Source organism: Methylobacillus pratensis (genome assembly GCF_054072455.1).
The window spans coordinates 112595-163397 of the sequence record NZ_JBSUSR010000008.1 but is presented as its reverse complement, the minus strand read 5'-3'; the positions used below and the strand labels follow the sequence as shown (position 1 = coordinate 163397).

Sequence of the window (50803 nt, the reverse complement as noted above, 5' to 3'; positions counted from 1 at the left end):
TCTACTGGACGCGTGACGAAAGTCAGCAGCCTGGTGATTGAGGCGTCGGGCGTCCGGGGCTTTATTGGGGATTTATGCCGGATACAGAATCCGGCACGCCGTTCTGCCCCGTGCATTGCGGAGGTGGTGGGACTGCGCGGTAAAACGACCCTGCTGATGCCCTATGGAGAGACGAAAGGCATCAGTCTGGACAGCGAGGTATTGGCTTTGGGCAATGCAGCGACTGTCAAGGTAGGCAATGGCCTCATGGGCCGTGTCATCGATCCGTTCGGAAAGCCGCTCGATTCCAACCCCCTATACCTTACCGATACCGTGCCGCTGCGAGGTGCCGCCCACAATCCATTGGATAGGGCACCTATCATTGAGGTGCTGGAAACCGGCATCCAGGCGATTGATACTTTCCTGCCACTGGGCAAAGGGCAGCGGGTCGGCATCTTTGCGGGGAGCGGCGTAGGTAAAACTACCCTGCTGGGCATGATTGCAAAACATTCGACGGCAGAAGTCAACGTGATAGCGCTGATTGGCGAGCGCGGCCGCGAAGTGCGGGATTTCCTCGATCACACACTGGATAGCGAAACCCTGACCCGTTCGATCGTGGTGGTCGCCACTTCCGACCAGCCTGCCCTGGTGAGGGAGCTGGCCGCGCATACGGCCACTGCCATTGCAGAATACTTTTGCGCGCAATCAAAACAAGTGCTGTTGATCATGGACTCGGTCACGAGGTTTGCCATGGCCCACCGCGAAATCGGCCTGGCGGCAGGCGAGCCCGCAACGGCGCGCGGATATACGCCGTCCGCCTTTGCAGCATTGCCCAAGCTGCTGGAGCGTGCGGGCAATTTTACGAACAAGGGCTCGATTACGGGCATATATACCGTGTTGGTGGAAGGGGATGACCTGCATGAGCCTGTTTCCGACAACATGCGGGCTATCCTGGATGGGCATATCGTGTTGTCGCGCGAACTTGCGAACCACGGGCATTACCCGGCAATAGATCTACTGGCCAGCATCAGCCGCCTGTCATCCGAACTCTGGAGCGATGCCGAGCGTCAGCTGATCCGTAAGCTGTTGCGCCTGATGAGCGTATATGCCCGCCACCAGGATATGATTGAGATCGGCGCCTACAAGACAGGTTCCAACGCAGAGCTGGACCAGGCCATCCTCTTGTATCCATTGATGGAAAAATTCTTGGCTCAGGACGTCGATGCCATTCAGCCCAGGACACAGCAATTCAGGCAGTTGGCAGTGATTGCCGAGCAAGTGGGAATAGGCCGCTAAAGCATCATGGAAATTGACAAGATCCAGCGCTTGATTGCCATCAAGACAGAACATCTGAATGCGCTCAGGCAAGATATGCGTCAGCTCGATATGCTGCATGCGAGCGTCCGGCAACAGCATGATGCCGCGTTGAAGGATTACCAGGACTATGCTGCCCAAATACTGCTGCTCGAGAACCGCCAATATTCCTCTGCAACCGAGATGATGGATCGCCGGCGTTATGTCGTGCAGTTGCACCAAGTGGCGGAAGAGGCAAGGCAGGCGTTGGAAAATGTCCAGCAGCAGCAGGATTTGGCGAAGGAAACCCTCAAGCAGTCCTATATCGAGGTGAAGTCGCTGGAGTTGCTGGCGGAGCGCCAGCAAGCGTCACTATCGCGGGAGGAGCGACGCAAAATGTTTGTATTGGCCGATGATGAGCAGATGTTGCGCTACATGGCGGGGGCTGATTGATCATGTCATATATTGAGCAGTCGTACGGCAATGACGGGAGTAACGCCAGGCAATTTGCTTCAAGCAATAATGTTCTCCATCAACAGGCATGGTTGCGCGTGATGGAACAGTCCGGCTTGTATGAGGCGTTGCAGAAAACGCAGGTGATGCAGGCTGGCGTACAGAGTACCGAGATTGCTGCAATGACAATGCCCTCAGAAGCTACGGGAAAGCCGCAAAAAATCGCTGGCTTCATGGCAGGGCATGGCGTTGGCAAGCCTGTTCCGCAATCTGCCGAGCACATGACGGCATTGGCCGATCATCCTGCTTCTATCTCCAGTTTCGCAGGTGTGAAGGAGTTGGTGCCGGCATTGAATATAGCTGCCGTTTCATATTCATTCAGCGATCAGGTTGTTTCAGCAAGCAACGGCAATATGCAACGAACTGCAATGCCTTTCACGGAGGCTACGCGGCTACTGAATGAATGGGCGTTGCGCAATATTGCGATACTGCAGGGAGGGCAGGGTGTCGAGGTGTGGATACGCGATGCCCGGCTGGGAAAAGAGCAAGCTTCCAGACTCAACGATGTGCTGGGTGAAATCCGCGGACAGATGGGATTGCTCGGTGCGAATCTGGTCAAGGTGATGCTTAACGGCAAGCAGGTATTTGCCAAAGCGTTGTCAGCAAACAATCCAAAGATTGGGGAGTAAAAAATGGCAGTGGATTTTATTGGCGGCACGACCGCAGAACAACAAACGACTGCAGTACAGCAGTCGACGCTGGGCCAGGAAGAGTTCTTGCGCATCCTGCTGACCCAGTTGCAATACCAAGACCCGTTGAAGCCCTTGGATAACCAGCAGTTCATTGCCCAGATGGCGCAGTTCACCTCGCTCGCCCAGACTTCGGAAATGAACGATCGCATCGATACATTGCTGACGATCCAGGCGGCAACCCAGTCGATCGGGCTGATCGGCAAGACAGTGGAAATCCAGACGGCCGCCAATGCCACAGTCGGTACCGTGACATCGCTGGCGTTTTCTGAAGGGCAGCCCAGCCTGACGATTCGTACCAGCGAGGGCGAGTTGCTGACCGGCATTCGGTTGTCGCAAGTCAACGTGGTCAGGTAGGAGGCATCATGTTGGATTCCATTTATATCGGCATGAGCGGATTGACCAGTTTCTCCAAGGGTCTCTCCAATATCAGCAACAACGTCGCGAACTTGAACACCGTGGGATTCAAGAGCTCAGAGCTGGAGTTTCTCGATCTGTTCTACCGCACCCAATACGGCGGCGCAAACTCACAAGGCCTGCCTTATTCCCAAGGCAGCGGGGTGAAGGCGGGCGCCAGCTATTCCAAGTTTACCCAGGGGGATTTCAGGCAGACGGGAAACAGCCTGGATGCCGCCATTGATGGCAATGGTTTCTTTATCCTGCAGCAGGACGGCAAATTATCCTATACGCGCTCCGGTCAATTTACCTTCGACGACAGTGGCTACCTGATTTCCCGGGAAAGCGGCGCCAGGGTGCTTGGTTTCAACAACGGAGCGTTGTCCGAGATCAATATTGCCGGCAAGCGTAGCTCAGCGCCTGTCGCCACTACCAACCTGACTTTTACAGACTCCTTGTCGAGTAGCTCGACCACGTATGATGTATCGAACATCACGATTTACGATTCCCTCGGCGCTGCCCATACGCTGACATTGACGTTGACCAACAACACGGCAAATGAGCCGGGAGAGTGGACGTTCAGGTTGATGGAGGGGGCGACCGAGGTCACAACCGGCGCCTTCCGTTATCAGGGGAGCGGCGTGCCCAACCCTGGCTATGACCGCCACACGTTCACCTACAATCCCGGCAATGGCGCCATGACCACGTTTGTCACCCTCGATGCATCGGGAACCAATTTCTTCTCCAGCAGCGCTTCCTCCATGAGGCTGCAATCGCAAAACGGCAGCCCCGCCGGATATCTGACCACCACCACCCTTGATAGCGACGGGTTCATTACGCTCGGCTATTCGAACGGCAAGTCGATGAAGGCAGACCAACTCGGGCTTGCATTCTTTACCAACCCTGATTCATTGCAGGCCGAAGGAAGCAACAGGTTCGTCACCACTGCAAACAGTCAGCGTACGTTGGGGGCTCCAGGCGAGGGTTCTCTCGGCAGGCTCCGCACCAATGGCGTGGAGTTGTCCAATGTCGACCTGGCGCAACAGTTCAGCGAGTTGATCGTGGTGCAGCGCGGTTACCAAGCCTCATCCCAGGTAATTACCGCGGCAAACGAGATGATCCAGCAGCTTGGCGAGATCAGGGGGCGCAGATAATGTCTGTTGCGTTAACGTTCCGGTTGATTGCTGCATCAGGGCGGGCTGCAGTTGAGGAAACCCTGGAAACAGTTTTCAGTGAGTGGAGCAAGGCTTGGCTGGGCGAGGATGCCAGGCTCTCATATGACGTCGATAGCGCCAGCACCATCGAACCAGGTGATGGATGGTTGATCGTGGGCAATGCACCCGAGTCCTGGGTGGCATGGAACCTTGCAGAGAGTCGAGGCCGGGAGCTGGTTTCTGCCATGCTGAAGCAAAGTGGTGGCCTCTCTTCAAAACCAAGTCCATTGACGAGTGCCGTGCAGCAGGAGGCTGTGCTGGATTTGTTCAGGCGTATCCAGCCCTTGTCTTCCCATGAGCTGGCGCAGCAATACCAGGGAGAAAAAAGCCAGTTGCGTACAGGGTATGGCAGCGGCGTAGTGCATTTGCAAATATCAGGTACCTTGGGCCAGCAGGAGTTGCTGATCGGCGGCGCGGTTGCCGCAGCATTGGGCGCATTCAAACTAACGAGACCTTCCCGTACGCAAGCGCTTGTACAACGCGGGCAAACCCTGGGGCGATATGTTGCGCATCTTGAGGTACTGGCAGGGCAGGCGGAAATTACCGTGCAGGACTTGTCCGGCATCGAAGTCGGGGATGTGATTCGTCTCTCGGCAAAAAGCACGGAGGCTCTCTTGGTGAGGTCCTTGACTGGCGGCAATGGCAAGCAAGCTGTCGCCAAGGCTTATCTGGGCCTGCAGGGAGGCCATAAGGCAATTCAATTTCTAGAAAAAGTAGGAAAGTAGCATGAGTAAACAACAAGCGGCTGAAATGCAGGCCGAACAAGATATCCCTTCAGCCAAAGCAGTCAATTTAAAGCCATTGCAGGAAGTGGCAAAAACCGGCAACAAATTGCTGGATGGCAATTTTTCCATCATTGCCGGCCTGAAGGTCACGGTCGAGGTGGTGGTTGGATCTGCGGAATTGACCGTCGACGAACTCTTCGCATTGGAGAAAGGCTCAACCTTCAGCCTGGATCAATTGCACAATGCGCCTTTGGTCGTCAGGCTGGATGGCAGCCCGATCGCTACCGGCAGCCTTGTCGTGATTGAAGAGAATTTCGGCATCAAGATCGATGACATCCTGGCTGCGCCAGCGGTCGCAGCATCCAAATGAAGCGTTTTCTCGTCATGGCATGCTTGCTGGCCAATATCGGCTTCATGCATGCCGGGATGGCTGCAGGTGCTGAAGAGCGAGCCGCGCCTACCAAGCCGATTCCCTTCAAGACCACTGATAGCCCTTTGCAAACCCATGGTTCAAGGGTGGGGTGGATAATCATTGGCTTCCTCTTGGTGGCGTGGGGCGCTGCTTATTACCTGAAGCGTAAAAATCCCAAGGCGGCACTGCAACTATTGGGCCGCACTTCAGAAGAGCTGAAAATTCTCGATAAAGTCAGGCTCAATCATCGCAGCCATTTGTATGTGGTTGAATTCGACAACCGGAAGGTACTGGTGGGCCAGACGGGCGACAGGCTGGTCACCCTTGCCGAATCCGAGGGTAAGGCTGCAGAAGAGGGCGGCCCCGGTGTTTAAAGCATTGCTGTCAGCATTGGCTGTCTTAGCCAAATACATTGCCATCCCAGTATTGCTATTGCTGCCGTCGCTTGCTTTTGCCGCGCAGGAGTCCGCAGCGATTGCGGATTTCCTCAATCAAGGCTCGCAGGCTTCTGCACAAGGTACGGACCTCTCTTCTGCCATTCGTATCCTGGTGCTGCTCACGGCCTTGAGCCTGATACCTGCATTGCTGATTGCCACAACCTCCTTCCTGCGCATCATCGTCGTGCTTTCTATGTTGCGGCATGCAATCGGCATGCAGGATACGCCGCCGAACGCCGCATTGATCAGCATTGCCATCTTCCTGACCCTGTTTTCCATGCAGCCAGTCTGGAAAGAAGTCAACCAACAGGCCTGGCTGCCATTCCAGCAACACCAGATAACCCTGGACAAGGCCGTGGATGCCGCCGTGCATCCGATCCAGGATTTCATGATCCGGCAAACGCGCGAAGCCGATCTTGCACTCATGATGGACCTGTCTGGCGCTACGCAGCCTGAAACCGCGGAAGATATCGGGCTGTTGCAACTGATTCCGGCCTTCATGCTAAGCGAATTGAGGGCTGCATTCCAAGTGGGGTTCATGATCTTCCTGCCTTTCCTGCTGATTGACCTTATCATTGCCAGCGTGCTGACCTCGCTGGGGATGATGATGGTGCCGCCCATGACCATTTCCCTGCCGTTGAAAGTGCTGATGTTCATCCTCATCGATGGCTGGAACCTAGTGGTGAAGTCCCTGATGAGCAGTTTCTATTGACAGGGATGCAATGGGGCTCCCGGCATATCAGGAAGAGCATGAACTCATGGAGTGGAAGGAGTTTCTCCTTCACCGCTCGATAAAGGTGCGGGAGCGGTTGATCAATCGCTACGAGGGTTTTGCCAACATCCTGGCTGCCAAACTATATAGCAACCGCCAAGTCGACGAAGTCGAGTTTGAAGAGTATAAGCAATATGCCTTGATCGGCCTGATCGAATCGGTAGACCGTTACGACCCGGGCCAGGGCGCCAGCTTCAAGACCTATGCAAGCTACAGGATTAAGGGCGCCATCTTGAACGGCATAGAAAAGCACAACGAAAAACAGCAGCAAATCACGGCCAGCGCCCGTCTCAAGGAAGAGCGGATGCAATCGTTGCTGCATGAAGCGACGACCGCGCAGCCGCCAGGAGACGACCCATTCATGCGCCTGGTCGATATCGCGCTGGGCGTGGCAATCGGCTACATGCTGGAAGATTCCGGCATGTACCAGGCAGGGGAGGAGGTACAGCAATCAGGCGTTTATAAAAGCCGTGAGCTGCAGGACCTTATGCGCGTCGTGGACGCGCTGGTGGGAACGCTGCCGGAGCAGGAAGAAAAAATCATCCGCCTGCATTACTACCAGCAAATGCGTTTCGACCACATTGCAGAAAAGCTCAACCTCAGCAAAGGGCGCATTTCACAATTGCATCATCGCGCATTGCAACGGCTATATGAACATTATGACGAACTCAAGCTATTGCGCACCGAGTACTAGCACGACATCAGTAACCGCATATAAACCATGACCAAAGACACTCACATCAGGAGGCCACAATGAATCAATTTACCAACCTGGCACAAGACGAACTGCTCCATCTCGCCATTGAATCCATCCGAAAAGGTGAACATGGGGCGGCCATCTCTTACCTCAAGGAAGGGGTAGATCGTTTTCCGGACGATGGCAAACTGGCCTACATCCTCGGTGCAGAGTTTGCGCAGATCGGCCTTTACGATAAGGCAGAGCTCGAAATGGCGCGTGCCGTCACGCTTGATCCCCAACTCTACACTGCCTCATTCCAACTCGGCCTGTTGCAGATGACCCTGGGTAAGGTCACGGAAGCCAAGCAAAGCTGGCAAAAACTGGATGAATTGCCGGCTCAACACGCGCTTCACCTATTTAAGACTGGCTTAGAGCACCTGGCAGCGGGGGAGAATGAGAAGGCGAAGGCCGCGCTTGAACAAGGCATTGCAGTCAACGACTTCAGCCCGGACCTCACCCGTGATATGCAGAACGTGTTGCTGTCCTTGCCGGATAACCAGCAGGAAGCAGTGCCAGAAATTGAAAATGCAGAGCCTGCGGGTGGTCATGCCTGGCTTTCGGCATACAATAACGAAGACAAGCCCAACTAAGGTTCAAGCAACAGATTCATGGATCCTCTATCTCCATTGGATGGCATTGCCGAACTCATCCGTCGAAAGGTAGCGGCCGAGTCGCTCAATAAAGGCCACTTCCAGACTCTTAGCAAAGCAGGCCAGAGCCAGCCCAAGGCAACTCAGCCGGGCAAGCCCAATGCTGATGCCATCAAGCATAAGGTCGTTACGCAGATTAAAGGGATCAGCGGCGATGATCCTAAACGCAGCCATAAAGCTGTTACCTTGTTCGTTGAGAACATTTTGGCTTGGCAATTTGGTGACGAATTGCGTAATGATCCCGAGTTTTCGGGTTTGGTGGATAATGTGGTTGAGGTGCTGGAAAAAGAACCAATGATTGTTGAGCAGCTGATGAAGTTTGCAAAAACTTAATTCTTGATAAAAGTCAGTGTGGCAATGCTCGTTTTAAGAGCATTTTCGGAGAAAGTTAAGAAACGATACTAAGTCAGGGATAGTTTGACTCAGCAAAAACGTTGCTGAGTCTCTAGGGCGGTTAGTTAGGGAAATAACTTTAGAACCTGCTACACAAATGACCAGATGTTGTAGTTTGAAGCCAAACTACAAATGCATAAGTCATTGGTGCGAAAGGAGAGACTCGAACTCTCACGCCTCGCGGCGCTGGAACCTAAATCCAGTGCGTCTACCAATTCCGCCACTTTCGCTTACCATTTCGATAGCGCTGAAGCTTAGCCAAGCATCTACGAAGGGAACGGATTATAGCGTAGTTTTTTGATGCGTAGGTAGATAGGGAAGAAGTTTTTCTATAAGGCTTAGATTCGATGCGATGCCACAATCTTGGTTTTGAGTGTTTGTATTTTTAGGAACCTGCGCCCCACGTCCGTCAATTTCAACATGGATACCTTTTCAATTTGCCAAGGATGTTCGCGAGATGTGCTGGTAACAAACCAAGGCTGCTTGATGAGGCCTTGCTTATGGGCATATTGCAAACAGACAACCTCGACCTGGAATCTAACCATATCTTGTTGATCTATAGGTTTTAATGTGGTTTCCCCATTTTCTATTCTCAGTAAAGTTTCTAGAAGCTTATCCATGGCTATTCTCCCATTGGTGAACCTGTGGCACGCGATATCATGATTTTTTTATCATTTAAGAATTGCAAATAATCATCTATCCGAATACACGGCATTTTTTTCAATAGCATAGGAATTGAATGATCAATTCCAGGCATGGTACCAATAGTAGGGGAGGTTGCTCATGCTCGACTATCAGCAGAATTGCCGAGCTTGTGTCGGATGATTCCGACTGATGAAAGTTGCTTGCGATTTATTGCTGAGCAGGAGGTCAAAATGCGATAGGTGTTTGATTGCCTGGAGGTGACATGCTACTGCCTAACTGCCAGAAAAATTTTTGCTAGCCCATAAAACGGCAAAATGGTGGAATTGTCTTAGACCTGTAACCGCTTTAGTGGGACAATGCCTGTTACGAATTTACAGTTTTGGTCTAGGGAAGTGGTGGAAGGCAATATTTTAGATATAGAAACAAAAAAGCACCGCGCGAAGTTCAGCAACGGTGCATCTTTTGATAAATCATTTGGTGCCCAGAAGAGGAAGCGTACACCCTGATCTATAAGGCGCTGTAGCCATAGTGGTGCAAATTTGGCTACCGGCATTTATTTTTTAGATCCGAGATATACTTCATTAAATCAGCCCGATCCCATAGTTTCCTTGCCCCAATCTTGATGTGCTTAGGGAAGTCTTTTCGGTAGGCATACCGCTCATTCACAGTCCTGGCATCAACCCTCAGGAGGGCGGCTACCTCATCAGCTGTCATCAATTCAGGTTGCATTGTTGTGCCTATAGACGCGCTTGAACTCGATTACCCATACCCATGGGTTTGCTTTCCAGGTGCCATCACCATTGATCGCCTCCCATAACAGGGCGTATCCATTACGGTAGGGGTTGCCAACCTCCCTCAATGGCCAGTCTATAAGGTCGGCAGCAGTGCCTGGGATGCCGCTCCAAACTAGGCAATCAGCCCCCTCAGCCTTTGCATCCTCTTCGCTGCAATCCTGCAAACGCTCTACCCGGATATCGGTTATCTCAAGCTGAATGCGGCTGGCCCAGCGGGGCATGTGGATTGATGGCTTCCAGCCAAGCTCATTACGATCATCATCAATAGCATCCAGGGTGTCTGTGGCTCGGTAAGCGCAAAATTCAGGTTTCTGGAATGCCTCACTTCCATCCTGGCGGAATTGCTCTCTTTGCTCTTCATCTAGCATAGGCCCTTGGAATGTCTCACGCACCCATAGGTGATCGCCAATTTTTCCGTAAGGGCATGGGTACCAATAGTCTTCGGCTAGGTCTAAGTTTTCTCGCCATGGCCACGGCTTGCCATCGTCACGTTCTGCTATCTCGTGAAAATTAGCTTTGATGACGCGCCTAGTCTGGGACTTGTTGCCCGCAAGGATGGCCTGTACCATGGGTGCGCTAAATATAATTGGACGTTCAATCATGTCTATTCCTTTGTCGCCAAATGAGTTTTTACTAATTCTCAACATGCAGCTGAGAAATCAGCCTGAATACACTCCTGACCTTCCTCTTTTTGAACTGAAAAATGATGATGTTGGTTATGGCTGGCCCCGCGATTTACGTTATGACCACATATATGTTGCGGCCTCCCAGAAGGCACATGAAATTGGGCGTTTGTCCTGATATCAGTAGGTATTTGTTTGCGATAAACCTTCGTTAATTTCCCATTTACGCAATACCCTATCTTCATCATGCGTCTTGCCAGGGCGGCGCGATCTTTGTGGCTTTTGCTGCCTTGGCCTAGCAGGCCAAAGTAGCTATTGGCTGTTTCGTATTGCGTTGCTGATGCGGTGGTGCGCGCCAGCGCTGCCTTGAGGTTGCGGCGGCGGGTGGTGCGGCGCCATGGCTTGATGACTTGGCCGACGAAATCCACGCCGCGGTCGATGGGCTGGATGATGGTTTTCTTGGGATTGACGTGCAGATCTAGGGTATGGGGTAGCCAAGCCTCGATGTATTCCTTTGCGCCATTCAGCCATTGGGCTGATTCGTGCAGCAGGATGAAGTCGTCGACGTAGCGGATGTAATGCGGCGCCTGCAGCTTGTGTTTGCAGTATTGGTCCAGCTGGTTGAGCAGGACATTGGCAAAGAATTGTGACGACAGGTTGCCGATTGGCAGCCCGTGGCTGTTTGGCTGCAGCGCCAGCTGTTTATGGGCAGGCACCAGGGCGACCTTGTCCGGATTGCCGCGGTACTCGACATTCAAGCGCGGGTTGTAGAACAGGATGGTATGGGCTAGCCATAGCCACCATGGCTCGTGGATCTTGCCGGCAAGTAGCTCGAACACTTTATGCTTGTTGATCGAGACAAAGAAGTTTGCCAGGTCCATCTTGAGGTAAAACGCTGGCCGGCTCCAATTCTGTGTAACGCTCCTGATCTTGGCTTCCAGGCGCTGGGCGCCGTAGAGCGTGCCGCGGCCTGGAATGCAGGCGCAACTATCCGGAATAAAGGCGGAGTGAAAACGGCCCGAAATTTTGTTGTATAGCAGGTGATGCACGATGCGGTCGCGGAAATCGGCGGCCCACACTTCGCGCGGCTTCGGCCTGGTGATGACGAAGCAGATCGACTGGCCGGGTTGGTAGCGGCCTTCCTGAAGCTCATCATAGAGTTGGCGCAGGTTGTATTCCAGCGCCTGCTCAAATGCCAGGGCGGTGGGCGAATTGCGCTTGTTCCTGCGGCAATCGAAATAGGCTTGCACCAACTCGGTGAAGGTGAAGTCAGCGGGCGGCGCCACGCTCCAATCTGCGGACGGCCCGAGCGCGCAACTTGTTGTTGCGGTTGTTCCAGTTCTGGTTGCCATTGTTGAAGTTCTGGTACCAGGCATAGTCAGGATCCTCGGCGGTTCATTGCACTATCTACGTCGCCCGCGAGAAGGCTTGGGCCGATCAAGCGGGAAACTGCGCAGGGCCTGCGCTGGATTCTCCCGGCGGTTCCCTTGGTGCGCATGGCGGTGGCCTTGTGGGCCAGCGGTGCAACCAGATTAAAAATAAGCACGGTCATCATGGCCTTGACCATCATGAAGCAGGCCTGTTCGCGGCTTTGCGTCGCCATCCATTCGCCTGCTTGCCGATGCTGGTCGTCAACTCGACCGCCTTTGCCCACTGCTCGTGGGAAATCAAGCGAAGGTCGCAAACCAGCCTCAAGAGCAATTCCGCCACCTGCTGATGCTCGATCAGTTTCAAGAGGTGCTGGGATTTCTGCTCTGCGACATTGGCGCGAAACACCAGCACGCTCATTTCCAGGCATTCGTCGCGCAGCTTGCCACCCAGGGATTGCTTGTAATCCCGGGGCATGTTCTTGGCGAGCTTGGCGACCAATTCCAGCAGCTGGTAGGTGACCTTGTAGATCGGCAATTCGGTATGGATAGCCATGCTGAAATCAATAAATCATTAAATAACTAATCTGCGGACGGCCCGAGCGCGCAACTCGTAGCTGCGGTAGTACCAGCCCTGGCTGCCATTGCCGAAGCTCTGGTACCAGGCATAGTAAGGATCCTCGGCGTAATCTTCACCGGACCAATAGACCTCGCGTTGGAATTCGTCTTTTAGGTTGGCGAAAAGCAGGGATTGTTCGCGGCGGCTGGGCAGCACGCCGCCAATGCTGGCCGCCCATTTGGTTTGGTTTTCGTGGGTGTCGCGATCGTTATCGCCAGGCAGCAGGATGACGTGGTGGTCTACCGTGCCATCCTCCTTCAAGATTGCGCCGCCGTAGCGCTCGCCGTGGGCAAGCATGATCGTCACACCTTCAATCAGGATGGAGGTGGACTCCTGTGTCTCGAACTTGGCGATCATGCAGGCAATTTCGTCCTGCCTGTGCTTGATGTCTGCTAGGGTGATGCTCATGGGGGTTTCCTTTCCAATGATTGGTTACTGTTCAATCCTGCCGCTGTGAAACCCGTTCATTTCACGCATGACACGGGCTGCGTCCAGGTCATCCTTGGTAGGCGGATCGCTTGGCGGGATGGGTTCAAGGCTGGCGCAGGCATTTAATGCAAGCGTGGCGATCAAGATGCAGATCAGCATGCAGGTGTAAAACAGGTCTACGCCAAAGGTGGTGAGCTTTGCCGACTTCCGCCAGGCCAATCGCCATGGCAGCTTGCGCCCTGACTTGATGCTCAAGAAGGTGAGTAAACGCAGGATCATGACGCGCTCCTTGCAAGGGTTTGAATAATGCCGTTGGCCCAGGCCAGGGCAATGAATACCAGCAGAAAGCCTGCTGCAACCTTGAGGTTGGTTTTCATGGGTACAGCATCTCGTTGCCGGTGACGTTCCTGTGAAGCTCGCATGCCGACTGCACAACCTTGGCGTGATGGTGCAGGTTGTCGATGATGATGCTGGCGCGAACACCATTGCGCAGCGCCATGACCGTCGCGTCGTACACTTCCCGCTCAAATCGGGTGGCAGCGTCGAGGTGCTTTTGTTCGTCCTGGTCCATAGCCAAGCTCCTAAATTGATAAATGATTAAAAACTGATTCTGCGGACGGCCCGAGCCCTGAGCTTGTTGCTGCGGCTGAGCCAGTCCTGGTGGCCATTGCCGAAGCACTGGTACCAGGCATAGTCAGGATCCTCGGCGGCGATTTCGTTGGTCCAGTACCAATCATTTTCGAACTGGTCTTTGGCTTCGCGGTAGAGCATTGCGGATTCAAGACGGTTGGGTAGGTCGCCATTCAGGCTTTTTGCCCAGGCGAGTTGGTCGTCCTGGTTTTCTGGGTCGTTATCGCCTGGAAGCAGGATGAGGTGGTAGCGCTCTGTCTTGGTGATGATGCTGCCGATGTAGGTTTCCCCCTCCGCCAGCTCTGGCTGGGGGATACGTGGCGCTTCTGCTGCTTCGGTTGCGGTGTTCATGCTGCTGCTCCTTGTGGTTTGATGTTGATGCGGTGGGGTTTCCAGCGGCTAGGGATCATGGAGCAGAGGCGAATATCACCATGCTGGTTGGTGATCAAATGCAGGTGCCGCGCGTTGGCCTGCTGGAGGATGTCCAGCATGGTGGCTTCGGCTAGCGGTGTTTCGATGATGATGAGGTTGCCCATTTCCCAACTGTTCCAATTAAGGTCGTTGGAATGGATAATATAACCATGGTTATCAGTGTGTCAATAACCATGGTTATAATTTATGGTATTATTTCTCCACGCTCAATCTGGGCGCATGGCCGAAAGGCAATAAAAAACTCACTTAAACGGATTTGGAAAGGATTTATGATGAAAACTAGTAAGCCTTACCACGCTGGCACTATTGAAACCGGAGATAGAATGGATAAAAACATGTTTGATTGGATTGAGAGCCATGCCATCAATAACCTGAAAGGGCGCGCGGAAAACGCCAGGTTAATAGCGAAAGAGGCTCAATTTACTGTGAATATGCTGATGGCGGGCGGTGGTGCGAGCCTAGGATTTACTGCTGTTAGGATGGGAACTGATTCAGCTGAGGTATTGGCGGCCGCGATGGCAGTCAGCATTTATATGTTCTCGATAGCGGCATACTTGTTATTGCGCTGTTTAAAATTTGAAGATTTTCCAGCGGTTTACAATGAGCCAGACAATCTGATCTTACCTGGCTGGCCTCATGATGCTATTCGCGACGGAGAATTGCTGCGCCTCCAGGCCTCAATCAAATTGGCCGTAAAAATAAACCTTGGGAAAAGCAACAGGCTGAATAGGGCCCAGGTTGCCATAACGCTTACCCCATTAATCGGCATATTCGCATGGCTTGCGGTTAAATTTACCGAGGCCGAACGGGTGCTTGGTTTCCTCTATCGGGTGCTGGGGGTGTAACAGGAATTCTAAAAGGTTGTTCAGCCATTATTATTCCCCTTGGTGAAATCAACTTCGATTGGTGGTGAGCCATCCAATTGGCAATAATGGCTACCAAGGCTCTTAAATTTTTCTTGTAGCATTGATTTGTAATCTATTATTTCAATGCGAGTGCCGCGGGTTATTAACCCTTGCCGGCCTGCCATTAAACATACCGATCCAGCCCAGCCGTCATATGATCCACCTTTGTCGATGATTGCTACCACAAGGTGAGTGGGGTTAAACCAGTGAGCATCTTTGATTGAGGGCTCTTTGTCGCTCTTGAGATAGTCGACTACTTTATCTCTTATTTCCTGAGCTCGTGTTACTTGCTCTTTTGTTTGGTCAATATCGACAATTTGATCATCAGGAATTACTTTTTTGTTGGAGTTTTTAAGTGAAGTAATAGATTTAGTTAATACAAAATATTCTGGATTTCTTATGGCACCTGATATGGTAATTGATCTTTCGCGGTTCGCCCTTCCAGAAAACAGCACCTGATCACCCTTGTGAAAATTTTGAATTAGCTCAGGGGAAATGCTATTTTTACTGATTCCAAGGTAGAAGGTAATTTTCCTAGCCTCTGCCTCGATTTCATATATCTCATTGCCATCGTTATCAGTTCTATTTGCATCAACACCTACAACTATTGCTTTCCAATCCTCAAAATCTTGGGGGCCTTTAAGAGCCAGTGTAGCCTTTGCCTCAATTTTTTTAATATATTCCGAGTTGCTGGATTCTAGGGCAAGTTTGTATTCGGCCCTAATATTTTCAACGGTCTCGAAGAATGCTTGTTGCTGGGAGTGAATAGTCTCATTTTGTGAGCATGAGGTCAGTGTGATTAAACTTGTCAGCAAAAATAGTGTTAAAAGCCGAATCATTCGTCCTCCCTGGAATTGAATCTGGGGTTAGACCCCCTCTAATAGTTGTTGTTTTTTCCCCTGAAACTCCGCTTCTGTCAGGATGCCTTTATCTCTCAACTCCGCAAGTTTGGCTATTTTTTCCAATGGGTCTGAATCTGCTGGTAGTGATTGGGATTGGGAATTTTGTCTTCCAGCCTCAATAGCATCATTTAATTTTACTTCGGCATTTTTATCAAAGAATTTGAATTCAAGATCGTCGTGAGAAGTGTGTAAACGTAGTGTCCGATGCCCCATAAAAGACTTGCGCTCTACTGAAGTTATACTTTTGAGAGGGATCGTTTCAATAACTTCGCCAAAAAACCCCTTTCGATAGAATGCAGCTCTTTTATTAGTGATGATGATAGAGCCGTTTTGCTGGGCATCCTTGCCGCTTCCCATCATCTTGCCAATATAACCTTCCGTGAAAGCAACTATTTCCTCTTCAGCCTGAAGGTGCTTGCTTCTAAAAGCTTCAACGTGTCTACTCATCATTCCTCCCTGAATGTGAATTTAAAAGCCAGCTGTATTTGTAATTGTATGACGTTATTGCTTGGTGGCGGTTGAGCCAATTGTGTCACTGGCCTGTTCAATAAGTGAATCGCTAATTTTCACCATGGCTTCTTGTTGTGGTTTTGGCATGTTTTCCATCGCAAGTAGAACTCTGGCTTGTTCTGTAGTCCGCGCGTAAGCGTTGCTGGGCAGCATCTCACCTTCACCGGTTGTCAGCCAGACCGCATTCACGCCGCATATATCAGCTATCAGGGCTGTATACATGGATCCCTGAGTTTCAGGATTTTTTTCCATCTTTGCTAGATTGGCCTGACTCATTAGAGGTTTGTCATCGTCCTTTTTAGGTAGGCGATCAACTAATTGCTGCTGGGTTAAACCAGCGTACTTGCGGGAAGCAACAAGGCGCTCATTGAATTTCATGGCTCCGACGATATAACCGAGGTTATGCCAGGTCAAATAACCATGGTTATTGACACAAATATAACTGTGGTTATAATTCTCCATCATGTCTAATCGATCCTATTTAAAAAAGTTGGTGGGACTTGCTGAGTCGCAAGCGTTACTTGCTGACAAAATCAACAAGATTCAGCCTGGGGCAAAATTGGCTCAGGCTCATGTCTGGAAATGGCTTAATTCCACGGCTCTAGGAATACCTGGTGAATATGTCATCTCAGCCTGCCATGTGGTGAATTGGCAAGTCACCCCACATCAACTTCGACCTGACCTGTATCCACACCCGGCTGACGGTCTGCCTGAAGCAATGCGTATCAATGGGAGGCATATATGACTTCTTTCCTCAAGTTGGTGGATCGCGACAGGGCTATTCCCCTGGCCTTGTCGCGTTTTTTATGCATGGTAGGCAGCCTTGTGGCTGTGTGCTACGTCAATTTCACGCGCGGGGTGACATATGGATGAGTCAACTCGATTGCATGCGATGAGTATTCACGGAAACCGCAAATTTCCGTTGAGCACGGATATCTGCCTTTACCTGCCTGAGCCATGGCCTGAGTGCTACATCGCTTTGGCGAACCCGCTTGATGAGAATGGGGCGGGGGAGTGCGTTGGCTACCTCCGGTGTGAGCTGATCACACACAGAGGTGAGCCACGGTGGGAAATGATGCTTGCTAAGAAGTTATATACCTTTGCAGTAGTTGGAGTATATCCGGCGCTTTCTCCAGCCCCTTCGTTAGTAGTTCCATTGTCAGGTGTTTTATGGAGTCGGCCGGCAGCGATCGAAGCCCATCAGTCCATTTCTTCTTATCAGCGGGGGCTAGCTCAGATTGACTAATCTTTGCTTCGATCATCTGGCGGATGGTGTCATCGTGCAGCCGCACGGTAACGACGCCGAGTATTGCGCTGAGGCCACCGTCGCCAGCCATGAAGTCATGGCCCTGGGCAGTTATTTCCGCGCCATCCCAGCGGTAATGCTCATTGCCATAGCCAACCCATTCAATGCCGGATTTAACCAAACCGTGCTGTTCAAGATACAGAAGGTTTGCAATGACTTGATCTTGCTCTTCTTCGGACTGTTGATTATTGAGCATTTCTTCGCTGCGCTTGGGGAAGATGCAATCAAGTTCCTCGAGGATTTTTCTCTGAAGTTCCCGATCAAGTTTGCTCGCCATATTTTTTCCTGTGAGGTGATTTATGCCTAACGATTTGTGCCTGCGAGACACAGTGTATCACTTGGCGCACGATTACCCGGGCGGGGTGCCTGCGCTTGCCGCGCGGATGGATAAAAACCCCACAGTGCTGATGCACAAGCTCAACCCGAATAACACGACGCACCACCTCACGGCGCACGAGTTGGATGCCCTGGACGACCTCACCGGCACGACCAGGATCGCGGAGTATTTCGCCCACAAGCATGGCTTCTTGCTGGTTCAGGCGTTGGTGCCGGGTGATGAGCATGAGTTGCCCCTGATGGATCACTTTATGGTTGTCGGCGAGAAGCTGGGCAATTACTGCCAGGAGTTTCGTGAGGCTTATGCGGACCGGGAAATTACCAAGGCGGAATGGAAGCGCATCAAGCGCAAAGGGGTTGAGCTTCGACAGGAGATTGTGGCGCTTTCCAACCGTATTCACTTGATGGTGAAGGATTAACCATGATCCCCGGCTTACACGAAGCGCATGTGCGTGCGTTCAGGTTGCGCAATAAGGCATTGTGGTTGGCTGGGTTTGATCTCAAGACGCGCCGCAAGCGTCTGCACGAACTGGCGGAGCAGCACGGTTTTACCGAGGCCGGGATTGTGGAGCAGCTGATGCAGCCGATCCTGGATGAAAAGCAGGCGGAGCATCAATCCCGCATGGATGAGTTGAGAAGGGCGGTGTTCCGATGAGTGGTCATCTGGATTTCAGGAGTGTCACCGGCTTGCGGCCATGCCCGTTCTGTTGCGGCGTGGATTTGGCCGTTGTGCGCTTTCCCAAAACAGACACCAAGCCCGAGTGGTGCATGTTGCAGTGCAATAGCTGCGGCGCTACTGGGCCGCTGGCGGAAACCGAGGCGGAGGTCCGCCTGTGCTGGGATATGAGGGGAGAAAAGGTATGACGCCCGATGAACAAGCCGCGTTGGATTTCATGCGCGATATGCAGCGGGCTTTTGGCGAGCTGGAATTCCGCGTTACCACGGCGAGATTCACCGCTGTTTCTCCTGGTGTCAACCCACTAGAGCCGCTGGGTGAAAGTCCCCGGTCCGGTGCTGCCAGGCAGCCTTTTCCTGCAGTGAACTCCACCCACAAAAGCGCAGCTGACGCATTGCGGAGGGTGAAGGGGTGACGCACTGGACAACCGATGAGGATGATTTGTTGCGGCAGCTTTACCCGGATGTCGCCATCGGCGACCTTGAGCGGGTGTTTGAGGGGAGAACCCGTAGCTCAATTCGGAACCGCGCCTACGCGCTCAGCCTCAAGCGCAGTACGGCATTTTTCACCAGCGAGGGCAGCGGGCGGATCATGCCTGCGAATATCCCCTGGAATGCGGGCATGAAGGGATTGCAGATCGGCGGCGTCACTACGCGGTTCAAGAAGGGCCATCGGGGCGGCAAGGCGGCTGCGCTGTGGGTGCCGGTGGGTTCTGAGCGCATCACGAAGGATGGTATCTGCCAGCGCAAGATCCACGACAGTATGCCTTTCCACACCCGTTGGCGGGCGGTGCATTCGATTGTATGGGAGCTGCTGCACGGCGCCACCATCCCGCCAGGGCATTTGGTGATTTTCCGGGACGGCAATCGCGGCAATTTCAGTTGCGCGAACCTGGAGCTGGTATCACGCCGAGAAAACATGCAGCGCAACAGTGTGCACAACTACCCGGCGGAGATTGCCCACGCGATGTTATTGCGCGGGCAGTTGACCCGAAAGATCAACGAGAGGAGCAAGCAGAAATGAGCGATATCCGTCAATTGCGGGAAAGCATTTTCGCGACGATACAGGGCCTGAAAGACGGCACGATCGACCTGGAAAAAGCGAAGGTGATCGGGGAGCTATCCCAGGTCATGATCAACAGCGCCAAGGTGGAGGTGGAGTACATCCGCGCCAATGGCGGTGGCGCGGCGGCTTTTTTCCCCGACAATGACAGCGTACCGCTCCTCTCCTCACCTACGCAGACCGGCATGAAGATGGTCAAGGGCAATCTCACCGTGCATAAGTTAAAGGGGTAGGGCATGAGTCTATTCCAATTTATTCAATCCCGGCTCATGCGCATTGCGGAATCGCGTATGCCGGATGTGGTCATCGGCGGCCGGGACGATCCCTACCTGCTGCGCTGGTACGTGATCCCACGGAACCGGTTTTTCAATGTCTACCTGCACAAGTTCATGCGCAGCGACGACGACCGCGCACTGCACGACCATCCCTGGATGAACATGAGCATCCTGCTCCAGGGCCGCTACACCGAGCATTTGATCCAGGCCCGCGGCATCCATGAGCGCCACGTGCGGGAGGTGGGGCATTGCTACCTGCGCCTGAGCGGCAAGATTGCGCACCGGGTGGAACTGACGGACGGTCCATGCTGGACGCTGTTCGTCACCGGCCCGCGCTACCGCGAATGGGGTTTTCATTGCCCTGAGCAAGGGTGGGTGCATTGGGAAGATTTCACGGCCAGCAATGACCGTGGAGCGATTGGACGGGGTTGCGGAGAATGAAGTATTTATCAGTCTGTTCCGGCATCGAGGCTGCCACGCTAGCTTGGCATCCCCTTGGCTGGAAGCCTGTCGCATTCAGCGAAATAGAGGCTTTCCCTTGCGCGCTGCTGGCTCACCATTATCCCGATGTCCCGAATTGGGGCGACATGACCAAATACCAGGAGTGGCCTGATGCAGTTATCGATATTCTCGTCGGAGGAACCCCTTGCCAATCATTCAGTGTCGCCGGACTCCGAAAAGGATTGGCTGACCCACGTGGCAACCTCATGCTTACTTACGGTGCCATTGCTGCAAAATATCGCCCCACTTGGCTGGTATGGGAGAACGTCCCCGGTGTCCTTTCAAGCGAAAAGGGAAAAGACTTTGCAAGCTTTTTGGGACTCATCACTGGGCAAGAAATCCACCCGCCTGCAGGTGGCTGGAAAAACAGCGGAATTGTCCCAGGCTATAAAAACGCCTATGGAGTCGCCTGGCGGGTGCTTGACGCTCAATACTTCGGAGTACCCCAGCGACGCCGCCGTGTGTTCGTTGTCGGATATATTGGAGACTGGAGACGTGCCGCCGCGGTTCTTTTTGAGCGCCACAGCATGTCGGGGCATCCTGCGCCGCGCAGGAAACCGGGGGAAAACATTGCCGCGACGGTTAGAGCAGGCGTTGCAAACGGTAGCAAAGGTCACGGAGCAAGAAGCGAGGACAGCAAGGATGAGTTGATCGTCCCTGTTGCTCCAACCATTCCCAGCCGGGACGCTACAGGCGGCGGCCTGGGAACTGATTTCGACCTGGATGGCGGCCTGGTGCCGACTTTGGATGCGAGCTTTGGGCGACTGCAAGGTTGCAGTGGTCAGGATTCCAACCACGGCCATAGTCACCTTATCGTCGCTTTCGGAGGCAACAGGACAAGCGGTCAAATAAACGTTGCTCCGTCTCTACTTGCTCATCCTGGCAGTGGATATAAAGTGGACTTTGAAAGCGAGACCTTCATTACTCACGCCCTTCGCGCCGAAGGTTTCGATGCCAGTGAAGATGGGACAGGACGTGGCACGCCGCTGGTCCACTTCCCGTTCGATACAACGCAGATCACGAGCCCAGATAATGGAAGCAATCCTCAACCTGGTGATCCTTGCCACCCCTTAGCTGCAAGTGCGCATCCACCGGCAATCGCCTTTCAGTCGAGCCAGAGCGGTGTTCGTACTGATGATGTGCATGCCACCCTGGACAGCAACAATGGTTCCAGGCGGCACAACGGTGCAGTGATCGGCATGAGGGTGAGAAGGCTTATCCCTCGTGAGTGCGAGCGATTACAGGGAATGCCGGACGATTACACGCTGATCCCTTGGCGTGGCAAGCCCGCAATTGATTGTCCTGACGGCCCCAGATACAAAGCCATCGGCAATTCCATGGCAGTACCGAATATGCGCTGGATCGGAAAACGCATTCAACAGGTGGATGAATTGATAGCGCAACTGGAGGCCGCATGAGCGTCCTGATGATGGCCCAAGTCTTCAAACGCTACCCCAATGGGGATGGCGAAATGCTGCTTGCGCTGGCGATTGCCGATCATGCGGATGACGAGGGCGAGAATATCTATCCCAGCGTCAAGACGTTGGCGGAAAAGACGCGCCAGAGCGAGCGCACAGTGCAGCGCTACCTGCGCAAGATGGTTGAAATCGGGTGGTTGATACCGGTTTGGGAAAACACAGGCGGCAGGGGGAAGACCTCTGAATATAGGATTTCCCCCGCCTGGATAAAGGGTGACAATTTGTCACCCTTTAATCCTGTGGATAACTCTGACAAAAGGGTGACACCGGAGGTAGAAAGGGTGACACCGGTGACGCAAAAGGGTGACATAGCTGTGTCACCCGAACCATCATTAACCATCAAGAACCATCATCTCTCAGCGCGCGAGAGTGCGAGTGAGTCCACCCCGCCACCTGCCGATCAGGTGGAAGCTGTGGTCGATGTGCTGCAGCGAGCGTGGGTTCAAGTCTCCAGCGGCAACTCGGCACTGCGCGAGCTGGTTGAGCAGGGATTCACGATTCGGGAAGCGGCGGATTGCGCCAGCATCGCCCGGCAGAAAAAACCCGGCGAGGCCATTCCGTGGGCCTACCTCGTCAAGGTGATCCAGACCCAGCGGGACCAGGGCTTGGTTTGCCGGCAGCCATCCCACTCCAACAGCCCGCCTTGGTGGCTGGACCCGGACAAGATCGCCGCGAAAGCCTACGAACTGCGCTTGGTCAACGGCACGATCACCGACCGCCGTCGAACCGAATCGACAGAGTTCCAGCAGCAGGTGCTGCGGGCGGCGGGCGCATCGGAGGATGTCTGGGCCCAGTGGCGAGCGTGGCGGCTGGATGCGGCATGAGTTTTATTCCTGCCTGGCAGGGTTTTTGTTGAGTTTTGGAGAGGGCGATGTTTGATACTTACGTGGCGGGACGGTTGAAGGTGTGGGCGGATTGGCGAATCAGGCGCGACCAGGGCGGGGTGGGTTACCCGCGTAAGGTGGCGTTCCTGAAGGTGGCGCCTACGCCCGCCGGGTTCTGGACTCCCGAGATGGATAGCCAGGCGTACGAGATGGAGCAGTGTGTGATGGCGTTAGATGAGGTTTTGTATGATGCGGTTGTGGCTTGTTATTTGCATACGACCTCACTGGACCAAAAATTAATTTTTTGTGGATGCAAGAAGGATACCTATTACCGCCGAATTAATCAGGCACATAAGGTGGTGCTTGGGTTCATGAATGATTTGGCTGCTGGAATGACGCTCAAAACAATCCCCAAGCTGAGGAAACCAAAAAATATTTTACGTGCAATCGCTTGACAGATGTGCGAATAAGTTGGCATGATTCAGGCAAGCTGTTAATCAGTGCGACCGAACAACCCGATCTAGCCTCCGCTGGTCGGGTTTTTTGTTGTCTGCTTACAGCCTAGATGCTTTGCCAGCATCGCTCCTCCTGAGGCCCGGTTCATTCCGGGCCTTTTTATTTTCTGGTCTGGTGGCTGTGCGGTTGTGGTGTGCCATCTCAGCTGCATGAGGACAGTCATCAGTCCAGAGGGTAAATCGATGGATAGGCGAACTTCATCTGCCAAGCGCGGCTATGGCTACAAGTGGCAAAAAGCCAGGGAAGGGTTTTTGAAGCACCATCCTCTCTGCGCGGACCATCTCAAGCGCGGGCAGGTGAAGCAAGCGACTGTGGTTGACCATATCAAACCACATCGAGGCGATATGGAGTTGTTCTGGGACAAGGACAATTGGCAAAGCCTTTGTGATGAATGCCACAACATTCACAAGCAACGCCTGGAGAAGTCGGGCAAGCAGATCGGGTGTGACCTCTCGGGCATCCCTGACGATCCGGGCCATCACTGGCGCCGGACATGAGGGAGGGGAGGGTAAAAACTTCAAGGGCTACCCGCTCTAGACCGCTTGCCTACCTCTTTTCGCAGCCCCGCAAAATCCAATGGGGGTGGGGGTAAAGGACATAAGCAATGGGAAGACCAGCAAAACCTACCAACCTGAAGATCATCGAGGGCAATAAGGGCAAGCGATCCCTCAACAAGCAAGAGCCGGATCCGCAATACCTCACGGATTTGACCGCGCCGGACTGGTTGCCCAAGTCAGCCAAAGCGGTGTGGGATGAAGTCATCCCGCATCTGCGGAACGCGCACCTGGTGACCTTGGTGGATGTTCAGCCACTTGCCATGGGTTGCATGGCAATTGCGCAGTACCGTTATGCGGCTATGCGCACCGGCGACGAGATGGTGAAGGCGAAGCACAAGGAAGATGAAGAGGGAAAGCTGGTCGAGTACGGCGAGCACGTCAACCCTTGGCTGATCGTGCAATCGATGTCTTTCAAGCAGGCTATGGCGATGTTTCAACAATTTGGCATGAGCCCGGCCGCAAGAACAAGAATTTCAGTCAACCCGCAAGGTGATCTGTTTGGCAACTCGGAAGGCAAGACAGGTACGGATTACTTCTCGTGATCCGGTCACGACCTATGCGCGTGATGTCATTGCCGGAAAGATAGTCGCTGGCCCGCATGTGAGGGACGCTTGCAAGCGCCACATGCGCGACCTGAAAGAAGCCCCTGACCGGGGCTTTTTTTTCGACCTCGAAAAGGTCGATAGGGTGATCGGGTATTTCCGGGATGTTTTGCGGTTGAACGGCGGCCAGTTCGAAGGTAAGCCTTACGAGGTGCTTGGCTGGCAGGCATTCGCGCTCGGCTCGTTGATGGGCTGGGTTGATCCTGATGGTTTGCGCCGCTTTCGCATGGCCTACATCGAAACAGGGAAAGGGAGCGGAAAAAGCCCGCTGGCGGCAGGCATTGGATTGTATGGTTTGACGGCGGACGGTGAAGCTCGGGCGGAAATCTATGCCGGCGCCACCAAGAAGGACCAGGCCATGATTCTGTTCCGCGATGCGGTTGCCATGGTCGACCAGTCGCCCCAGCTTTCTGCGCGGCTGCGCAAGTCGGGTGTGGGGGAAAACGTCTGGAACTTGGCGTACCTGGACAAAGGCAGTTTCTTCCGTCCGATCTCTGCGGATGATGGTCAATCAGGCCCCAGGCCGCACATTGGACTGCTGGACGAAATCCACGAGCATAAAAACAACGCCGTGGTGGAAATGTTGCGCGCCGGTACGAAGTCCCGGCAGCAAGCGCTGATTGTGATGATCACGAATAGCGGTACCGACAAGCGGACCGTATGCTGGGACTATCACGATTACGCATGCAAGGTTGCAGCCGGTGTCATCGCCGACGATAGCTTTTTCGGCTACGTGTGTGCGCTTGATGAAGGCGACGACCCATTTGCCGATGAGTCTTGCTGGCCCAAAGTCAACCCAAGCCTTGATGACGGATTGCCTGGGCTGAAGTACCTGCGCGAGCAGGTGACCCAGGCGCGAGGGATGCCGAGCAAGGAATCGGTGGTGCGGCGCCTTAACTTCTGCCAGTGGGGGGAGGCAGAGTCGCCCTGGATTGGTTCTGATGTCTGGTTCGGTTGCGCGCCTGATGATGAATTTGACGAAGCCTTGCTACTAAACAGGCGATGCTGGGGCGGGTTGGATCTGTCCAGCACCCAGGATTTGACATCCTTGGTGCTGAAATTCGAGCCCATACCGGAAGATCCCGTATGGCGCCTCAAGCCATGGTTCTGGCTGCCAGGCGATGGTCTACACGAAAAGGCCGACCGCGATCGGGTGCCGTATATTGCCTGGCGCGATGCCGGCCATCTGATTGCCCTGCCGGGAAGGGCGGTGAACAAGCTCGAGATCGCACACAAGCTGGCCGAGCTTTGCGGCCTGTACGACGTGCAAAAAATTGCGTTTGACCGCTGGCGCATCGAGGACTTGAAAGGCTTTATTGATGGCGAGGGATTATCCATTGCGCCACTGGAGCCATTTGGTCAGGGCTATAAGGACATGGGGCCGGCTGTTGATGAGTTCGAGCGGCAGCTGCTCTCCAGGGAAATGCGGCACGATGGAAACCCTGTCATGACCTGGTGTGCGGCGAACGCAATCGTGATGACGGATCCCGCCGGCAACAGAAAAGTTGCCAAGGAAAGGGCAAGCGGTCGCGTCGACGGTATTGTGGCTGGGATCATGGCAACTGGTTGCGCATCCCATGCTGAAACAACAGAAAACCTGGATGACTTCTTGAGTGATCCAATCATTGTGAGCTGATCCTGATGAAAAACCTACTTTCTCCCGCCGTTATGGCTGTGTCAGGGTTTGTAATGGCTTCGGCACTGAGTATCGCCGGGATGTATCTTCTGGCTGGTACTGGCTGGGCTTTCATGGTGGCTGCAATTCATTTCTACCTGATTGCTGCGATTATTTTCCGAGGGTTGGCACGTGGCTGATTCACTATGGAAGGTGATCGGAAAGGGGCTCAGCGTCAAGGGAATCATTGGTGTTGATCCAGGCACTATTCGGCTCACGGACGGGGAGTTTTGGGGCCGCTGGCTCGGAAGCAATAATTTCAGCGGCAAGGCGGTGTCGGTAAATGCGGCCCTGCAACTGAGTGCTGTGTGGTCTTGCGTCCGCCTGATTTCGGAGACACTCTCCACGCTGCCCGTCAGTGTGGACAAGGTGTTGGACGACGGCTCAAAAGAGCCTGTCAAAAACCATCAGCTCTATTATCTGTTGCACACGCAGCCCAATGCAGATATGACCGCCGCTGTTTTCTGGCAAGCCTTCATTGCCAGCTTGCTGTTATGGGGCCGGACATACGTGGAAAAGAAAATGAGCGGCAATACCATCACGTCGCTTGTATTCCTGATGCCCAACCTAGTCACCAGAAGGCTGCTGGCGGACGGTGATTATGAATACCGTTATACCGATCCGAAAACAGGCAAGGCGCGGATAATTTCTGCCGCCAATATGTGGCATACGCCAGCCTTCACGGTTGACGGCGTCAATGGTCTAACACCGGTTCAGGTTGGGGCGAATGTCTTCGGGGCTGCGATGTCGGCAGATGAAGCGAGTGCCGATACCTTCAAGAACGCCATGAGGTCGCCAGGACTGGTGCTGATGGATGCTGTGCTGACCAAAGAGCAGCGCCAGCAGGTGCGCGAACACGTGGCTCAAGTGTCTGCATCTGGCGGCGTGATGGTGATGGAAAAGGGTGTGGGGTTCCAGCAACTTTCCATGAACCCGCAGGATGCTGAATTGCTGTCTTCGCGTAGTTTCAATGTGGAAGAAATCTGCCGATGGTTCCGCGTGGACCCTTCGCTGGTAGGGCACAAGCAAGGCACTACCCAGTGGGGCACAGGCATTGAGCAAATGATGATCGCGTTCCTGACGTTCACCCTTCGGCCCTGGGCTGTGAGGATTGAACAATCGATCAAGAAGGACCTGTTCAACCCGATTGAAAAGCGGAACCTTTCCGCTGAGTTTGCGATAGAGGGCTTGCTTAGGGGTGACAGCGCCGCAAGAGCTGCTTTCTATTCCAGCATGACGCAGAACGGTATTTACACCCGCGACGATTGCAGGCGCAAGGAAAACCTGCCGGCCATGGGTGGCAACGCTTCCGTATTGACGGTGCAATCCAATTTACTGCCGATCGATATGTTGGGGCTCAACATCAAGGACCAGGCAGCCGCCGAGGCGCTGCGCAATTTCCTCAACAACAATTCGGGCGAGGATGAATGATGAGAAGTAAAGACGCAGGCTTGCAACTCAAGCGCAAACAGATCGGATTCAAGGCTGATTCGGTAAACGATGATGGAACCTTTACAGGCTACGGTTCGGTGTTCGGCGTGCTGGATTCCTACCGTGAAATCGTGGCGCCGGGTGCGTTCAAGGAAAGCCTTGAAAAGATCAAATCCACCGGCGACCCGCTGCCTGCCCTGTGGCAGCACTGGGGAAGCGAGCCGATTGGCGGCTACGACGATCTTGCAGAAGATGACCATGGCCTGAAGGTTCAAGGCTTCCTGCTCAAGGATGAAATCCCGAGGGCGAAGGAAGCATATGCGCTCATGAAGCGCCGGGTGGTCAAGGGGCTATCCATTGGGTATTACGTCCTGGAAGATTCCTGGAATGAAAAAGACCGGATCCGCACGCTGCAAAAGCTAGACCTGGTCGAAATCAGCATTGTCACCTTCCCAGCCAATGAAGAAGCGCTGATTGATGCGGTGAAAACCCGGCTTGCCGAAGGGCAGTTGCCGACATTGCGTGAATTCGAGGATTTCCTGTGTGAGGCAGGGTTCTCAAATTCTCAAGCCAAGGCTATCGCTGGCAATGGCTTGAGCAAATTGCTTGGTCAGCGCGAGGCTGACAGCAAATCCAGCGAATTGCTGCAGGCCCTTAAAGGGTTCGAGCTGCCACTGTAAATAACCCTGTCTCCACACAAGCCCGCTTATGCGGGCTTTTTTATTGAGGAAAACAATCGTGAAAATGACTGCAATCTTACTCACCCTGGTGTTGGTCCCAGCGTTGTTGCTGATGCTGGCGCCAGCCGTAAAACAATACTTGGGCGACGTCTCCCTTGCCTACATGACGCGAACCGGCATGCTGCTGTGGGATGCACCTCCAGAAGCCACAATCGAAGCCGTTCAGAAAGAGCTGAAACGCATTGGCGACGATATCAAGACCCAGGGCGAGAAGGCCCTGGCCGAGGCCAAGAAAGCCGGCGATCTATCTGCCGAGACCAAAACAAAGGTCGACGAACTGCTGGTCAAGCAGGGCGAATTGCAGGCCCGCCTGCAGGAAGCCGAGCAAAAGCTGGACAAGCAGACTGCCGGCGGCAGCGATGAGGCCGAAGAAACGGTTGGGCAACAATTCATCAAATCCGAGCAATTCAAGGAATACCTGGCAAAGGGAGATCCGCGCAATTCCAGCGTCAGCTTCCCGATCAAGGCCATCACAAGTTTGCCTGCCAGCGCGGGCGACGGTGTTGCCCCTGACCGCTTGCCCGGTATCGTGAGTTTGGCCCAGCGCCGTTTGACGGTGCGCGACCTGATCACGCCTGGCCGAACTGAATCCAATGCCATCCAGTACCTGAAGGAAACCGGATTCACCAATAGCGCAGCTCCCCAGGCTGAAGGCGTTAAAAAGGCAGAGTCGGATATCACGTTTGACTTAGTGAATGCCAATGTCATCACCCTGGCCCATTTCGTGAAAGCTTCCAAGCAGATACTGGATGATTTCGCGCAATTGCAATCCTATATCGACGGCCGCTTGCGTTACGGCTTGGCCCTTGTTGAAGAAAACCAATTACTAAAGGGTAGCGGCGTCGGCAATAACCTGAACGGCATCTATACCCAGGCAACAGCATATGCTGCCCCTATCGTCGTGGCGGATCCGACCCGCATTGACGTACTGCGGCTGGCCTTGCTGCAAGCCGAGCTTGCAGAATTCCCAGCCACAGGCATCGTCCTGCATCCGTCCGATTGGGCGGCCATCGAGCTGACCAAGGACGACAACGGCGCTTACATTTTTGCGAATCCACAAAGCCTTGCTGCTCCGGGATTGTGGGGCCGTCCGGTGGTGGCAACCCAGGCCATGACAGTCGATACCTTCCTGGTGGGTGCTTTCCAGGTGGGTGCGCAAGTGTTCGATCGCGAGCAGGCCAATGTCGTTATCGCAACTCAGAACGAGGATGATTTTGTGAAAAACATGATCACCATTCGTGCTGAAGAGCGTCTGGCCCTTGCTGTGTATCGCCCTGAAGCATTCGTGAAGGGCGACATCACACCAGCCCCTTAACAGCTAACGGGGCCATCTGCGTAAATTGCAGATGGCCTTTATAGGAGAACAAAATGGTTAAAGCAGTAGCGTTGGAAAGTTTTACCCATGACTCGCTCAATGTCCGCCGCGGTGATGATCTGGACATTGCCGAGTCGACCGCGCGGGATCTCGAAAAGCATGGTTTGGTAAAGGTTTCCGAAGTGAAATCTGCACCTACTTCGCAGAACAAGAAAGCGCCGGTTGCGCAGAACAAAACCCAGACAGACTCCAACTCAACCAAGGCTGATTGATGCAATACCGTGTTATCACGCCGCCAGCGGCCGAGCCGGTCACGCTTGAGGAAGCCAAGCTTCACTTGAGGGTAGATGGGTCGGAAGAGGATAAATACATCCTTGACCTGATCTCCGTCGCTAGAGCGTCATGTGAGGGTTTCCTGGGTTGGTTCGTTGTTGAACAGACCATTGAAATGGCTTTGTGCATGTGGCCCCGCAATCCTTATGAATTGCGCGTTTCGCCCGTCACTGAGGTGGTTTCGGTGAGCTACTCGGACCCGGAGGGGCAGGTTGGTGTATTGGACCCGGACGCGTATAGGCTCAATAGCTTTGTTACGCCGGAGCAGCTTGTATTCAATGATGCCTTACTACCACAGCTCTCGCCGGTATTCGACGCGGTCAAGATCGTGATGAAGGTTGGCAACTACGGCGTGATTCCTTCCCCGGTAAGGCATGCCATCCTGCTTTATGTCGGCCACTTTTACGCGAACCGCGAAGCGACGGCGCCAACAGGCGTTGCAGAAATGCCGCTTGGAGTACAGCACCTGTTGCAACCATACCGCTCATGGATGGGCGTGTGATGGGAGCCGGTGCATTGCGTGAGCGCATCCGCATCAAGAAGCGGGAAGGGCAGCCTACCATGGGCGGCGGGGTTCATGAGCATTATTGCCTGGTGGCTGAAGTATGGGCGGAAATGGTGCCGGTGGGTAATGCGTTGTTCTTTGGGGCCATCCAAATCGCGGAATCAGTAACGCACAGTTTCAAGGTGCGGATGGATGCCAGTATTGGCCTGACACGTCATGGCATTGGCGGCGATCACGTCATTGAATGCCGAGATGGCGATGCATGGTACAGGTACCGTGTGAAACGCTCGGACGAACTGAAATCCGAACGGCATCACCTCTTGATTCAGACAGAGCTGCTAAAGGAGTTATGCGATGGCTAGAGAGGGCAGCTGGGCCGAAGTCAATGTGAAGTGGGAGGGCTATGCCCGGATCGACTTCGACAAGGTCAAGATCCGCAAGGCTATGCGTCTAGTTGGCCGGAATGTCCAGCGCCAATCCCGGAAACTGGTCTCACGGCGCGGTGGCGTGTCGCGGCCTGGGCAGGCTCCAAGCCGTAGCACCGGCGCGTTAATGCGCTCTATCAAGGTGAAAGTCTCCAGGCCTGGCTTCCTGGTCCGCATCGCACCGGAAAAGATCACAGCCATGGGCAAGGATTTCTACCCGGCTTTCCTGCATTACGGTAGCGAAAAAAACAATCTAAAGCCTCGCAGCAACTACATGGTCGAGGCGCTGCGCATAGAAAGATTCAGAACCCAGTCCACCATCTCGAGCGCCTTGCAAGACGCACTGATCCCAAGGAAGTGACATGGACCTGACCAATATCATCATCGCCCTGAAAGAGCGTTGCCCGAGCTTTGGTGAGGCGCCCAACCGGCGGTTTGCAGGGGCGGCAGAGTTTGCTGCGCTGCAGGAAGAGCAAAGCATGGATTTCCCCAGCGGCTACGTCATTCCGATGGATGACGAAGTGCTGGAGCAACAAAGCCAGAACGGATACCGGCAGATCATTCGCGATATGTTTGCCGTCGTGGTGGTGTTCAACAACAAGCAGGACGGGCGGGGACAACACGCGGTGGCCCAGGCGGTCAACCGGATCCGCAAAGAGCTGTTCCGGGCGTTGCTGACCTGGGAGCCTGATGAGGAACATACCCGTATTGAGTACGAAGGCGGCACCGTGCTCCACGTCAACCGCGCGCACTTGTACTACCAATTCGAGTTCAGCGCCCAGACGGTGATTCTTGAAGAGGACACCTGGCAAGCTGTGCACAATGCCGCGCTGCCAGCGTTTTTAAGTATGGGTATCGAGATGGACTGTATTGATCCCTACGATCCCAACCTCGTGAGCATAGGCCCGGATGGCCGCATTGAAGTACACGCCGAGCTCGTCATCCCACAAACCCAGGAGACATGAACATGCATGTAATACCAGTTTCCGGCAGGCAGGTGCCTGATCCGGTGAAGGGCGACTATTTGCCCAAAGAGGGGCGCCAGGTGCAGAAAGACACCTATTGGCTGCGCCGTGTCGCGGATGGCGATGTAACCGTGAAGGCTGAAGGTGAAGAAACAACCAGCAAGACCAAAGGGGCTACCAAATGACCGTCTCGTTCAACACCATTCCTCAGAATATCCGATCCCCCCTGTTCTATGCCGAGGTGGACAATAGCCAGGCGGGCTACTTTACCCAGAACCAGCGCATTCTGCTGGTCGGGCAAAAGCTCGCCGCAGGCACTGCGCCTGCCGATGTGCCGGTGCTGGTAAGCCGCACCGACGAAGCGCGCGGACTCTTCGGCCTCGGCGCCATGCTAACCAGCATGCACGAGATTGTGCGGCTTAACGACCTGGCCGGCGAAGTGTGGTGCCTGCCTGTGGCAGACCCTGCCGCCGGGGTGGCAGCAGCCGGCACGGTGACGTTCTCTGGCTCGTCTTCCGAGGCCGGTACGCTCAATCTTTATATCGGCGGGGACCGCCTGCAAGTGCCGGTAGCAGTCTCCGAAACGCCGGCCGACCTGGCGACCGCACTGGCTGCGGCTATCAACGCGGATGCCAGCCTGCCTGTGACTGCGGCAGCTGCGGCTGCGGTGGTCACCGTCACCGCTCGCCACAAGGGGCTGTTGGGCAACGACATCCGCCTGCAGCTCAATTACCGTGGCAGCGCCGGTGGCGAAACCACGCCGACGGGCCTTGTGGTTACCCTGGTGCAGCCGACAGGCGGCACCGGCGTGCCGGACTTCGATGCGGCGATTGCGGCGCTGGGCGATGAGGAGTTTGACTTCATCATCCACCCATATGCCGATACTGGCACACTGGATGAGTTCAAGAGCCTGATGAACGATGATGCCGGGCGCTGGAGCTACACCAAGCAGATCTACGGCCATGTGTACACGGCGAAGCGTGACAGCTTTGTGAACCTGCAGAATTTCGGGGTTCTGCGCAACGACCAACACCACTCCATTGCAGGCTTCGAGCCAGGCGTGCCGAACCCCAGCTGGGAATATGCGGCAGCCTACGGCGCGCGCAATGCGGTGTTCATCAAGGCAGACCCTGCCAGGCCGACACAGACGGGCGTGCTGCATGGCATCCTGCCTGCACCGGCCAGCCAGCGCTTTATCAAGACCGAGCGCGAAACCCTGCTGAACTCGGGAATTGCAACCAGCATCGTCGACGCTGGCGGCAATGTGCTGATCGAGCGGGCCATCACCACTTACCAGAAAAACAAGTGGGGCCAGGCCGACCCGAGCTACCTGGACAGCGAGACCATGCACCAACTGGCGGTGATCATCCGCCGCATGCGTTACCGCATCACGCAAAAATACCCGCGCCACAAGCTGGCAAACGACGGCACGACCTTCGGCAGCGGCCAGGCGATCATTACGCCCAAGGTGGCACGGGCCGAGTTCCTTGCTGAATACAAGGCTATGGAGCTGGAAGGCCTGGTAGAGAATTACAGGCTGTTTGCCGACAACCTGATCGTGGAGCGCAATGCCAACGATCCGAACCGGCTCGACGTGCTGTTCCCGCCAGACCTGGTCAACCAGCTGCGTGTGTTTGCGGTGCTGGCGCAGTTCCGCTTGCAGTACGCGGCGTAGAGTTTTTCATCAACACAAGCCCGCCTAGCGCGGGCTTTTTTATTTGGAGAATCCCATGGCTGCAAAACGTATTGCCGGGGTGGTGTATTTCAAGATCGACGGCGAGCAGCTGGAATGCACCGGCTCGCTGCAAGTCCCGCTGAACACCAAGGTGCGCGAGAGCGTGCTAGGCCAGACGAAGGTGGCAGGCTACAAGGAAACGCTGCGTGCCGGGTACATATCCGGCGCCTTCGCCTTCGATGCCGATTTCCCGGTCGAAAAGGTGACCGAGGGTGAGGATATGACCATCACGGCGGAATTGGCGAATGGCAAGACCTACGTGCTCTCAGGCGCATATCTGGTGGATGAGAGCGATGTTGCAAACGATGACGGCACCGTCGAGCTGCGGTTCGAAGGCGATGGAGAGTATCAATAATGAGCGGCGAAATTTTTAAACTCAAGAAGCCAATCAAGGCCCACGGCGAGGAAGTCACGGAACTGACCCTGCGCGAGCCGACCGGCGATGATATTGAGAAGTTTGGGTTTCCCTACCTGGTGATTACTAAAGCCAACGGAGACACCGGCATTGAGATACGCACAAATGTCGTTTATCAATACATCTCAAAATTGGCGGCCATCCCCAAGGAAAGCGCGAAGCAGGTGAGCCCTGGCGACCTTTCCCTATTGAGCGGGATGATCATGGGTTTTTTCGGGGAATCGGAGCCGGACCAGGAGACGCCGACCGAAGCAGAAGCCAGTTCCTAGAGCTGGTGTTTGACCTGGGTTATGCCTGGCAGATAGACCCGGATGTACTACTCGCAAAGCCGCTATCGCGGCTTTCGTTGTTTATTGAGCAAACAAACCGCATCGCGGAAAAGCAGGAGAAGGATTATGGCAGATAAGTTCCAGCTGAAAGCCATCATCAGTGCGGTAGATAAACTATCGCCAAGTCTCAAAGGTATTCAAAAAAATATCAAGATCACCAAAAAAGCTTTAGGTGATATCCGTGTAGCCGGCGGCGATTTGCTTACCAAGCTTGGTATTGGTGGTGCAGCCCTTACTGGCGGCATCTTCGGCGCGCTGCGCACGATTGTGGGGGAAAACTCCAAGTTCGAGAAGTTCGAATCCATCCTCTCCACTATAGAGGGAAGTGCGGAAACGGCCCGAAAATCGATCCAGTGGATAGATAAATTTTCGAATGAAACACCGTATGACCTGGACGAAGTGACCGAAGCGTATGTGCAGTTGCGCGCGTATGGGATTGATCCGACCAATGGCAGCTTGCGATCGGTGGGGGATGCGGCAGCCGGCATGGGTAAGAACATTATGGATGTTGTTGGGGCATTGTCCAGCGCCATGGTGGGTGAGAGTGAAAGCCTAAAGTCCTTTGGCATTACTGCAAAGAAGACGGGTGACACCATCGCTTATAGCTGGAACGAAAACGGCAAGATGATGGTGGAAAAGGCCAAGGCCAATAACCGCGCTCAGATCGAAGCGGTTGTTACAGGCATTTGGAATCGCCGTTATGGCGGGGCGATGGAGAAACTTTCCAGCAGCTGGGATGGACAGTTGGCAATGATTAAGGGCTATGTCCTTAACTTTGCACGTTGGATTGGCGAGCGCGGGTTGTTTGAAAAACTGAAAGGCAACCTACAGGTCGTAATTGACCGATTTGCCGCTTGGGAAGCGGACGGCACATTGACCCGATTGGCAGACGAGATATCCAGAAATCTTGGTGAGATCGTTGACCAGGTTATGAGATGGGCTAGTGAAATAGATTGGGCCGCAATGTGGCAGGGCTTTAAATCTGGCGTGGCAAGCATAAGAGATTTCATCAACGCCATGGGTGGTTTGAAAACCGTGTTGATAGCGGTTGGTTTAATAATGCTGGCAGGGCCGGTGGCTTCCATATTTCAGATTATTTTTGCGGTTGGAACTTTAAGTAAAGTGATATTCGGTTTGATCTTCACCTGGGATAAGGCAACCAAAACCCTACTGCTAACTAATCCTGTGATGTTGCTTATTGTTGGAACCTTGGCTTTGATCGCGTGGGCTGCCTACAAGATCATCAAGCAATGGGACCCATTGAAAGGTTTTTGGGAAAACCTTTGGAATGGCCTCAAGTTGGTGGTTCAGGATTGGTGGGATTTCCTTCTTGAAATATTCAGCTGGAACCCGATCAACTTGATCCTCAAGGCTTGGGGTGGGGTCTTCAATTTCTTCAGCTCATTGTTCGACAAAATCCGGGGCGTGCAGTCCGCCGGCGCCAACATGAGTGTGCAGACGTCTGCACAGGATGAATCCGGCAATCGGCCGGCGCTCAGCCCCCGGGTGAAGGACATGAACCGCGCCCAGGTGAACGGCGAGATGGTGGTGAAGTTCGAGAATGCGCCCCAGGGCATGCGGGTATCGCCCGGCAGCACTAACCAGTCGGGCATGTCGTTCAATCCCGAGGTGGGATACCGCCCATTCGTCACACCGTTTTAATCGAGAGGTAACCCATGGCCTGGCAGGATGAGTTGTTAGCGGCATCCTTCAGGGGTGTTGCGTTCCATGTCGAGAGCGAGGAGATGTCGGGCGGCCGTCGTGGGCAGCTGCACGAGTACCCGTTCCGTGATACGCCTTACTTCGAGGATACCGGGCTCAAGGCGCGCACCAAGAATGTCTCAGCCTATGTGATCGGGCCGGAATACATGGCGGCGCGGGATGCGTTGCTTGAGGCGCTGGAAGCGAAGGGAGCGGGCGACCTGGTATTGCCCTGGACGCATAGCCTGCAGATGGCGGTAGAGACTTACCGCCTGGTGCACTCCAACGCCGAGGGCGGCATGTGCCGCTTCGATATCAGCTTCGTGCAGGCGGGGGAGGTGACATTCCCTACCGCCCGCATCGCGACCAGCCGGCAGACGATATCCGCCGTTGAGGTGCTGGAAGAAACTGCCATTGAGCAGTTCAGCGAGGTGTTCGATGTCGATGGCCTGCCGGCCTACGGGGTGGAAGACGCCATTGCCGCTGCCGAAGGGGCGGTGAGCGAGATTGAGGGCGCGGTGGGCAAGGTGGGCGGCGTGCTCAATAACCCAATCGGGTCGCTTGAGGGTGTGTTCGGCGACATGGTGAACAACCCGGTGGAAATGGGCCGGCGCTTGTTCGGCATCTTCTCCAAGGTGGGAGCCGTGATCACCACGTCCAACAACATGGTGACGGGCTACAGCATTTCCGATGCGATCAACCTGAACCGCGCATTGACCACGTTGCGCGCCCTGGGCTTGTTCCAGCGCGAAACGCGGTCTGGCAGTACAACGCCGATTCGCACGCAGATCCTCGACAACCGCGATGCGATCAACGACTTGATGCGCGCTGCGATCATTACCCAGGTGGGCGGCATGACGGCGGTGATGCCGTTGCCGGTGTACGACGATGCCGAGCAGCTGCGCAACGAGACCCTGGCCGCGATCGATGATGAAATGCTGCAGGCCAATGACGATATCTATGTGGCGCTGGCTGACCTGCGCGCCAAGATCCATACCGACATGAGCACGCGCATGCAGGAATCGGTGCGGCTGCGCGAGATTGTGCCGGTGCAGGTGCAGCCCGGCCTGGTGCTGGCGTATGACCTCTATGAATCCGTGGACCGGGAGGGCGAGATCATCGCCCGCAATCGGATCCGCAACCCTGGCTTTGTGCCGACAGAGCCGCTGAAGGTGCTGGCCTCATGAATGACGATGACGTAACGCTGAAGGTTGGGGGCTATGAGTTTTCAGGGTGGACGGAGATCGAGATTGCGGCGGGCATAGAGCGCCAGGCACGCGACTTCAAGCTTGAGATCACCCGCCAATGGCCGAAGTCCACCGGGCTGGAACGCCTGGTAAGGCCAGGCGACTTGTGCGAGCTGTGGATCGGCAGCAACAAGCTGCTGACTGGCTACATCGACGCCACGCCGATCAGCTACGACAGCGAGCAGGTGAGCGTGGGCGTATCCGGCCGCAGTAAGACCGGGGACCTGGTGGATTGCTCTGCCGAGTTCGGTGCCGGGCAATGGCGCCGCCGCAAGGTGGAAAGCATCCTGGCGGACCTTGCCAAGCCTTACGGCGTATCGGTGACGGCCCAGGTGGACACGGGCGCTGCCATCCAGGACCACCAGATACAGCCAGGCGAAACGGTGTTTGAATCCATCGGCCGCCTGCTCTCACTACGCCAATTGCTCTCTACCGACGACGGCGAGGGCAATGTGGTGCTGATCGAGCCGGGTAGCGGAGGCAAGGCGACTACCGCGTTGAGGATGGGTGAGAACATCCTGCAGGCGGATATCGGCCTGGATTATAAGGATGTATTCACCTATTACGAATGCAAGGGCCAGCAGGCTGGCAGCGATGAAGACGATGCGCAGCTGAGCACCACGTCCAATGCGCGCATCAGCGATAACTCCCTCGGGCGCTACCGCAAGCTGATCCTTACGCAATCGGGGCAGGTCGACACCCAAACCTGTGCGGACCGGGTGCAGTACGAAGCGTTGAACCGCCAGGCCAAGGCGCAGGAAGTGGTTTATACCGTGCAAGGCTGGCGGCAGGCCGACACTGCTTTATGGCTGCCGAACCAGTTGGTGCGCGTCGTGGACCCGGTGATCGGCTTTGACGACGACCGCCTGATTGTCGAGGTGGTGTATCGCAAGGGCGCGGGCGGTACGACAACCACCCTCAAGCTGGGGCCCTTGGCCGGGTACATCCCCAGCCCCGAGGCCCGTAAGAAAAAGAAGGGCAAGGGCGGCAATGATGCCGATTGGCTGAAAGACGCCCACTTGGTGGAATTTCCGGTAAAGACGGGGTGATGTATGGAACGCTTGATTGACCGTATGCTTGCCCCGATCAAGCGCCGCATCACCAACATGATCACCCGCGTGACCATCACGGCAGTCAACAGCGCCCTCAAGACCCAACGCGTGCAGATTGGCGCGCTGGCAGGCGAGGGCAAGACCGACATTGAACAGTTCGAAGCCTATGGCTTTACCAGCAGCCCGCTTGCCGGGGCTGAGGGTGTCGGGCTGTTTTTCTGTGGGGACCGCTCGCATGGCGTGGTGATCTGCGTGGGCGACAAGCGCTTCCGTCTCACCGAGGCAAAGCCCGGCGAGGTGGCGATGTACGACGACCAGGGGCAAGTGGTGCACCTGACGCGGGACGGCATCAAGATCGAATCGCACCTCGACGTGGAATTGCGCGGCCGCAATGTGCGGATCCACGGCAACGAGCGCTTGATCATCGAGTGCAATGGCCATGGCGAAGAGTGGTTGCCGGACCGCAAGAACACCTACACCCAGGGCGCAGCGCCCGGGACATCCAACCCAATTCATCCTCCCGAGATCCCATGATCGATATCGACTACATCCTGAAAGTGAACGGGGTGGAAAGCACGGCATTGCCGCAGGAACAGCAGCTGATCCGCGCCGTGATCATCAGCCTGTTCACCTGGCGCCGGGCCAATGCCGACGACAAGGCGGACGGCGAGCGCATGGGGTGGTGGGGCGATGTTGCCGAGCCGCCGGTGGTGAACGACAGGATCGGCAGCCGCTTGTGGCTGTTGAGCCGAGAAAAGATTCTCCCTGAAACCTTCATCCGCGCCCGGCAGTATGGCCGCGAGGCACTGCAATGGCTGCTGGACGACGGCGTGGCGAGCAAGGTGGAAGTGACAGCAGAGCGCTACGGCCGCGAAGGCCTGGCGCTGGTATGTACGATTTACAGGGTGGAAGGCACGGTGATCGAACTGGCCTTTGACCAAGCGTGGGAGATCATCCGTGCCGTTTAACCGACCCAGCCTAAAAGACCTGGTCAACCGTGTTCTGGCCGGCATCAAGAGCCGCCTGACCACGGAGCAATTGCGGCGGAGCGATGCCGAGGTGTACGCCCGGGAAATCGCCGGGGCATCCCATGAGCTGCATGGGCACTTGGACTTCATCTCCGCCCAGGTGATCTATGATACTGCCGAATCCGATTACCTCGACCGCTGGGCAACATTGTGGCTCACCCAGCCGCGCATTCCGGCAGCTGCTGCCAGCGGCAACGTGATTGTGACCGGGACGGATGGTACTGTCATCGAGGCCGGTAAGGTGTTCGTTTCCGGTGCCGGCGTTGAATACAGCGTCGAGACGGATGCCACTGTAGTTACGGGCAATGCGCTCGTGGCCGTTCGTGCCGTGCTAGGGCGCAACCCAGCGGACCGGGGCAGCCTGGGCAACCTTGCCGTGGGTGAAACGCTAACCTTGACCGAGACCATCCCGGGCATTGCCGGCGCCGCCACCGTGGCAACAGGCGGCCTCAGCGGCGGGGCCGACCAGGAGGACGATGCCAGCCTGCGCGCGCGATTGATCAACCGCATACAGGAACCGCCGCATGGCGGCTCTGCCAACGATTACATCACCTGGGCGCTGGAAGTGCCCGGCGTGACCAGGGCATGGGTATATCCGCAAGAACTTGGACCTGGGACGGTCACCATCCGTTTCATGCGCGATGACGACGATGACCCGATCCCCGATGCCGGCGAGGTAGCGACCGTGCAGGCCTACATCGATGAACGCCGGCCGGTGACTGTGAAGGAATGCTTTGTTGCTGCGCCAATCCCGGTGCAGCTTGATTTCGAGATGTCGGTCACGCCGAATACGTCGGCAGTGCGCGATGCCGTGCAGGCCGAGCTGGAAGACCTGATACGCCGCGAGGCTGTGCCTGGAGGTGGACTCCTGCTCAGTCACATCAACGAGGCGATATCCTTGGCGCCGGGCGAAACCGATCACGTGCTTGTAGATCCGTCGGCTGACGTCACCACCGGAACAGGCCAGATCCTCACCATGGGAACGATCACATGGCTGTAAGCGCGCAAGAAAACCTCCAGCAGCTGCTGGCCCTGTTGCCCAAGGGGCCGGCCTGGCCGCGCGAGGTGGACACGGTGTTGTTCGAGCAGCTGGCGAACTTTGCCGACGAGCTGGCGCGCATCAATCTGCGCGTCATTGACCTGCTGAACGAAGCCGACCCGCGCACCACCTATGAACTACTTGCCGATTGGGAGCGGGTCGCGGGGTTGCCGGATCCATGTGTGACAGATGAAGGCCAAACGGTAGACCAGCGCCGGGCTGCCCTGGCCGCCAAGATCACGATGCGCGGCGGGCAGAGCAGGCAATATTTCCTGGAGTTGGCTGCCAGCATGGGCTACCAGGGCGCTACGATCGACGAGTTCAGACCCATGACCTGCGAGGATCCGTGTGATTACGCCTTGTGGTCCGAGGCGGATATTTTTACCTGGCAATTGAATTTGCCATCCGATGGCGGCTATTTCGAGGCGGTGTGCGACGGGCCTTGCGACGTTCCATTGCAGAGTTTTGGGGATGAAGCGATTGAATGCCGCATCAACAGGCTGAAGCCTGCCCACACCAATGTCATTTTTGCCTATGTAGGGGACGAATAAATGCGAAGAATTGATACGCCGAACAGCGTGCCGGATCTCAATGGTCCTGGAAAAACTGGATTCAGAGATAGCAACAAGACTGCGGGCATCAATGCTACCGAACTCGCGGCCCGCCTATTCAATAGCTGGCAGGAAGAGTTGGCAGGCATCGTGGAGTATACGGGGGCGGAACTTGACCCGGAAGACAACACGCAGATTCTTACGGCTCTGCTGGGCATTATTGGTGAGAATATCGCGCCCGATGCTAGTGAGACCGTCAAGGGTTTGGTTAGGCTGGCCACTGCTGGAGAGGTGAAGTCTTTAACGGGAAACAGTGCTGTATCGGCAGGCGGGCTTAAAAACATCTTTTCTTTTACATGGGGAGATGTGACTGCGAGCCGTGCTGTAAATACCATTTATACAAATTCTGCGCAAAGTTTTCGTTTCGTAAGCGCCCTTGTTGTTGCTCCCGCTAGCACGACTGGCTATCTGATGGTGAATGGATTAAATGTTGTACGTTCCGGCACTTCATCTTCCGGCGCCCTGTCAACCGTTATTTTTTGTGTGATACCTCCGGGTGCTACATATCAAACTTCCGGTTTCACGTCTGTCACTTCCTGGTTTGAGGGGAATTTAACATGAATTTTTATAAACTGAATGGCGAGGTTTATGCATTCGATGATGGGCAAGAAAGTCTAATCACTGAAGATATGGTCGCCATGAGTGAGTCTGAAATTGCCGAGCACTTGAATTCTTCATTGCCACTTGATGAGCAAGAGTTGAGCAAGACTAGATTCACTAGCCTTGAATATCTTGACCGTTTCACAGAGACAGAGCAGCTTGCAGTGGTAACCGCGACATTGACATCCCCAGTAATTAAACTGTGGTACGACCGTTTGCTGGCCGCAAGCTTTATCGATTTGGAAGATCCGAGAACGGAGGCTGGGATTGATGCGCTTATTGCTGCTGAACTGCTGGCCCCTGGTCGAAAACAGGCGCTGCTGCAGCCTGACACCATCGAAAGTTAGTTGAGCTCATCATCTCTAGCCACCCTCTGGTGGCTTTTTTATTTTCAGGAGCGCGCATGGACCGCCATAACCCGCCCATGCTCAAGGTCCGACAAGGGGAAACCTACGGATTCCGGGCATCTTTCCAGAATGACGACCACTCGCCAATGGACATCACTGGCTTCGAGATCAGATGCCAGCTGAGAACCTTGCGACAAGTCCTGGTGCACGATTTCGAGGTAGAAGTGATTGATGCCGTGCGGGGCGTCGTAGCATTCCTGCCGACAGACACGGCAGCCTGGCCGGTCGAGAACGGCTTGGTGATGGATTTCAAAATCTCCTTGGGCGGTCAGGTGAAGTACACCGACCGCATCCAAGTGAACCTGATTGAAACGGTGACAACATGATCATTGTATTGAGCACTGGTGAAAGCCTGAAAACAGGCGGCGATTTCGGCATTGGCGGCTGGACGCCTGTTCCTGCCCTGGTGACCGTGGCAGGCCGTGTTGTGCAGCAAGTGGTGGATTGGACCGGCGGCAGTGGCAACAAGCCTGAAGTCGGTTTATATGTCGGCCCCGATGGCTTGGTTGAAGATCCGGCAGATGCCACTAATGTGAAGGGCGACCCTGGCGCCGGCCTCCCTGGCGCAGATGCCTGGACAGCGATAGAAGCGATTGTTGAGGATGGCGAGCGCCGCGTGAAGCAGGTTGTAGACTGGGTTGGTGGTACTGGCGAAAAGCCAGCTACTGGCATGTACGTCGGGCCTGAAGGTTACGTGGCGTTGGCATCCCAGGCAACGGATGTACGTGGTCCTGCTGGCGATGAAACCCCGGAAAGCTTGCGTGACAAGCTTGCGGATCTCCCTGATGAGGAACGGCTGCCCGTCGAAGCGGTGAAGGGTGCTGCGCAGGTCGTCATCAACACCACTACCGGCAACACTGAGTTGTTGGGGCCGGATGGTATGATCATCGCGCCCAATATAGTGAATTTTAAAACCACTAACACCTCTCGCTTGCGGGCTTCGATTTCAGATGCTGCCGGAGGGCTTGTTGGTAGTCGATGGGGAGTGATCGGAGGGTCGGCTGTACGAGGCGAAGGCGCAACAGGTCAAGGCCGTGCGGGAAATGCCGCCGCATCGGCATGGTTCTCCCGCTTAAGTAGCATTCTTGATGCCAATGGTGTTCCCTCTAACTGGGGAAGCTTAACCCCTTCGGGCGGATGGCGCGATGCAAGCGGAGGATATCCATCGGGAAAGGCCTTTGTAGATTATCCGGAACATGATTCCCGTGTGGCTTTCAGCGGCACAATTACCGGAGGACCACAAAATACGCTCGGCGGTCGCCCGTGGAGATTTAATGCTGCGGCAGGTTCCTTGATCTTCCAACCGGCCAAATCATACGACAGAGTTACTGTGATTCATCACAACAACGCGTTTGCATCTAACGCGAATGTATCGGCGGGTTCAGGATCGGCAACAATAAACAACGGCGGAAATGCATCAGTGATATCTTCCCCATCTTTCACTTTGGGTGCTCCTATCACAACCCCGGTGACTGTCTCCTGGGTTTCCGGGGATGCCATGTTTATGAGCATCATTACTGAGAATACTCAGGTCCCAGCGATTAATTTGATGAACCTTGGGGTTTGCGGCGCGGCCACGGCCAATTTTCTGGAAACTGGCGCTGCCTTATCGCCGTTTTCAACAGCGCTGCGCGACGCATATGACCTGGATGTAGTGTTCATATGCTTCACGGGCAATGACATATCTCAAGGAGTGAGTCTAGCCACTTACAGGTCAAACCTCGAAGCCCTGGTGCATCACTGGGGGCGGGGTGGTTTAACTGATGTAGTGATGGTTTCAGGTCCGCCGTATGATGCGAGCATCGTTAGTACTGCGGTGCAGGATTCATACATTGCAGTTTTCCGGGATGTAGCCCAAGGCCTCAACTTACCGTTGATTGACTTCTGGCAACATACAGTATCTAGAGCTTTCAGAGCGCTGGATACTGGTTACTACGCAGACAACATCCATGCTGGACCAATAGGCCAAATTAGATGGGCCGAGATGTTCGCTCCAGTTTTGGTTTGAATGTTCTCAGCAGCCACCTTCGGGTGGCTTTTTTATTGTCTCAAACTCCCCTGATTTTGAGACGCCGCGCTCTTTAAGATTTCATTCAAGCATTTCATCATCACCCGGAGAGGGATATGCACGCGCACGTTGACGGATTCTTTGCTGGGGTTGTGGCCTTGGTCTCGACAATTATTTCATTTGTTTTTGACGTGCCGATGCCGACCGTTCTGGCTGCCTTTATCGGATCCTGTTTTGCGGTCGCGTTTTCTGATCCGGTTACCTATAAAAAAGCCGCCTGGATGATCCTGGGCGGCACCGTGGCTGCAGGCCTGCTGCTGCCGCTGGTCACTCATTATTTCAATCTCGGGGAGTATCCCCAGCGCGGGCTTTCTGCCGTGCTGGCCTTTGTGCTGATCGTGTTTCGCAAGCGCCTGTTCGGGGTGCTGTCAGCACGTGTCGACAGAATCGGAGATCCCTTATGAGTATCGTCACCTCCATGGCCTCGGCCCTGCTTGTGGTTTATATCGTCCTGGAAAGCATCTCCGCCATTGCCAGCATGCGGGCAGGGTATTCATGCATCTGGCACAAGCTTAAATACCTGGCCGCCATCACTGCCGCCGTTGTGGTCGGGTACAAGGCCTGGCACCACATCTTGGGGCTGGAGCACCTGGTGCTGCTGGGTGCCCTGGCCTTGTTCATCCTGCCTCGCTCGCTTCATCGGCTGGGTTATCGCTATGAGAGAAACTATGCATCCTAACCTTAAAGCCTTCCTGGACATGATCGCTTATAGCGAGGGTACGGACCATCCAAGGCAGCGTACACGCGATCGCGGCTATGACGTTATTGTCGGCGGCGCATTGATGGATGGCTATGCCGATCATCCGCGCAAGGTGGTAGACCTGCCGGCGCTCAAGATCAAGTCCACCGCGGCAGGCCGCTACCAAATCCTGTCTCGATACTGGGATCACTACCGGCGTGAACTGGGGCTGGTTGGGGGCTTCACCCCAGAGAACCAGGACAAGGTTGCCATTCAGCTAATACGCGAGTGCAAGGCGTTGGGCGACATCGAGGCAGGGCGCATTGCTGAGGCTACCCGAAAGTGCCGCAGCCGCTGGGCGAGCTTGCCGGGAGCAGGCTACGGCCAACATGAACACAAGCTGGATACTCTGCTGGCGCAGTACCAGAAAGCGGGCGGGGTGGTAGCGTGACCTGGCTATTGATGGTGCTCAAGATGGTCGGTGGAAGGCTGGCAGCCCTGCTGAAACTCGCTCTTGAACACTGGCAAATCACACTGTGCCTCGTGGCCGCATTTTATTTTGCAGTGGCATATACCGGGTTAAAAGCAGAAAGAAACGCCGCCATAGGCGCGCTGGCGAAGCTGACTCAAAGCATCCAGGAAGAAACCAAGGAAAGACTGCTGGAAAATGCCGCCCTGGAACGGGACGACATCGAGCGTCGAGAGGAATCTGCGCTAGCGATTACCGACACCATTGAAAGGATCAAGGCCTACTATGCGAACCAAACTCAAACACGTCAGCCTGCTGCTGGCCTGCCTATTGCCGGCCTGCGCAACTCCACCCAAGCCGGTAGTGGTGACGGCAGAGTGCCCGGCATTTCCATATCCCTCCAAGGCTTACCCGAAAGCTGGCCAGACACCGAGCCAGCACCTCTTGGACAAAGCGATGAGGAAGCCTGCGCCATAACGACGGCTTATTACAATGGATTGATGGCTGATTGGATCGCTGCTTGTGAGGCTTCTCCGGGGCGTTGCAGATGAGCTTCAATATTGTCGCCAATAGCAACATCAAAATCATCACGAAAAGAAGCATCGGTAGTAGTATTAAAACCACCAGGAAATGTATTAACATGAGAAACAGCAGAAATAACAAGAAAAAGATGACAAATTAATTTGTATCTTTGTTAAGATAACTTCATGCAAGATATCTTTTAGGAAGAGAGCTTGCAAAAAAGAAGCCTAAAAGGACTCGGAATCCGATTAGGCTTTTGAGTTGTGCCAGATGTTGAAGAATTAGATCGCTTTACATCTGACCGCTAGGATCGGAGGCGCTTTGCTTTTGGGCAAGGCGTTTCCTTTCCGCTTTTACTTCTAAGTACCATTTCATGCAATTGCATAACATCTTTGCAATTTCTATCCACTCATCTTTATCCATGTTGGAGATGAGGTCCTTCAGATGTATCCAAACATTTTCCATATATACCTCCTTATGGAATTATCTGGCACAGTTCCTGGCTCTAAGGCAGCTCGTAAGCTCTTCAGTTGGAAGGACTATAGCGCAATAAAATGTGCTTGTGTACACTCAAAAACGCTAGATATTGTTTTTTTGAGTTATATGCAGGATTTTTAAGGGGAAATTTTTTGCGAATTTTTTATCATTGTCAGAGCGCATAAGCTATTGTTTTATTTAGAACGACAATAATCATCTAGCTTTAGGCAGCTCTTCCCAATCGGTCGTATAGTTCGGGCTCTTAAAAGCCCGCCTCATTGTCCAGTTTGGTGTGATTCCCTCGGCGGCAAGCTTGACGGTGCCTCTTGCATATTTCCGGTTGATTTCATCCATCGCGGCCATGAGCTTGATGGACTTGGTATCCTCGGCAGAGTAGCCAAACAGCTCGCGCTGATGCCCGCCGGCCGGGACCAGCTCCGACAGCATCACCGAGGCGCGCATGTAATACACGCCTGGCCGGTAAATGCGCTTGAGTATCCATAGTGCCGCCTTTGTCAGCTGGCCGCTGCAATTCGTGGGCGAGGGCAGCATGACGATCTCGCCGCCTTCATAGAACTCGGCCTTGTCGTGAATGCTGTTGGCAATGGTCACGTAGATCGCCCCGGCATACAGTCCCTTCTTGCGCATCCTGGCCGCCGCATTGCCGGCATGGAAGGCTATCGCCTCCTGCAGATCCTGCAGCGTTGTGACGCGCTGGCCGAACGACCTGGACGACATCACCTGCTTGGCCTCGGGCAGCTCCTCTTCAAACTCGATCCACGGTTCGCCGTTCAATTCCTTGACCGTGCGTTCCAGGACCACGCCGAACTCATCCCTGATACGCTTGGGGTCTGCATTGCGCAGCCGCCACACGTTTTCTACGCCCAGCCTGGCTAGTCGCCTTTCCAGGCGAGAGCCCACGCCCCATACCTTGCTGACCGGCAAGCCTTCCATAATGCGTTGCAGTTCGGCCTGGCTCATAGATGTCAGGTCGCACACTCCATCAAAACCTTCTACGCGCTTGGCGCAATGATTGGCGAGCTTTGCCAATGTCTTCGTATGACCAAAGCCGACACCAATACCTAGTCCGGTCCATTGCAGCACCGTGTCCTTGATCTCCCGACCCAGCTTATTGAAATCGGCACGCACGCCGTCGAGATCCAGAAAACATTCGTCAATGCTGTACACCTCCACCCGGGGTGCGAACTGCCGCAAGGTCGTGCTGAACCTATTGGACATGTTGGCATACAGCTCATAGTTGCTGCTGAAATGCACCACGCCCAGCTTCCTGGACTCCTCCTCGATCTCAAACCACGGCCGGCACATCCATAGCTCAAGCAGTGCCTTGGCTTCCTTGCTCTGCGCGATCACGCAGCCATCATTGTTGCTGAGGACCACGACCGGCTTGCCGCGCAGGTCCGGGCGGAACACCTGCTCGCAGCTGGCATACATCGAATTGACGTCCGCCAGCGCATAAATCTTACTATTCGGGCTTATGGATAACATATGTCACGACCCCAAACACAACCAGCTCCTGGCCTTCGGACAGTGTGATAGGGGGGTGTGCCGGATTCTCCGATAGCAGCCGTACCCAATTGCCGCGACGATGCAGCCGCTTGACCATCCATTCCCCATCAACATCGGCAATCACAATGCTGCCTGACTTCGGTTTCAGGGACCGGTCGACCAGTAACACGCTACCGGGGTAGATGCCGGCGCCGATCATTGAATCACCTTCCACCTGGAAAACAAACGTGGCCGGCGGATTGGTGATCAACTTCTCGTTGAGATCGAGCGACCGTTGTTCATAGTCCTGGGCCGGGCTTGGGAAATGCGATTGCCCGGCGCGAACCTTGATGGCGATCGGGATAGCAAGAGGGGGAGGAGAAAGGGCGGCGAAACCGAGTAAAGTGCAGGTGCTCATGGTGAGCGGATTTTATTGTACGAACGTACAGTTAACTATGATATTTCACATAGTGAAGTGTATGTACCTGAAGTAGCAGGCGATAAAAAACCCGCCGGAGCGGGTTTTGCTAAAGATCATCGATGACAATGATCAACCATTTGAACAACTTCAAATCCATGATTTAAGGACTTAGGCAGTTTTTTAAGACCCCATGAAGTGATCGCGGATGGCAATATCCGAACAACATGCTTTGAGAGTACATAAAATAGCTTCAACAAGCTGCTGTGAGAGAGCATCAAGAATTTAATACCGTAATAGTAGTTCTCAATTACAACCTTTACTTCCTCGTCTTGCTCTTGGGCGGAAGCTAATAACTCTTGAGACTGAGTCCGTGCCCTTGCTAGCATATTGCTAAAGTCTTGTGGAGATTTCTTATATTGAGAAAACAAACTCTCGAGAATATCTTGAATGCCAGTTTTTGGACGCTCTCTTAAAACAGAATTAACGCGAGTATAGTAATGGGTAAATAACTTATTATCCTCATCAAGAACACCTTTTGCCACGAGCAAAACCAAAGAGTCTCTGACGGAATATAAATAAAAGAAAGCCTTCATTCTCATGACACGAATATACATGCCATAAGCCACGAATAAGCCCACCGCTAAAACAGCAACATTCAGGAAAATAATATTATTATCCATTCTTGCCACCTTTTTTTCTGCTGGATTGTCTATTCTTTAACACAAAAGCTTCAAGGTCAGATTTAGCTTTGGCCATATCATTAATTCGTGTTTCGAGTACCGCTTGCCGTGTTACACAAATGAACATGAATAGGTAAAGAAGCGAAAAAAATGTAGCTGCTGTATAAGCCCAAGTTGCTGCCCAGTCTTTGAACTCAAGGAAAACTGTTGTTGCATATAAAGCTCCAATCAGTGTAGCCCAAGCCCCTATTGCTCTGATAGCAACTTCAAGAAACCTCGCCCCGTTAAAACCCAAACCTATCATATTATTGTTCCATCGCTACTTGATGCGACATTGTTATTTATCTTAATGTATTGACCAATATCGTCAACAACCGTTCAAAGTTTAATAGATAGGTGAATACATTAGCAATGCTTATATTTACCTATTGGTAAATGCGGACCAAGGATCTTGTAGCTTAAAAGGTCTTTGTTGCGTGAAAGTTACAACCTTTGTAACTTAGAGGGCTGTTAGTTGCAATCAATTGCAAATCATTGCTTCGATGCCTTCCTGGCCTTCCGAAACTCCCAAGGCGGTACAGCTTTCTCTGCCCATAGCCCTAGCTTGTCGCGCTGCGCCAGGTACTCCGCCTGGGCATACCGTGAGCGATCCTCGACATCCTGCTCACGCTCGTACTGCTTATAGTGCCAGGCCATCCCCAACTGCACCTGCCGAAGGTTGATATCCTGGCCCTGGTAGATCACCTTGCCGATGATGCGCTGGTAGCGATCGCGCTTGTTGTAGTCCACCGTGACCTGCTTGCCGGCGATGGCCTGGGCAAGGTAATCCTTGGACTTGTTGCCATATGCTTGCTTCTTTTCGGGCGCATCTATGCCCATGAGCCTAATCTTGTGGGATGTCGTACCGGATAGCACTGTGATCGTGTCCCCGTCGGCTACGCTGACGACCTTGCCGGTAATCGTGTCGGCGTGCGAGTGCAGTGATAGCAGTAAGCCTAAGGTAATGGCGATGGTTTTACATTTATGGGGTAGATCTGTCATGAACTTGGAATTGCAGAAATTGGGTAATTAATCGAGCTTCTTGGCGATATTGCTTGCCGACTCATTGTAGTAAATCATCAGCGTCTTGAGATCGCGCGTACCGACCATACGTGCCAGTTCGAAAACAGTCAACTTCTTGGCAAGCCTGGTGCAGGCTGTGTGCTTGGTATCGTGGAAGGTAAAGCCCCCCAGCATGGCCTTCTCCCGGGTGCGCCGGAAGAGTGCATCCACCGTGTTCTCAGTCACCTGGAACACCCGGTTATCCTTCTCCGCCTTGATGCCTTCCAGCTGCTTTAGAATCCTGATTGCCTCGCTGGAGAGTGGCACCTGGCGTTTGCCCGTTTTGGAATCGTGGCTGACGTGGCAGATCCTGTCCTCGATATCGACCATCGGCCAGGTCAGGCGCGTCATTTCCTTGAGTCGCATGCCGGTTTCAATGGCGAACAGCATGATGGCGCCGGTTCTGGCCGTGGCCGTGGTAGGGGCTTCGTCGTGGAAATAGCCGAAACTGTGCAGCATGCGCTCGATCACGTCGTCGCTCAAGATCACGTCGCGGGGCGGTGGCGCTTTGGGTTTCTTGATTTCCTTCAATGGATGATGGCCGAGCCACTTCCATTCCTTCACCGCGACCGTGCAGGCATTGCTGAGCAGATTCCATTCGCGGCGCACAGAGCCGGCGGAGACCTCCTTCATGCGCTGATCGCGCCAGGCGGCAAAGTGGCTCGCGTTCAACTCCCTGAGGTGTACCGCGGCAAAGGGCAGTGTCTTGAATAACGCGATGCGGATCTGCTCCCAGCGTTCCCCGCGCTTGGTGGGGCTGACAGTTTCCGCGTACCGGTCCAGCAGATCCCCGAAGGTTTTATTTGGGATGGCGCCGTTTTTTCCTGCTACTATGTCTGCTTCCTGGGCTGCTGCCCAGGCAATGGCTTCCGCCTTGGTGGTAAAGGACTTGGATACACGTTCACCTTTACGGCGGATGATGGCTCGCCAGGAAGAGCCACGTTTTTGAAAGGTCGCCACTTGGTACACTCTTTGGTACGAAAGTGGTCACAGTGTAATCTACTTTAATGAGAAATCAATCGGAACTATGCGGGGTTATGCGGATACAAAAAAACCAGCATTTTCGGGCCGGAAGCCTTCAAATCGCTGGTTATCTGCTACATCGGGATGGTGCCCAGAAGAGGAC

Annotated in this window: 75 protein-coding genes and 2 tRNA genes (2 of these 77 cut by a window edge); 54 read left to right on the top strand and 23 right to left on the bottom strand. The window is 54.3% G+C overall.

Annotated elements, in window-relative coordinates:
* The 12 genes in view from ACW4YW_RS15305 to ACW4YW_RS15250 are tightly spaced (at most 59 nt apart) and all read left to right on the top strand, a layout consistent with a single transcriptional unit that may run on beyond the window.
* On the top strand, window positions 1–1275 hold the 3' portion of the coding sequence (locus ACW4YW_RS15305) for a FliI/YscN family ATPase (protein ID WP_457138346.1). Its footprint begins 66 nt before the window's first position; the window shows 1275 of its 1341 coding nt (coding positions 67–1341); its start codon lies beyond the left edge, outside the window; it ends in the stop codon at window positions 1273–1275.
* Window positions 1276–1281: 6 nt separating this feature from the next.
* Window positions 1282–1725: a hypothetical protein gene (locus ACW4YW_RS15300; RefSeq protein WP_457138345.1), complete on the top strand. Its 444-nt coding sequence runs from the start codon at window positions 1282–1284 to the stop codon at window positions 1723–1725.
* Between the two features lie 2 nt (window positions 1726–1727).
* Window positions 1728–2414, top strand: a complete 687-nt coding sequence (locus ACW4YW_RS15295; protein WP_457138344.1) for a hypothetical protein — start codon at window positions 1728–1730, stop codon at window positions 2412–2414.
* 3 nt (window positions 2415–2417) lie between these two features.
* On the top strand, window positions 2418–2831 hold the full coding sequence (locus tag ACW4YW_RS15290; protein ID WP_457138343.1) for a flagellar hook capping FlgD N-terminal domain-containing protein: 414 nt from the start codon (window positions 2418–2420) through the stop codon (window positions 2829–2831).
* 8 nt (window positions 2832–2839) lie between these two features.
* Entirely contained in the window at window positions 2840–4024 is a 1185-nt protein-coding gene (locus ACW4YW_RS15285) for a flagellar hook protein FlgE (RefSeq protein ID WP_457138342.1), read from the top strand.
* Window positions 4024–4809 (top strand): FliM/FliN family flagellar motor switch protein, encoded by a 786-nt coding sequence (locus ACW4YW_RS15280; RefSeq protein ID WP_457138341.1) that lies wholly within the window; start codon window positions 4024–4026, stop codon window positions 4807–4809. The genes ACW4YW_RS15285 and ACW4YW_RS15280 overlap by 1 nt, the downstream gene beginning before the upstream one ends.
* A 1-nt stretch (window position 4810) precedes the next feature.
* The gene (locus tag ACW4YW_RS15275) at window positions 4811–5179 is read left to right on the top strand and encodes a FliM/FliN family flagellar motor C-terminal domain-containing protein (RefSeq protein WP_457138340.1); all 369 of its coding nucleotides are present in this window, start codon (window positions 4811–4813) and stop codon (window positions 5177–5179) included.
* Entirely contained in the window at window positions 5176–5595 is a 420-nt protein-coding gene (locus tag ACW4YW_RS15270) for a flagellar biosynthetic protein FliO (RefSeq protein ID WP_457138339.1), read from the top strand. The genes ACW4YW_RS15275 and ACW4YW_RS15270 overlap by 4 nt, the downstream gene beginning before the upstream one ends.
* A 16-nt stretch (window positions 5596–5611) precedes the next feature.
* Window positions 5612–6370 (top strand): flagellar type III secretion system pore protein FliP, encoded by a 759-nt coding sequence (gene fliP, locus ACW4YW_RS15265; protein WP_457138338.1) that lies wholly within the window; start codon window positions 5612–5614, stop codon window positions 6368–6370.
* 10 nt (window positions 6371–6380) lie between these two features.
* Entirely contained in the window at window positions 6381–7124 is a 744-nt protein-coding gene (locus tag ACW4YW_RS15260) for a sigma-70 family RNA polymerase sigma factor (protein ID WP_457138337.1), read from the top strand.
* Window positions 7125–7183: 59 nt separating this feature from the next.
* On the top strand, window positions 7184–7759 hold the full coding sequence (locus ACW4YW_RS15255) for a tetratricopeptide repeat protein (RefSeq protein ID WP_457138336.1): 576 nt from the start codon (window positions 7184–7186) through the stop codon (window positions 7757–7759).
* Window positions 7760–7777: 18 nt separating this feature from the next.
* A complete protein-coding gene (locus ACW4YW_RS15250) occupies window positions 7778–8152 on the top strand; it encodes a hypothetical protein (RefSeq protein WP_457138335.1) in 375 nt (124 codons plus the stop codon).
* A 205-nt stretch (window positions 8153–8357) separates the two neighbouring features.
* Here the strand turns inward: ACW4YW_RS15250 and ACW4YW_RS15245 are convergent.
* The 12 genes from ACW4YW_RS15245 to ACW4YW_RS15190 all read right to left on the bottom strand — a co-directional run bounded on the left by ACW4YW_RS15245 (window position 8358) and on the right by ACW4YW_RS15190 (window position 13855).
* A tRNA-Leu gene (locus ACW4YW_RS15245) sits at window positions 8358–8442 on the bottom strand.
* 108 nt (window positions 8443–8550) lie between these two features.
* The gene (locus tag ACW4YW_RS15240) at window positions 8551–8832 is read right to left on the bottom strand and encodes a hypothetical protein (protein ID WP_457138334.1); all 282 of its coding nucleotides are present in this window, start codon (window positions 8830–8832) and stop codon (window positions 8551–8553) included.
* 568 nt (window positions 8833–9400) lie between these two features.
* A complete protein-coding gene (locus ACW4YW_RS15235) occupies window positions 9401–9571 on the bottom strand; it encodes a helix-turn-helix transcriptional regulator (protein ID WP_457138379.1) in 171 nt (56 codons plus the stop codon).
* A 4-nt stretch (window positions 9572–9575) separates the two neighbouring features.
* The gene (locus ACW4YW_RS15230; RefSeq protein ID WP_457138333.1) at window positions 9576–10253 is read right to left on the bottom strand and encodes a hypothetical protein; all 678 of its coding nucleotides are present in this window, start codon (window positions 10251–10253) and stop codon (window positions 9576–9578) included.
* A 38-nt stretch (window positions 10254–10291) separates the two neighbouring features.
* The gene (locus ACW4YW_RS15225; protein ID WP_457138332.1) at window positions 10292–11626 is read right to left on the bottom strand and encodes a reverse transcriptase domain-containing protein; all 1335 of its coding nucleotides are present in this window, start codon (window positions 11624–11626) and stop codon (window positions 10292–10294) included.
* Between the two features lie 26 nt (window positions 11627–11652).
* Window positions 11653–11844, bottom strand: coding sequence for a hypothetical protein (locus ACW4YW_RS15220; RefSeq protein WP_457138331.1), 192 nt, complete (start codon window positions 11842–11844; stop codon window positions 11653–11655).
* Window positions 11841–12197, bottom strand: coding sequence for a four helix bundle protein (locus ACW4YW_RS15215; RefSeq protein ID WP_457138330.1), 357 nt, complete (start codon window positions 12195–12197; stop codon window positions 11841–11843). Before ACW4YW_RS15215 ends, ACW4YW_RS15220 begins: the two co-directional genes overlap by 4 nt.
* 18 nt (window positions 12198–12215) lie before the next feature.
* Window positions 12216–12668: a hypothetical protein gene (locus tag ACW4YW_RS15210; protein ID WP_457138329.1), complete on the bottom strand. Its 453-nt coding sequence runs from the start codon at window positions 12666–12668 to the stop codon at window positions 12216–12218.
* A gap of 24 nt (window positions 12669–12692) precedes the next feature.
* On the bottom strand, window positions 12693–12968 hold the full coding sequence (locus tag ACW4YW_RS15205; RefSeq protein WP_457138328.1) for a hypothetical protein: 276 nt from the start codon (window positions 12966–12968) through the stop codon (window positions 12693–12695).
* Between the two features lie 94 nt (window positions 12969–13062).
* Window positions 13063–13266 (bottom strand): hypothetical protein, encoded by a 204-nt coding sequence (locus tag ACW4YW_RS15200; protein ID WP_457138327.1) that lies wholly within the window; start codon window positions 13264–13266, stop codon window positions 13063–13065.
* Window positions 13267–13286: 20 nt separating this feature from the next.
* Window positions 13287–13670: a hypothetical protein gene (locus ACW4YW_RS15195; protein WP_457138326.1), complete on the bottom strand. Its 384-nt coding sequence runs from the start codon at window positions 13668–13670 to the stop codon at window positions 13287–13289.
* Window positions 13667–13855: a hypothetical protein gene (locus ACW4YW_RS15190; RefSeq protein ID WP_457138325.1), complete on the bottom strand. Its 189-nt coding sequence runs from the start codon at window positions 13853–13855 to the stop codon at window positions 13667–13669. Before ACW4YW_RS15190 ends, ACW4YW_RS15195 begins: the two co-directional genes overlap by 4 nt.
* A 30-nt stretch (window positions 13856–13885) precedes the next feature.
* Here ACW4YW_RS15190 and ACW4YW_RS15185 point away from each other — a divergent pair, with 30 nt between their 5' ends.
* Window positions 13886–14596, top strand: coding sequence for a hypothetical protein (locus tag ACW4YW_RS15185; protein ID WP_457138324.1), 711 nt, complete (start codon window positions 13886–13888; stop codon window positions 14594–14596).
* A 20-nt stretch (window positions 14597–14616) separates the two neighbouring features.
* On the opposite strand, the gene ACW4YW_RS15180 is transcribed toward ACW4YW_RS15185, so the two are convergent.
* Genes ACW4YW_RS15180 through ACW4YW_RS15170 form a run of 3 tightly spaced genes read right to left on the bottom strand, consistent with a single transcriptional unit; the run spans window position 14617 to window position 16533 of the window.
* Window positions 14617–15495 (bottom strand): hypothetical protein, encoded by an 879-nt coding sequence (locus ACW4YW_RS15180; protein ID WP_457138323.1) that lies wholly within the window; start codon window positions 15493–15495, stop codon window positions 14617–14619.
* Window positions 15496–15522: 27 nt separating this feature from the next.
* Complete coding sequence (locus ACW4YW_RS15175) at window positions 15523–16008, bottom strand: PH domain-containing protein (RefSeq protein ID WP_457138322.1); 486 nt, start codon at window positions 16006–16008, stop codon at window positions 15523–15525.
* A gap of 51 nt (window positions 16009–16059) precedes the next feature.
* A complete protein-coding gene (locus ACW4YW_RS15170) occupies window positions 16060–16533 on the bottom strand; it encodes a helix-turn-helix domain-containing protein (RefSeq protein WP_457138321.1) in 474 nt (157 codons plus the stop codon).
* Between ACW4YW_RS15170 and ACW4YW_RS15165 the strand changes: the two genes are divergently transcribed.
* A complete protein-coding gene (locus tag ACW4YW_RS15165; RefSeq protein WP_457138320.1) occupies window positions 16532–16813 on the top strand; it encodes a YdaS family helix-turn-helix protein in 282 nt (93 codons plus the stop codon). The two genes, ACW4YW_RS15170 and ACW4YW_RS15165, sit on opposite strands and share 2 nt — an antisense overlap.
* Before the next feature lie 337 nt (window positions 16814–17150).
* Here the strand turns inward: ACW4YW_RS15165 and ACW4YW_RS15160 are convergent, their stop codons facing one another.
* The gene (locus tag ACW4YW_RS15160; RefSeq protein ID WP_457138319.1) at window positions 17151–17651 is read right to left on the bottom strand and encodes a hypothetical protein; all 501 of its coding nucleotides are present in this window, start codon (window positions 17649–17651) and stop codon (window positions 17151–17153) included.
* Between the two features lie 22 nt (window positions 17652–17673).
* On the opposite strand from ACW4YW_RS15160, the gene ACW4YW_RS15155 reads away from it, so the two are divergent.
* The 40 genes from ACW4YW_RS15155 to ACW4YW_RS14960 all read left to right on the top strand — a co-directional run bounded on the left by ACW4YW_RS15155 (window position 17674) and on the right by ACW4YW_RS14960 (window position 45521).
* Complete coding sequence (locus ACW4YW_RS15155; RefSeq protein ID WP_457138318.1) at window positions 17674–18129, top strand: phage regulatory CII family protein; 456 nt, start codon at window positions 17674–17676, stop codon at window positions 18127–18129.
* Window positions 18130–18131: 2 nt separating this feature from the next.
* Entirely contained in the window at window positions 18132–18365 is a 234-nt protein-coding gene (locus ACW4YW_RS15150; protein ID WP_457138317.1) for a hypothetical protein, read from the top strand.
* Between the two features lie 205 nt (window positions 18366–18570).
* Window positions 18571–18801, top strand: coding sequence for a hypothetical protein (locus tag ACW4YW_RS15145; protein WP_457138316.1), 231 nt, complete (start codon window positions 18571–18573; stop codon window positions 18799–18801).
* A complete protein-coding gene (locus ACW4YW_RS15140; RefSeq protein WP_457138315.1) occupies window positions 18798–19409 on the top strand; it encodes an HNH endonuclease signature motif containing protein in 612 nt (203 codons plus the stop codon). Before ACW4YW_RS15145 ends, ACW4YW_RS15140 begins: the two co-directional genes overlap by 4 nt.
* Window positions 19406–19681, top strand: a complete 276-nt coding sequence (locus ACW4YW_RS15135) for a hypothetical protein (protein ID WP_457138314.1) — start codon at window positions 19406–19408, stop codon at window positions 19679–19681. The genes ACW4YW_RS15140 and ACW4YW_RS15135 overlap by 4 nt, the downstream gene beginning before the upstream one ends.
* Before the next feature lie 3 nt (window positions 19682–19684).
* Window positions 19685–20164, top strand: a complete 480-nt coding sequence (locus tag ACW4YW_RS15130; RefSeq protein WP_457138313.1) for a hypothetical protein — start codon at window positions 19685–19687, stop codon at window positions 20162–20164.
* Entirely contained in the window at window positions 20161–21642 is a 1482-nt protein-coding gene (locus ACW4YW_RS15125) for a DNA cytosine methyltransferase (protein ID WP_457138312.1), read from the top strand. The genes ACW4YW_RS15130 and ACW4YW_RS15125 overlap by 4 nt, the downstream gene beginning before the upstream one ends.
* Window positions 21639–22526, top strand: a complete 888-nt coding sequence (locus ACW4YW_RS15120) for a helix-turn-helix domain-containing protein (protein WP_457138311.1) — start codon at window positions 21639–21641, stop codon at window positions 22524–22526. The genes ACW4YW_RS15125 and ACW4YW_RS15120 overlap by 4 nt, the downstream gene beginning before the upstream one ends.
* Before the next feature lie 47 nt (window positions 22527–22573).
* Window positions 22574–22981 (top strand): hypothetical protein, encoded by a 408-nt coding sequence (locus tag ACW4YW_RS15115; protein WP_457138310.1) that lies wholly within the window; start codon window positions 22574–22576, stop codon window positions 22979–22981.
* A 243-nt stretch (window positions 22982–23224) separates the two neighbouring features.
* Entirely contained in the window at window positions 23225–23539 is a 315-nt protein-coding gene (locus ACW4YW_RS15110; protein ID WP_457138309.1) for an HNH endonuclease, read from the top strand.
* A 107-nt stretch (window positions 23540–23646) separates the two neighbouring features.
* Window positions 23647–24141 carry a phage terminase small subunit P27 family gene (locus ACW4YW_RS15105; protein WP_457138308.1) on the top strand — a complete coding sequence of 165 codons (495 nt, stop codon included), beginning with the start codon at window positions 23647–23649 and terminating at the stop codon, window positions 24139–24141.
* Between the two features lie 82 nt (window positions 24142–24223).
* On the top strand, window positions 24224–25837 hold the full coding sequence (locus ACW4YW_RS15100; RefSeq protein ID WP_457138307.1) for a terminase large subunit: 1614 nt from the start codon (window positions 24224–24226) through the stop codon (window positions 25835–25837).
* Window positions 25838–25842: 5 nt separating this feature from the next.
* A complete protein-coding gene (locus ACW4YW_RS15095; protein ID WP_457138306.1) occupies window positions 25843–26016 on the top strand; it encodes a hypothetical protein in 174 nt (57 codons plus the stop codon).
* Window positions 25979–27307: a phage portal protein gene (locus ACW4YW_RS15090; RefSeq protein WP_457138305.1), complete on the top strand. Its 1329-nt coding sequence runs from the start codon at window positions 25979–25981 to the stop codon at window positions 27305–27307. The genes ACW4YW_RS15095 and ACW4YW_RS15090 overlap by 38 nt, the downstream gene beginning before the upstream one ends.
* On the top strand, window positions 27304–27987 hold the full coding sequence (locus tag ACW4YW_RS15085) for an HK97 family phage prohead protease (protein ID WP_457138304.1): 684 nt from the start codon (window positions 27304–27306) through the stop codon (window positions 27985–27987). Before ACW4YW_RS15090 ends, ACW4YW_RS15085 begins: the two co-directional genes overlap by 4 nt.
* A 64-nt stretch (window positions 27988–28051) precedes the next feature.
* Complete coding sequence (locus tag ACW4YW_RS15080; RefSeq protein ID WP_457138303.1) at window positions 28052–29362, top strand: phage major capsid protein; 1311 nt, start codon at window positions 28052–28054, stop codon at window positions 29360–29362.
* Between the two features lie 53 nt (window positions 29363–29415).
* On the top strand, window positions 29416–29634 hold the full coding sequence (locus tag ACW4YW_RS15075) for a hypothetical protein (RefSeq protein WP_457138302.1): 219 nt from the start codon (window positions 29416–29418) through the stop codon (window positions 29632–29634).
* Window positions 29634–30197, top strand: coding sequence for a head-tail connector protein (locus tag ACW4YW_RS15070; RefSeq protein WP_457138301.1), 564 nt, complete (start codon window positions 29634–29636; stop codon window positions 30195–30197). The genes ACW4YW_RS15075 and ACW4YW_RS15070 overlap by 1 nt, the downstream gene beginning before the upstream one ends.
* Window positions 30197–30562, top strand: coding sequence for a phage head completion protein (locus ACW4YW_RS15065; protein ID WP_457138300.1), 366 nt, complete (start codon window positions 30197–30199; stop codon window positions 30560–30562). Before ACW4YW_RS15070 ends, ACW4YW_RS15065 begins: the two co-directional genes overlap by 1 nt.
* Window positions 30555–30986: a hypothetical protein gene (locus ACW4YW_RS15060; RefSeq protein ID WP_457138299.1), complete on the top strand. Its 432-nt coding sequence runs from the start codon at window positions 30555–30557 to the stop codon at window positions 30984–30986. The genes ACW4YW_RS15065 and ACW4YW_RS15060 overlap by 8 nt, the downstream gene beginning before the upstream one ends.
* Before the next feature lies 1 nt (window position 30987).
* Window positions 30988–31590: a phage tail terminator protein gene (locus tag ACW4YW_RS15055; RefSeq protein ID WP_457138298.1), complete on the top strand. Its 603-nt coding sequence runs from the start codon at window positions 30988–30990 to the stop codon at window positions 31588–31590.
* Between the two features lie 2 nt (window positions 31591–31592).
* The gene (locus ACW4YW_RS15050) at window positions 31593–31775 is read left to right on the top strand and encodes a DUF2635 domain-containing protein (protein ID WP_457138297.1); all 183 of its coding nucleotides are present in this window, start codon (window positions 31593–31595) and stop codon (window positions 31773–31775) included.
* Entirely contained in the window at window positions 31772–33265 is a 1494-nt protein-coding gene (locus ACW4YW_RS15045; protein WP_457138296.1) for a phage tail sheath subtilisin-like domain-containing protein, read from the top strand. Before ACW4YW_RS15050 ends, ACW4YW_RS15045 begins: the two co-directional genes overlap by 4 nt.
* 55 nt (window positions 33266–33320) lie before the next feature.
* The gene (locus tag ACW4YW_RS15040; protein WP_457138295.1) at window positions 33321–33680 is read left to right on the top strand and encodes a phage tail tube protein; all 360 of its coding nucleotides are present in this window, start codon (window positions 33321–33323) and stop codon (window positions 33678–33680) included.
* Entirely contained in the window at window positions 33680–34009 is a 330-nt protein-coding gene (locus ACW4YW_RS15035; RefSeq protein ID WP_457138294.1) for a phage tail assembly protein, read from the top strand. Before ACW4YW_RS15040 ends, ACW4YW_RS15035 begins: the two co-directional genes overlap by 1 nt.
* Before the next feature lie 126 nt (window positions 34010–34135).
* Entirely contained in the window at window positions 34136–35731 is a 1596-nt protein-coding gene (locus ACW4YW_RS15030) for a tape measure protein (protein WP_457138293.1), read from the top strand.
* A 14-nt stretch (window positions 35732–35745) separates the two neighbouring features.
* Entirely contained in the window at window positions 35746–36957 is a 1212-nt protein-coding gene (locus ACW4YW_RS15025; RefSeq protein WP_457138292.1) for a DNA circularization protein, read from the top strand.
* Window positions 36954–38066: a phage baseplate assembly protein gene (locus ACW4YW_RS15020; protein ID WP_457138291.1), complete on the top strand. Its 1113-nt coding sequence runs from the start codon at window positions 36954–36956 to the stop codon at window positions 38064–38066. The genes ACW4YW_RS15025 and ACW4YW_RS15020 overlap by 4 nt, the downstream gene beginning before the upstream one ends.
* A 3-nt stretch (window positions 38067–38069) precedes the next feature.
* Window positions 38070–38603: a phage baseplate assembly protein V gene (locus ACW4YW_RS15015; protein WP_457138290.1), complete on the top strand. Its 534-nt coding sequence runs from the start codon at window positions 38070–38072 to the stop codon at window positions 38601–38603.
* Window positions 38600–39037: a phage GP46 family protein gene (locus tag ACW4YW_RS15010; protein ID WP_457138289.1), complete on the top strand. Its 438-nt coding sequence runs from the start codon at window positions 38600–38602 to the stop codon at window positions 39035–39037. Before ACW4YW_RS15015 ends, ACW4YW_RS15010 begins: the two co-directional genes overlap by 4 nt.
* Window positions 39027–40097 (top strand): baseplate J/gp47 family protein, encoded by a 1071-nt coding sequence (locus ACW4YW_RS15005; RefSeq protein WP_457138288.1) that lies wholly within the window; start codon window positions 39027–39029, stop codon window positions 40095–40097. The genes ACW4YW_RS15010 and ACW4YW_RS15005 overlap by 11 nt, the downstream gene beginning before the upstream one ends.
* Entirely contained in the window at window positions 40088–40687 is a 600-nt protein-coding gene (locus ACW4YW_RS15000) for a YmfQ family protein (RefSeq protein WP_457138287.1), read from the top strand. The genes ACW4YW_RS15005 and ACW4YW_RS15000 overlap by 10 nt, the downstream gene beginning before the upstream one ends.
* Entirely contained in the window at window positions 40688–41308 is a 621-nt protein-coding gene (locus ACW4YW_RS14995; RefSeq protein WP_457138286.1) for a hypothetical protein, read from the top strand. It begins immediately after the preceding gene.
* On the top strand, window positions 41305–41694 hold the full coding sequence (locus ACW4YW_RS14990) for a hypothetical protein (protein WP_457138285.1): 390 nt from the start codon (window positions 41305–41307) through the stop codon (window positions 41692–41694). Before ACW4YW_RS14995 ends, ACW4YW_RS14990 begins: the two co-directional genes overlap by 4 nt.
* Window positions 41695–41750: 56 nt before the next feature.
* Window positions 41751–42080, top strand: a complete 330-nt coding sequence (locus ACW4YW_RS14985) for a hypothetical protein (protein WP_457138284.1) — start codon at window positions 41751–41753, stop codon at window positions 42078–42080.
* Entirely contained in the window at window positions 42077–43762 is a 1686-nt protein-coding gene (locus ACW4YW_RS14980) for an SGNH/GDSL hydrolase family protein (RefSeq protein WP_457138283.1), read from the top strand. Before ACW4YW_RS14985 ends, ACW4YW_RS14980 begins: the two co-directional genes overlap by 4 nt.
* A gap of 116 nt (window positions 43763–43878) precedes the next feature.
* The gene (locus tag ACW4YW_RS14975) at window positions 43879–44226 is read left to right on the top strand and encodes a hypothetical protein (protein WP_457138282.1); all 348 of its coding nucleotides are present in this window, start codon (window positions 43879–43881) and stop codon (window positions 44224–44226) included.
* On the top strand, window positions 44223–44501 hold the full coding sequence (locus ACW4YW_RS14970; protein ID WP_457138281.1) for a hypothetical protein: 279 nt from the start codon (window positions 44223–44225) through the stop codon (window positions 44499–44501). Before ACW4YW_RS14975 ends, ACW4YW_RS14970 begins: the two co-directional genes overlap by 4 nt.
* A complete protein-coding gene (locus ACW4YW_RS14965) occupies window positions 44491–44952 on the top strand; it encodes a glycoside hydrolase family 24 protein (RefSeq protein ID WP_457138280.1) in 462 nt (153 codons plus the stop codon). Before ACW4YW_RS14970 ends, ACW4YW_RS14965 begins: the two co-directional genes overlap by 11 nt.
* Entirely contained in the window at window positions 44949–45521 is a 573-nt protein-coding gene (locus ACW4YW_RS14960; RefSeq protein WP_457138279.1) for a hypothetical protein, read from the top strand. Before ACW4YW_RS14965 ends, ACW4YW_RS14960 begins: the two co-directional genes overlap by 4 nt.
* A gap of 661 nt (window positions 45522–46182) precedes the next feature.
* Here the strand turns inward: ACW4YW_RS14960 and umuC are convergent.
* The 7 genes from umuC to ACW4YW_RS14925 all read right to left on the bottom strand — a co-directional run.
* A complete protein-coding gene (gene umuC / locus ACW4YW_RS14955; RefSeq protein WP_457138278.1) occupies window positions 46183–47475 on the bottom strand; it encodes a translesion error-prone DNA polymerase V subunit UmuC in 1293 nt (430 codons plus the stop codon).
* Window positions 47453–47893, bottom strand: a complete 441-nt coding sequence (locus ACW4YW_RS14950) for a LexA family protein (RefSeq protein ID WP_457138277.1) — start codon at window positions 47891–47893, stop codon at window positions 47453–47455. The genes umuC and ACW4YW_RS14950 overlap by 23 nt, the downstream gene beginning before the upstream one ends.
* A gap of 116 nt (window positions 47894–48009) precedes the next feature.
* Entirely contained in the window at window positions 48010–48576 is a 567-nt protein-coding gene (locus ACW4YW_RS14945) for a hypothetical protein (RefSeq protein ID WP_457138276.1), read from the bottom strand.
* Entirely contained in the window at window positions 48569–48880 is a 312-nt protein-coding gene (locus ACW4YW_RS14940; protein WP_457138275.1) for a hypothetical protein, read from the bottom strand. Before ACW4YW_RS14940 ends, ACW4YW_RS14945 begins: the two co-directional genes overlap by 8 nt.
* Before the next feature lie 227 nt (window positions 48881–49107).
* Window positions 49108–49617 carry a thermonuclease family protein gene (locus ACW4YW_RS14935; RefSeq protein ID WP_457138274.1) on the bottom strand — a complete coding sequence of 170 codons (510 nt, stop codon included), beginning with the start codon at window positions 49615–49617 and terminating at the stop codon, window positions 49108–49110.
* Window positions 49618–49644: 27 nt separating this feature from the next.
* Window positions 49645–50637: a tyrosine-type recombinase/integrase gene (locus ACW4YW_RS14930; protein ID WP_457138273.1), complete on the bottom strand. Its 993-nt coding sequence runs from the start codon at window positions 50635–50637 to the stop codon at window positions 49645–49647.
* Between the two features lie 148 nt (window positions 50638–50785).
* Window positions 50786–50803 (bottom strand) — tRNA-Leu (locus ACW4YW_RS14925) (it continues 69 nt past the right edge of the window).

Excerpts from the sequence above, each read along its gene's own strand:
- ACW4YW_RS15300 (WP_457138345.1), top strand. The coding sequence starts at position 1,282 with ATGGAAATTGACAAGATCCAGCGCTTGATTGCCATCAAGACAGAACAT.
- ACW4YW_RS15295 (WP_457138344.1), top strand. The coding sequence starts at position 1,728 with ATGTCATATATTGAGCAGTCGTACGGCAATGACGGGAGTAACGCCAGG.
- ACW4YW_RS15290 (WP_457138343.1), top strand. The coding sequence starts at position 2,418 with ATGGCAGTGGATTTTATTGGCGGCACGACCGCAGAACAACAAACGACT.
- ACW4YW_RS15285 (WP_457138342.1), top strand. The coding sequence starts at position 2,840 with ATGTTGGATTCCATTTATATCGGCATGAGCGGATTGACCAGTTTCTCC.
- ACW4YW_RS15280 (WP_457138341.1), top strand. The coding sequence starts at position 4,024 with ATGTCTGTTGCGTTAACGTTCCGGTTGATTGCTGCATCAGGGCGGGCT.
- ACW4YW_RS15275 (WP_457138340.1), top strand. The coding sequence starts at position 4,811 with ATGAGTAAACAACAAGCGGCTGAAATGCAGGCCGAACAAGATATCCCT.
- ACW4YW_RS15270 (WP_457138339.1), top strand. The coding sequence starts at position 5,176 with ATGAAGCGTTTTCTCGTCATGGCATGCTTGCTGGCCAATATCGGCTTC.
- ACW4YW_RS15260 (WP_457138337.1), top strand. The coding sequence starts at position 6,381 with ATGGGGCTCCCGGCATATCAGGAAGAGCATGAACTCATGGAGTGGAAG.
- ACW4YW_RS15255 (WP_457138336.1), top strand. The coding sequence starts at position 7,184 with ATGAATCAATTTACCAACCTGGCACAAGACGAACTGCTCCATCTCGCC.
- ACW4YW_RS15250 (WP_457138335.1), top strand. The coding sequence starts at position 7,778 with ATGGATCCTCTATCTCCATTGGATGGCATTGCCGAACTCATCCGTCGA.
- ACW4YW_RS15240 (WP_457138334.1), bottom strand. The coding sequence starts at position 8,832 with ATGGATAAGCTTCTAGAAACTTTACTGAGAATAGAAAATGGGGAAACC.
- ACW4YW_RS15235 (WP_457138379.1), bottom strand. The coding sequence starts at position 9,571 with ATGACAGCTGATGAGGTAGCCGCCCTCCTGAGGGTTGATGCCAGGACT.
- ACW4YW_RS15230 (WP_457138333.1), bottom strand. The coding sequence starts at position 10,253 with ATGATTGAACGTCCAATTATATTTAGCGCACCCATGGTACAGGCCATC.
- ACW4YW_RS15225 (WP_457138332.1), bottom strand. The coding sequence starts at position 11,626 with ATGGCAACCAGAACTGGAACAACCGCAACAACAAGTTGCGCGCTCGGG.
- ACW4YW_RS15220 (WP_457138331.1), bottom strand. The coding sequence starts at position 11,844 with ATGATGGTCAAGGCCATGATGACCGTGCTTATTTTTAATCTGGTTGCA.
- ACW4YW_RS15215 (WP_457138330.1), bottom strand. The coding sequence starts at position 12,197 with ATGGCTATCCATACCGAATTGCCGATCTACAAGGTCACCTACCAGCTG.
- ACW4YW_RS15210 (WP_457138329.1), bottom strand. The coding sequence starts at position 12,668 with ATGAGCATCACCCTAGCAGACATCAAGCACAGGCAGGACGAAATTGCC.
- ACW4YW_RS15205 (WP_457138328.1), bottom strand. The coding sequence starts at position 12,968 with ATGATCCTGCGTTTACTCACCTTCTTGAGCATCAAGTCAGGGCGCAAG.
- ACW4YW_RS15195 (WP_457138326.1), bottom strand. The coding sequence starts at position 13,670 with ATGAACACCGCAACCGAAGCAGCAGAAGCGCCACGTATCCCCCAGCCA.
- ACW4YW_RS15190 (WP_457138325.1), bottom strand. The coding sequence starts at position 13,855 with ATGGGCAACCTCATCATCATCGAAACACCGCTAGCCGAAGCCACCATG.
- ACW4YW_RS15185 (WP_457138324.1), top strand. The coding sequence starts at position 13,886 with ATGGATAATATAACCATGGTTATCAGTGTGTCAATAACCATGGTTATA.
- ACW4YW_RS15180 (WP_457138323.1), bottom strand. The coding sequence starts at position 15,495 with ATGATTCGGCTTTTAACACTATTTTTGCTGACAAGTTTAATCACACTG.
- ACW4YW_RS15175 (WP_457138322.1), bottom strand. The coding sequence starts at position 16,008 with ATGATGAGTAGACACGTTGAAGCTTTTAGAAGCAAGCACCTTCAGGCT.
- ACW4YW_RS15165 (WP_457138320.1), top strand. The coding sequence starts at position 16,532 with ATGTCTAATCGATCCTATTTAAAAAAGTTGGTGGGACTTGCTGAGTCG.
- ACW4YW_RS15170 (WP_457138321.1), bottom strand. The coding sequence starts at position 16,533 with ATGATGGAGAATTATAACCACAGTTATATTTGTGTCAATAACCATGGT.
- ACW4YW_RS15160 (WP_457138319.1), bottom strand. The coding sequence starts at position 17,651 with ATGGCGAGCAAACTTGATCGGGAACTTCAGAGAAAAATCCTCGAGGAA.
- ACW4YW_RS15155 (WP_457138318.1), top strand. The coding sequence starts at position 17,674 with ATGCCTAACGATTTGTGCCTGCGAGACACAGTGTATCACTTGGCGCAC.
- ACW4YW_RS15150 (WP_457138317.1), top strand. The coding sequence starts at position 18,132 with ATGATCCCCGGCTTACACGAAGCGCATGTGCGTGCGTTCAGGTTGCGC.
- ACW4YW_RS15145 (WP_457138316.1), top strand. The coding sequence starts at position 18,571 with ATGACGCCCGATGAACAAGCCGCGTTGGATTTCATGCGCGATATGCAG.
- ACW4YW_RS15135 (WP_457138314.1), top strand. The coding sequence starts at position 19,406 with ATGAGCGATATCCGTCAATTGCGGGAAAGCATTTTCGCGACGATACAG.
- ACW4YW_RS15130 (WP_457138313.1), top strand. The coding sequence starts at position 19,685 with ATGAGTCTATTCCAATTTATTCAATCCCGGCTCATGCGCATTGCGGAA.
- ACW4YW_RS15125 (WP_457138312.1), top strand. The coding sequence starts at position 20,161 with ATGAAGTATTTATCAGTCTGTTCCGGCATCGAGGCTGCCACGCTAGCT.
- ACW4YW_RS15120 (WP_457138311.1), top strand. The coding sequence starts at position 21,639 with ATGAGCGTCCTGATGATGGCCCAAGTCTTCAAACGCTACCCCAATGGG.
- ACW4YW_RS15115 (WP_457138310.1), top strand. The coding sequence starts at position 22,574 with ATGTTTGATACTTACGTGGCGGGACGGTTGAAGGTGTGGGCGGATTGG.
- ACW4YW_RS15110 (WP_457138309.1), top strand. The coding sequence starts at position 23,225 with ATGGATAGGCGAACTTCATCTGCCAAGCGCGGCTATGGCTACAAGTGG.
- ACW4YW_RS15105 (WP_457138308.1), top strand. The coding sequence starts at position 23,647 with ATGGGAAGACCAGCAAAACCTACCAACCTGAAGATCATCGAGGGCAAT.
- ACW4YW_RS15100 (WP_457138307.1), top strand. The coding sequence starts at position 24,224 with ATGCGCGACCTGAAAGAAGCCCCTGACCGGGGCTTTTTTTTCGACCTC.
- ACW4YW_RS15095 (WP_457138306.1), top strand. The coding sequence starts at position 25,843 with ATGAAAAACCTACTTTCTCCCGCCGTTATGGCTGTGTCAGGGTTTGTA.
- ACW4YW_RS15085 (WP_457138304.1), top strand. The coding sequence starts at position 27,304 with ATGATGAGAAGTAAAGACGCAGGCTTGCAACTCAAGCGCAAACAGATC.
- ACW4YW_RS15080 (WP_457138303.1), top strand. The coding sequence starts at position 28,052 with ATGACTGCAATCTTACTCACCCTGGTGTTGGTCCCAGCGTTGTTGCTG.
- ACW4YW_RS15075 (WP_457138302.1), top strand. The coding sequence starts at position 29,416 with ATGGTTAAAGCAGTAGCGTTGGAAAGTTTTACCCATGACTCGCTCAAT.
- ACW4YW_RS15070 (WP_457138301.1), top strand. The coding sequence starts at position 29,634 with ATGCAATACCGTGTTATCACGCCGCCAGCGGCCGAGCCGGTCACGCTT.
- ACW4YW_RS15065 (WP_457138300.1), top strand. The coding sequence starts at position 30,197 with ATGGGAGCCGGTGCATTGCGTGAGCGCATCCGCATCAAGAAGCGGGAA.
- ACW4YW_RS15060 (WP_457138299.1), top strand. The coding sequence starts at position 30,555 with ATGGCTAGAGAGGGCAGCTGGGCCGAAGTCAATGTGAAGTGGGAGGGC.
- ACW4YW_RS15055 (WP_457138298.1), top strand. The coding sequence starts at position 30,988 with ATGGACCTGACCAATATCATCATCGCCCTGAAAGAGCGTTGCCCGAGC.
- ACW4YW_RS15050 (WP_457138297.1), top strand. The coding sequence starts at position 31,593 with ATGCATGTAATACCAGTTTCCGGCAGGCAGGTGCCTGATCCGGTGAAG.
- ACW4YW_RS15045 (WP_457138296.1), top strand. The coding sequence starts at position 31,772 with ATGACCGTCTCGTTCAACACCATTCCTCAGAATATCCGATCCCCCCTG.
- ACW4YW_RS15040 (WP_457138295.1), top strand. The coding sequence starts at position 33,321 with ATGGCTGCAAAACGTATTGCCGGGGTGGTGTATTTCAAGATCGACGGC.
- ACW4YW_RS15035 (WP_457138294.1), top strand. The coding sequence starts at position 33,680 with ATGAGCGGCGAAATTTTTAAACTCAAGAAGCCAATCAAGGCCCACGGC.
- ACW4YW_RS15030 (WP_457138293.1), top strand. The coding sequence starts at position 34,136 with ATGGCAGATAAGTTCCAGCTGAAAGCCATCATCAGTGCGGTAGATAAA.
- ACW4YW_RS15025 (WP_457138292.1), top strand. The coding sequence starts at position 35,746 with ATGGCCTGGCAGGATGAGTTGTTAGCGGCATCCTTCAGGGGTGTTGCG.
- ACW4YW_RS15020 (WP_457138291.1), top strand. The coding sequence starts at position 36,954 with ATGAATGACGATGACGTAACGCTGAAGGTTGGGGGCTATGAGTTTTCA.
- ACW4YW_RS15015 (WP_457138290.1), top strand. The coding sequence starts at position 38,070 with ATGGAACGCTTGATTGACCGTATGCTTGCCCCGATCAAGCGCCGCATC.
- ACW4YW_RS15010 (WP_457138289.1), top strand. The coding sequence starts at position 38,600 with ATGATCGATATCGACTACATCCTGAAAGTGAACGGGGTGGAAAGCACG.
- ACW4YW_RS15000 (WP_457138287.1), top strand. The coding sequence starts at position 40,088 with ATGGCTGTAAGCGCGCAAGAAAACCTCCAGCAGCTGCTGGCCCTGTTG.
- ACW4YW_RS14995 (WP_457138286.1), top strand. The coding sequence starts at position 40,688 with ATGCGAAGAATTGATACGCCGAACAGCGTGCCGGATCTCAATGGTCCT.
- ACW4YW_RS14990 (WP_457138285.1), top strand. The coding sequence starts at position 41,305 with ATGAATTTTTATAAACTGAATGGCGAGGTTTATGCATTCGATGATGGG.
- ACW4YW_RS14985 (WP_457138284.1), top strand. The coding sequence starts at position 41,751 with ATGGACCGCCATAACCCGCCCATGCTCAAGGTCCGACAAGGGGAAACC.
- ACW4YW_RS14980 (WP_457138283.1), top strand. The coding sequence starts at position 42,077 with ATGATCATTGTATTGAGCACTGGTGAAAGCCTGAAAACAGGCGGCGAT.
- ACW4YW_RS14975 (WP_457138282.1), top strand. The coding sequence starts at position 43,879 with ATGCACGCGCACGTTGACGGATTCTTTGCTGGGGTTGTGGCCTTGGTC.
- ACW4YW_RS14970 (WP_457138281.1), top strand. The coding sequence starts at position 44,223 with ATGAGTATCGTCACCTCCATGGCCTCGGCCCTGCTTGTGGTTTATATC.
- ACW4YW_RS14965 (WP_457138280.1), top strand. The coding sequence starts at position 44,491 with ATGCATCCTAACCTTAAAGCCTTCCTGGACATGATCGCTTATAGCGAG.
- umuC (WP_457138278.1), bottom strand. The coding sequence starts at position 47,475 with ATGTTATCCATAAGCCCGAATAGTAAGATTTATGCGCTGGCGGACGTC.
- ACW4YW_RS14950 (WP_457138277.1), bottom strand. The coding sequence starts at position 47,893 with ATGAGCACCTGCACTTTACTCGGTTTCGCCGCCCTTTCTCCTCCCCCT.
- ACW4YW_RS14945 (WP_457138276.1), bottom strand. The coding sequence starts at position 48,576 with ATGGATAATAATATTATTTTCCTGAATGTTGCTGTTTTAGCGGTGGGC.
- ACW4YW_RS14940 (WP_457138275.1), bottom strand. The coding sequence starts at position 48,880 with ATGATAGGTTTGGGTTTTAACGGGGCGAGGTTTCTTGAAGTTGCTATC.
- ACW4YW_RS14935 (WP_457138274.1), bottom strand. The coding sequence starts at position 49,617 with ATGACAGATCTACCCCATAAATGTAAAACCATCGCCATTACCTTAGGC.